The sequence below is a fragment of the Rhizobium sp. SG_E_25_P2 genome, from assembly GCF_029892285.1.
In the GTDB taxonomy this organism is placed as follows: Bacteria; Pseudomonadota; Alphaproteobacteria; order Rhizobiales; family Rhizobiaceae; genus Rhizobium_E.
Map to the genome: position 1 here is coordinate 114418 of NZ_JARXVM010000005.1, position 57671 is coordinate 172088.

Genomic DNA, 57671 nt, shown 5'->3' on the forward strand with positions numbered 1-57671 from the left:
AGACGGCGTTCTGCACCACGGGAGCGGAACTGTCTGCGGTCGTCCGGGCAAGACCGATCACCCGGGAGGCTTCGTCGACGCGCGCTGCCGAGCCCTTCACATTCTGGGTGATTTCCTGCACGGCGGCGGCGGTCTCCTCAAGTGACGCCGCCTGTTGTTCGGTTCGGCGCGACAGATCGTCGATGGCGCCGGACATCATCCGCGTGTTGGCGTGGATGGCGCGCGTGGCGCCTTGAATTCCGCCCAGCGTTTCGCCCATGCGCTCGACCGACAGGTTGAAGTCGCGCCGAAGCGTCTCCAGCCGCCCCTCTAGAGCGATGTCGATGCGACAGTCCAGATCGCCTTGAGCCAGTCGACCCAGCGCTCCGGCGAGCAATTCCACGGCTCGGTTGACTTTCTCGTCTTCGGATCGCTTTTGCTGGTCCGCCTGCTCCTGGATCTGCACCATCAGGTCGGCATTCGCCATCGCTTCGGCTTCTAGTTTCGTCTTTTCAGCGATGCCGGCGCGAAAGACGTCGATGGTGCGGGCGACGCGCCCGAATTCATCGATCTTGTCGAGATAGGGCACGGATGTGTTGAGGGCGCCCCGCGCGACCTGGTCGATGCAATTCGCCAGGCTGGACAATGGAGCGACGATGCGGCGGGCGGCGATATAAGCGGCGAGACCGAACACCGCAACGGCGCCGCAGCCGACGGCGATCGCGAGCCAGGCGAGATATTGCATCCGCGCTTCATAGACATCCATGGGAATGCCGATGAACAGCACGCCGATGGTTTGGCCGCCGCTGTTCTTGACGGGAACGTACCCGGTCATGAAGCTTTTTCCGAATAAGGTTGCCGGACCGAAATAAGCCGCGCCGTTTGCAAGGGCGCCTTGCGCCGGGTGATCTGCGGCGAGTTTCGTGCCGACCGCCCGTTTGCCGTCTTTCTTCACATTGGTGGAAACCCGTACATAGTCCGAACCTTGACGTTCGAATATGGTGGCCACACCGGAAATGGCTGCCGCCACACGGTCGACCAGGGCGAAGTCCGGCTTGACGGAAACTTTTTCCGCTTGCAGGCCCGTCAGTTCTCCCTGGCGCATTTCGACTTTCGCGCCGGGTTGGTCCAGTTCGTAAAACTGGCTGAAGATACGCGCCGCATCCCGTGAATCCGCAACCGCGTCGTCGAGGACAAACGAACGCAGACTGACATTCATCGCCAGCGAAATCACCGCTGCGGTTAAAACAACCGCGAAGACGCAAAGCGCGGCCAATCTGTTGGCGGCGGAGGAACGAAGGAAATGCAGCATGGTGCGGGCCCCAGATTGATAAATAACAAATTAGAATTTGAATCAAAATTTTAAAATACTATAAATTTTACGGGGATTCTGCTTGATAAATGAAAAAAGCGCGGCAAATGCCGCGCTTTCATGGGGGCGTTGACCTGCGTCAGGCCGCGCGTCTTGCGTGGTTGCCTTGGCTTGCCAGTCGGAACTGCTGGACGAGGCCCATGAGGTTGTCGGCTTCGTCGGCGAGTTGGCGGGTGGCGGCGTTGGTTTCCTCCACCATGGCGGCGTTGCGCTGGGTCATCTGGTCCATCGAATTGACCGAGGAATTGACCTCCGCCAGCGCGTTGGACTGGTCGCGGCTCGCCATGGCGATGGTTTCGACCCGTTCCGACACCGTGACGATCTTGTGCGAGATCTCGGCCAGCACCTTGCCGGTCTGCTGCACCAGCCGCGAACCGGAAGAAACTTCCGCACTCGACTTGCCGATCAGGTCCTTGATCTGCTGGGCGGCGCCCGCCGAACGCTGGGCCAGTTCGCGCACTTCCTGGGCGACGACGGCGAAACCCTTGCCGGCTTCGCCGGCGCGGGCCGCCTCGATGCCGGCGTTGAGCGCGAGCAGATTGGTCTGGAAGGCGATGTCGTCGATCACGTCGATGATCTGCACGATCTGGTTGGAGGCGTCCTCGATGCGGCCCATGGCGTCGATGGCCGAAGCGACGATCGTGGAGGAGGCGTCTGCGCTCTTCTTGGTCTCGCCGACGATATGGTTGGCTTCCTCGGCGCGCTCGGCCGAGGATTTGACCGTGACCGTGATCTCTTCGACGGCGGCGGCGGTCTGTTCGAGCGCTGCGGCCTGCTGTTCGGTGCGCTTGGCGAGATCGTCGGCTGCGGCGCTCATTTCGCCCGCGTTGCGCTGGATCATCTCGGTGTTTTCGCGGATCTGCGCCATCGTGTCCTGCAGCTTGGAGAGCGAGGAGTTGAAGTCGGCGCGCAGCGTCTCCAACTTGCCGAAGAACGGCGTCTCGATGGTCTGGGAGATGTCGCCCTGGGCGAGACGGCCGAGACCGGCGGCGAGCGCGTTGACGGCGAAGTCGATCTGGCGGTCGATGTCGAGCTTTTCAGCGTCGTTCCTGCGACGTTCGTCTTCGGCGGCGGCGCGTTCGGCGTCGGACCGCTGTTCGATCTCGATCTTGGACAGCGCATTCTGCTTGAAGACGCCGAGCGCGCGGGCCATTTCGCCGATTTCGTCGATGCGGGCTTCGCCATTGATCTTGGTGTCGAGCACGCCTTCGGCAAGCTTGCGCATGGCCGAGGTGATCTGGCCGATCGGGCCCTTGAAGGTCATGACCAGGCCGATGCCGGCGAATATGGCGATGAGGATGCCGGTGATGGTGGCGCCGACCGAGATGGAATTGGCGCTGTCGCGCTCCTTGCCGGCGCTCTGCTTCTGCAGTTCGGCAAACGCCGTCAGCTGCTTCCAGATTGCGTCGATGTCGGAGGCTGCGGCAGTGAACTGGCCCATGCGCTCGTCGGTTACCGTCACCAGCGACGTGCTGTCTTCGTCCATTTTGGCGATTGCCGGCAGCAGCGAAGTTTCGAGTTTCTTGAAGAAATCGAGGTCATGGGCAGAACCGGACAACGCCACCATGGCGGTCTTGACGATGTCGAATTCCTTCTTGAGCCGCGAGAGATTGTCCGCCGTCGGCGCCATCATGAAGCGGGCGAGTTCGATCTGGATGGAGTAGCCGGAGCTTACGACCTTGCGGCTGTCGCCGAGCACGCCCTCCGCCTTGACCAGCGGTTGGTCGAGTTCGGCGAATTTCAGCGTTGCTTCCTTCATCTTCTGCGATGCGGCGAGGCCGAGATAGACGGAAATCTGGCGGAAGCTCGACAGCTTGGTCGCCATCTTGGCGGCGAGGTCATCCGAAGCGGTTGTCGCCGAGGAGAGCGTGGCGAGGTCCGTAACGGCCGTTTCGAGCGATTGTGACACAGCCTTGTTCTTGGCCGGCAGGGCGGCGCGGAGGATCCGGGCGCGCTTCTTCAGCTCGCCGAGGCTGTTCTGCACAAACTTCAATTTTTCATCAGAGCTTTTAAGGCGCACATATTTGCTGGCGAGTTCGCTGAGGAACGCCGCAGACGTGGTGATGCGTTCGGCTTCACGCAGCTTGGATTTCGCGGCGCTTTCATCGGTGCGCACGGCTTTCTGCAATTCGGTTGCCGATTCGCTCAGTTTCATCTGCGAGCCGACGATGACGTTCTCGCCGTCATGGATCGCCTTGCGAAGCGTCTCTTCTCTTTCGTGCAGCGCCCACAGGCCATCGAAACGCTCAATCACGCCATTGATGGACTTGGTCGCTTCGGCCAGATCGCTCCAACCTTCCGCCGTTTCGTCGAGCTGGGAGAGCATTCCGTTGAGCAGGTCGCGCTGCTCCACCAGTTTGTTCTTCACTGTATCGCGCAGTTCCGGCGTCGTCTCGTCGAGGAACTTGTTCATCGTATCCGATACGTCGCGGAAGCCGCTTAGGCTTTGCAGAACGCTGTTGGAAATTTCCATCCGTCCCTGGAGCAGGCCCGATGCATATAGGCCGGTCAGGCCAACGGCGGTGATGCTCACCACGAACGGAAGGATGAAAATCAGAACTTTGGTTTGAATTTTGAACCGTGACAACATGCGGTCGATATTCATAAGTGCTCCTCGCCAAGGCCTATGACCGGGGCGTCGGTCTCGCCAGGCGACAAAGCTTCGCACAGGCCGGTTCCGGCGCCGTCACGTCGCAGTCATTGCGGAAGTGGTTCACGGTCAATCGACATCATCGTCGACCCCGCAAGTATGTTCTGCTCTTCTTAAAATTGACTTACTTATAGAAACTTATCGTCAAGCCTGTTTGACAGGCTGGCGCCGAGGACAGAGTCCATGGCTGCCGCCACAGGTGGTTAAGCCCTGCGGCGGCGATAGATGGTCGGTAGCTGGTTCAGCTCAGGAAAAGGCTAATTCCATAAAGCGTGGCGAAACTCGCCGACAGCGTGGCGATCCAGAACAGTCGGGCGCCGGTCTCCGCCTTCTCGGCTTTCGCGATGGCGATTGCGCGCCGGCGACGTGGAAATTCTGCCATTCTCAACCCCTACCAATGAGCTGCGTCGATTAGACTACGATCCGCAGTCTTTCTCAAGAAAGAATTAAAGTTCCGAGTCGGCTCAAGGTTCGGTTAAAACTTTGCCCAAAAAGTGGCTGCCCCCTCGCCAATTGCGCGGGAAAAGGTATGATCGTCTTATCCCAAACCTCAAACCGGTGGATCATGGCCGCAAGGAAAACGAATACAAAGACCGTCAAAGCTCAAACCGTTGTTCCTCCAAAGCCATCGCCTTCTCTCTCCCGCGCCCGTGGTGTCTCAACTTGGAAGGAAGCAGCGGAGTGGCTGCGGGCCAGGGGAATTGAGGACATCGAATGCATCACGCCAGATCTCGCCGGCGTTGCCCGCGGCAAGATGATGCCGACCTCGAAATTTACGTCCAATACCTCGCTTGCACTGCCGTCCGCGATTTTCCGTCATACGATTTCAGGCGAATATCCGGATGAAACCGAAGAGTTCCGCTATGATTCGCGCGACAGCGACATCAAGCTGGTGCCGGATCTTTCGACCCTTTCGGTTGTGCCGTGGGAGACAGATCCCACCGCGCAGGTGATTTGCGACATCGTCGACACCGACGGCAAGGCGGTGCGCTATACGCCGCGCAATGTGCTCAAGCATGTGCTTGGTCTTTACAAGGAGCGCGGCTGGAAGCCGGTCGTGGCGCCGGAAATCGAATTCTACCTCGTCGCCAAGAATGATGACCCCGATTATCCGCTCAGGCCGCCGCAGGGCAGGTCTGGCCGCTCCATCCAGGGCGGGCAGGGCTATTCGATCGCCGGCATCAACGAGTTCGACGAACTGATCGACGACATTTACCATTTCTCTGCGGCCCAGGGTCTAGAGATCGACACGCTGATCCACGAAGAAGGTCCGGCGCAGCTTGAGATCAACCTGCGCCATGGCGATCCGATCGAGTTGGCGGACCAGGTGTTCCTGTTCAAGCGCACCATTCGCGAGGCGGCGTTGGGGCATGGCATTTACGCCACCTTCATGGCCAAGCCCATGCAGGGTCAGGCGGGTTCGGCCATGCACATCCACCAGTCGGTAGTCGACGCCAAGAGCGGCAAGAACATCTTCTCCAATCCGGATGGCTCTGCCTCCAAGGAGTTTTTCCACTTCATCGGCGGCATGCAGCAATATGTGCCCAAGACGCTGGTGATGATGGCGCCCTATGTGAATTCCTATCGCCGGCTGACGCCGGGCATGGCCGCGCCTGTCAACAATGCCTGGGGCAATGACAACCGCACGACGGCTTTCCGCGTGCCGGTGTCCGATGCCGCCGCCCGTCGCGTCGAAAACCGCCTTCCGAGTTCGGACGCCAATCCCTATCTGGCGCTGGCGGCTTCCCTTGCCGCAGGTTATCTCGGCATGATGAAGGGGCTTGAGCCGACGCCGCCATCTGATGGCACCGCCAATGAGGGCTCGGTGGAGCTGCCGCGCGGCCTTTTGGAAGGCGTGGCGCTGCTGGAAAACGAACCCGACCTGCGCGAAGTCTTCGGCGATGAATTCGTCGGCATGTATGCCGGCGTTAAGCGCGGCGAGTTCGAAACCTTCATGCAGGTGATCAGCCCCTGGGAGCGGGAATATCTGCTGTTGAACGTTTGATCCGTATCGTCGGTGATTGCAATTTGAAGGCCCGGCGCATCCCGCCGGGCCTTTTTGCCTTCAACCCCGTCGCAGCAGCCGCATCAGGAGGGAGCGCCGTGACCACGGCGTCTCCTGCGGCTCCGGCCAATGGTTGCGCTCGCGCATGAGCTGGCAATGACGGGCATAGAAATAGGCGGCCAACATCTCGTGCATGACGTGTCTCCTCGGTGTTCGCTGGTCGATCTCGATTGACGAGGCGTGCAGAATGTCATTCAATTTGAGATCTATGTATCATCAAGATCGCGATAGGTTTTTCAAAAATGAAAGACATTGATTGGGACGCCTATCAGATTTTCCTCACCGTCGCCCGCCATGGCGGTTTGACCGGAGCAGCTCAGGTCACAGGGTTAAGCGCTGCGACGATTGGCCGGAGGATCCTGCAATTGGAGGAACGGATCGGCCTTTCGCTGTTTCACCGCAGCCAGACGGGTTATGCGCTGACGGCGGAAGGGCAGACCTTGTTCGATGAATTGCTGCCCATGGAAGGCGTCGCCCGCCGCGTCGAGCAATGGCGTAACGAAAGCCGCGGCGCGGTCACCATTCGCATTGCGCTCGGTAGTTGGGTCGGCCTGTTCGTCGCGGAGAATATTCGCGCGCTGGTCACCGAACGCGACCAAATCAGGCTCGATCTGTCGATCGGCGAACAGCGGTCCCAGTTGACGCATCGTGAAAACCATATCGGCCTGCGCGCGCATGAGCCGGACGAGCCCAATCTCGCCGCCCGCTTCATCAGCGAAGTGGCTTATGCTCCGTATCGGCGTCGCAACGGCGCGGATTTTGATCGCTGGATCGCGGTCGACGAAGCTGAGGCGCATTCCGCTTATCTGCAATGGCCGCATCGTCAGAAATCCTCGGCGATCGTTGCGACGGTCAACCGGCCCCGCTCCTTGCTCGATCTCGTCAGGGCGGGCGCCGGGATCGCCGTGCTGCCCTGTTTCATCGGCGATCACGATTCGCAACTCGAGCGCGCCGGAGAAGAAATTGTTGCGCTTCGTCATCGCCAATGGCTGGCCACGCACAATGACGATCGGTCCCGGCGGGAAATCCGGCTTGTCGCCGATCGACTCGGTCGGTTGCTCAAGGCGCATGCGGATCTATTCGGCGGGCGGCGGACCAAATAAACGTCGAATTGACTGCTGGCGTGGAGCCTATGGTTAGCTTTAGAAAAAGTGCGGATATTGCAAGAAATGTGTCATCATGTGACAGATGGATGGACGCGGGAGCCCTCAGGAAACGCCGAAGGCGCATCTCCATGAATATTCCATGACATTTGCGTTTGTCCAATTTTCGTTAACCTGGATTTCAGCGAGGTCGGGGCTATTTCCCCTGGAATTTTAGGGGATGTCCGAGGGAGGCGGACGTCCCGGTCTGGGAAAAGCGCCATGTTTTGGATCGACCGCCTTTTGTCTCGTTTCAGTATCCGCACCAAAGTCCTGGTGTTGGTGCTGCCCTTTATCATCAGCATTTCCGCCGTCGGGCTTGTGGGCGTTCTCTCGTCCAGCCTGCTGCAGGACCGGATGTCGGTTGCAAGCAGCGCCACCGCGTCGCTGCGCGGCTTCAAGGACGTCTATGCGGCGATGATCGCCTTCCTCACCGACACCAGCGAAACGAGCCGGGCCGCTTTGCAGGCCAGATTGTCCGAACAGTCGCAAGCTCTTGAAAGCGCGCGGGGGCGGTTGCCGGCACAGGCCGAGGGCAGGTCGGATCTCGATGACGCCTATGCGCAGCTGTCCGCCATTCGCGCCCGTATGGATAGTCTCTGGGAGGTCCATGCGCGCGAGGAGGCGTTGGAAACGCAGCTGGATACGGCGATGTCGGTGGTGATATCCAGCCAAGGGGCCCTCCAGCAGGAGGCTGCAGGTTATGAGAAAACCGCCCGCGCGGCCGAACAGGACGCGCGTGAACAGTTGCGGCAGGCCGACAAGATCCTTGCCGCCACCGCGTTGGCCGCCACCCTTCACAAAAGTTTTGCTGCACGCCCCGACGATGCAGCAGGCTTGAAGGCGCTCACTGCCGGCCTCGACGAACTCAAGCTTCGCCACAAGCTCATGGCGCCGGCTTTGCCGAAAGCCGCAAAGGCGGCGGGCCGCGATTTTTCCAAGCGGCTCAAGGCAATTCGGGCGCTTCTCGAGGCCAAGCCGCGCGCGCTGGACACGGCTGCGAAAGCCGAGGTCGAACTCACGGGGCTGGCCGCCCTTTCGCCGATGCTCGACGCTGCCGCGACCGCCCGAATGAAAGACGTGTCCGCCACTTTTGCCGAACTCGAAGGGCAACTCGCCAAGGCGGAATTGGTCACTCATGACGCGCGGCTTGTGGTCGACGCCGCGTTTCTTGCCCGGATCGCCTATTCGAGCTTCATGCTCGACCGGTCCGACGCCAAGCGCGCAGCGCTCTCGGAGCAGGTCGATTTGTCCCGCAAGGCGATGTTCTCGCTGGAAGGAACCGCAGGGGATCTTGCTTTCGCCAAGCAGCAATCAGCGCTCCTGCTGCCTGCGCTCGATATGATCGACCGCGATAGCAGCGCCTTGATCGGCACCACTGCCGAGCGGGCAAAGTTGTTCGATGAGGCGGCCCAGGGCATCGACTCGGTCGGAAAGCGCCTGGCCGGCTTCGCTGAAAACCAGAAAAATGCTGCCGAACAGGAAGGCAGCGCCGCCAGCACCCTGTCCGTTGGGACCAGCCTCGCGGGTGTGGTGATCGCCATGCTTTCGGGGGCGGCGCTGGTCTACACACTGCGCGGGCCAATTTCGCTGATCACCTCCAGCATGCGCAAGGTCGCCGGCGGTGCGCTCGACACCGAAATCGCCGGTATGAACAGGCCCGACGAGATCGGCGACATGGCCCGCGCGCTCGACATTTTCAAATCCAACGCTTTGACCAAGCGGGAGCTTGAGCGCAGAAGCGTCGATGAGCAAGCCAGAGCCGAAGAAGAACGCCTCCGTCACGAAGCGGAAAGAGATCGCCGCAACGCCGAAATCGCAGATGCGGTCGAGGCGCTGGCGCGCGGACTGGATGCGTTGGCGCAGGGAAAGCTCAATATTGCGCTGAACAAGCCCTTCGCCGGTCAACTCGATAAACTACGGCTTGACTTTAATGCGTCCGTCGGAGGACTCCACGACACGCTGGTTGAGATCCGCGGGGTCTCTACCCAGATTCAGGAAAACGGAGCGCAGATGACCGACGGCGCCAAGGCGCTTGCGCTGCGCACCGAGCAGCAGGCGGCGTCGCTGGAGGAAACGGCCGCGGCGGTCGATGGCATCAACAGGACGGTGGCCCGCGCCGCCGAACAGGCTCTCGACGCCGATCGCACGGTCGGTTCGGCGCAGCGCACGGCGGAAAATTCGACCGTCGTCGTCGACAGCGCCACGCGGGCCATGCAGCGTATCCAGACGACGTCGGGAAAAATATCCAAGATTATCGACGTGATCGACGAGATCGCCTTCCAGATCAATCTACTGGCGTTGAATGCCGGCATCGAGGCGGCGCGAGCGGGAGACGCGGGGCGCGGCTTCGCCGTTGTCGCCCAGGAGGTGCGCGAACTCGCGCATCGTTCTTCGGTGGCGGCGAAGGAGATCTCCGAACTGATAGGAAATTCGACCCGGGAAGTTGAGGCCGGAGCCGACCTCGTCACTCAGACCGGGGCGGCTTTGATGGAGATCTCCGGGGCGATCGCCAGTTTCTCCGGACAGATCGGGGCTATCGCCGCATCGAGCCGCGAACAATCGACGTCGATCGCCGAAGTCAATGAAGCCGTCGGTCGACTGGATCAACTGACCCAGCGCAACGCCGCGATGGCCGAGGAAACCGAAGCCGCGACATTTGCGTTGTCCAGCGAAGCCGACCGGCTGATGGCGTTGGTGGCGCGCTTTGAACTGGAGCGTGCGGACGGGGCCGTCCGCCGCGCGGCGTGAGACGCAGAGCCTTCATATGGAAGCGCCGGGATCCCCTTGCCCTTGGGATCCCGGCGCCGTCCGCCGCATCTTATCCGGTCACGCGCTTTGCGTGACGATCACCGGGATCATCAGGTCGCCCCAATTGCCTTCGTTGTGATGCCGTGCGGAGCGGATCAGTTCGACCGAGACACCAGCGTCGACGGCTTTCATGACGGTGTGGTTGAGCCTGTGCAGGTCGTTGGCGAGCATGCGGATCGCTGCCTGCTGCTCGGCGGTCATGGTGATGGCTTGTTCTTCGGCGCGTTCTTTGACGCGGGTCTGGACGGTCATGGCATTTCTCCTCTTGATTATTCAGGGGTTCATGATTGAGGGACTAAACCCCTCCCCAACCCCTCCCAACAAGGGGGAGGGGCTTGGATTGCTGCGCCTGCCTGCCCAATCGATCGTTCAGCGATCAGCCCGGTTGATAGTGAGCAAACAGTGCCGCGGGTTACCCCTCCCCCTTGTGGGGAGGGGCTGGGGAGGGGGCTTCTTGGTTATTCCGCCGCAGGGCGGAACTGGTCGTGCTCGGTGGATTCCTTCATCGCGGTGGTCGAAGACTTGCCGCCTGAAATCGCCATGGACACAGCGTCGAAATATCCGGTGCCGACTTCGCGCTGATGCTTGGTGGCGGTGTAGCCATTGATCTCGGCGGCGAATTCCGCCTCCTGCAGCTCCGAATAGGCGGCCATCTGCCGGTCCTTGTAGCCGCGGGCCAGCTCGAACATGCCGTAATTCAGCTGATGGAAGCCGGCGAGCGTGATGAACTGGAACTTGTAGCCCATCGCGCCGAGTTCGCGCTGGTATTTGGCGATGGTCGCGTCATCCAGGTTCTTCTTCCAGTTGAACGACGGCGAGCAGTTATAGGCGAGCTTCTTGCCCGGATGCACCTTGTGCACCGCTTCGGCGAATTTGCGGGCCTGCTCAAGATCGGGCTTGGAGGTTTCCATCCAGATCATGTCGCAATAGGGCGCATAGGAAATGGCGCGGGCGATGCAGGGATCGATGCCGTTGCGAACCTGATAGAAGCCTTCCGTGGTGCGGCCGGCGTCATAGTCGACGAAGGGCTGATCGCGCTCGTCGATGTCGGAGGTCAGGAGCTTGGCGGCTTCCGCATCGGTGCGGGCGATGATCAGCGTCGGCGTGCCCATGACGTCGGCGGCAAGCCGCGCTGCGGTCAGGTTGCGGATATGGGCGGCGGTCGGGATCAGAACCTTGCCGCCAAGATGGCCGCATTTCTTTTCCGACGCCAGCTGGTCTTCATAATGCACGCCTGCAGCGCCTGCCTCGATGAAAGCCTTCATAATCTCGAAGGAGTTCAGCGGTCCGCCGAAGCCGGCTTCGGCGTCCGCGACGATCGGCGCAAACCAGGTATCGACCGACAGGCCCTTGCCTTCCTGCGTTTCAATCTGGTCGGCCCGCTGAAGAGTCTTGTTGATGCGCTTGGCGAGCTCGGGGGCGGCATTGGCCGGATAAAGCGACTGGTCGGGATACATCGACGACGCTGTGTTGGCGTCTGCGGCGACCTGCCAGCCCGAGAGATAGATGGCCTTGAGGCCGGCGCGGACCATCTGCATGGCCTGGTTGCCCGAAAGCGCGCCCAGAGCGTTGACGAAATCCTCTTCATGGATCAGCTGCCACAGCCGGTTGGCGCCCATTTCGGCGAGCGAATATTTGATCTCGACCGAGCCGCGCAGGCGCTTGACGTCTTCTGCCGTGTAGCTGCGTTCGATGCCGTCATAGCGGCCCTTGGGAGCGTTGGGGATGAGCTTGTAAAAGTCTGTCATTGTATCCTCCATTCATGCTGGGCAGTCGGCCTTGGGAGTGCCGTTTGCTTTCGTTTCGATGAAGAGAATTTACATTGCGACGCAAAAACATCCAGAAAATAGATAGAAATATGGGTCTTAAAGGGGTTATGATGTGTCGAGATTTACAGGCCATCCTTGTAAATCTGTAAAAACTGTAAAAAATATCTCTGGTAAGCTTTTGTAAAAGGAGTGACAGATGTCGGAGATGAAGATCTTCGCCGGGCCGCGCATCCGGCGTATCCGCAATGGTCTCGGCGTCACCCAGACGGCCATGGCCCAGGCGCTCGGCATATCGCCCTCCTATCTCAATCTCATCGAGCGCAATCAGCGGCCGCTGACCGTGCAACTGATCCTCAAGCTCGCCTCCGTCTACAAGGTCGATGTCGAGGAGTTGCGCGGCGAGGCGAAAAGCGTGGTCGGCGAACTCAGGGAAGTGTTTTCCGATCCGTTGCTTCAGGGCGAGATCCCGGGCTCGGAAGAGCTGGTCGAGGTCGCCGACGCCGCGCCCAACGCCGCCCAGGGGCTGATCAAGCTCTACCGCGCCTATCGCGAACAGGCGGCCCGGCTCTCAGATCTCGCGGGAATGCTGGCCCAGGCCGGCCATGATGCGCCGCTTGCCGCCGCCCGCCTGCCGATGGACGAGGCGCGCGAGGTGTTTGCGTCGCGACCCTATGTCTTCGAGGCTCTCGACGCCGCTGCCGAAGTTTTTCACGCTCATCTCAATCCGGGCGAGGATTTGGCGCATGCGTTGCGCGAATGGCTGCGCGCCGAGCATGGCGTCGTGGTACGCACGCTGCCCATCCACGCCATGCCCAATCTCCGTCGACGCTACGACCGCCATTCGCAGCGCCTTTTCCTGTCCGAGCGTCTCTATCCGCATGATCAGCTGCGCGAGATGGCGCAGGAGGCCTGCCAGATCGTCCTGAGGGCCGAGATCGCGGCGGCGCTCGACGCTCTCCCTCTGTCCTCGGCCGAAGCGCGCCGCATCGGCCGCTTCGAACTCGGCCGTTATGCGGCGCATGCGCTGATGATGCCCTATGGGCCAATGCTGGCGGCGGCGCAGCGCAGCGCCTATGACATTGGTTTGCTCGCCGCGCGCTTCAAAGTGTCGTTCGAACAGGTGGCCAGCCGGCTTGTCACGCTGCAGCGATCAGGTTCTGCGGGCGTTCCGTTTTTCCTGATGGAAGTCGACGCAGCCGGAAACCGGGTGCGCACGCTCGGCGCCGAGGGCTATCCGCATATCCGCTTTGGCGGCGCCTGTCCGAAACTGTCGGTGCATGCGGTCTTCGCCGCTCCGGGCCAGGTTTTATCGGAAATTGTCGAAATGCCTGATAGCGGCCGCTTTCTCACTGTGGCGCGCACGCTGGAAGGCCCGGTGGCGGGCTATGGCGAGCGCGTCAGGCGCACAGCCCTGCTGCTCGGCTGTGATGCGGCGCATGCTGGCCAGATCGTCTATGGCCGCCAAGTGTCGGAGCCGCTGCCGATCGGGGCCGGCTGTCGCCTCTGCGAGCGCGCCGGCTGTCTCGCTCGGGCAGAGCCGCCGCTCACCCGCCCGCTGGGACTGGATGAAATGGTGGCGGGATTGAGCGTGTTCGATTTCCAGTAGACATTGCGCGGCCGGATGCTCCGCGCATCAACTTGTTCAAACCTTTCCATTTTTCAGTTGTCGCGCTGCAAAATCCTTTCTAATCTGTTTACAGCGGGGAAGCCGGGACAAGATAAATCGAAATAGATCCGGACAAAACAGGAGTAGTTTATCATGAAAAAACAGTTGGTTGGTCTCGCGGCGGGGGTTGCCTTCGCCATGTCTGCCGGCTGGTCCGTCCAGGCGGCGGATCGGGTGGTCAACGTCTACAACTGGTCCGATTACATTGACAGCTCCGTACTCGAGGAGTTCACCAAGGAGACCGGCATCAAGGTCGTCTACGACGTCTTCGATTCCAACGATCTGCTGGAAACCAAGCTTCTCGCCGGCGGCTCCGGCTATGACGTGGTGGTGCCGACCGGTCCGTTCCTTGCTCGTCAGATCAAGGCTGGCGTGTTCCAGAAGCTCGACAAGTCCAAGCTGCCGAACCTCAAGAATATGTGGCCCGTCGTCTCCGAGCGGCTCGCCAAATATGACCCCGGCAATGAATACGCCGTCAACTATATGTGGGGCACCACCGGCATCGGCTACAATGTCGACAAGGTGAAGGCGGCGCTCGGCGATGTGCCGGTGGACAGCTTCGATATCATTTTCAAGCCGGAAAACGCCGAGAAGCTGAAGTCCTGCGGCATCAACATTCTCGACGCGTCGGATGAAACCTTCGCCATCGCCATGAATTATCTCGGCCTTGGCGGCGACAGCAAGAAGACGGCCGATCTCGAAGCCGGCGGCGAGGTCTATAAGAAGATCCGTCCTTACGTGCGCACCTTCAACGCCTCCGCCTATATCGATGATCTCGCCAATGGCGATGTCTGCATCACCATTGGCTGGTCGGGCGACGTGTTGCAGGCGAAAAGCCGCGCCGAGGAAGCCAAGAACGGTGTGAAGATCGACTATGTGATCCCCAAGGAAGGGACATATATGTGGTTCGACAACCTCGCCATTCCGGCCGATGCGCCGCATGTCGAGGAAGCGCATGAATTCATCAACTTCATGATGCGGCCCGACGTGATCGCCAAATCGTCGAACTATGTCCAATACGCCAATGGCAATCTGGAATCGCAGAAACTGCTCGACGAGTCGGTGTTCAAGAATCCGTCGGTCTATCCGACTGAGGCGACCATGGCGAAGCTCTTCACCATTTCGCCGTATGCGCCCAAGGAACAGCGCGTGCTGAACCGCATCTGGACGCAAATCAAAACGGGCGAATAACCCTTCAAGGGGCTTGCGGCGGGGCCGTAGCCCCGCCGCTTTCAAGGCAAATGCGCTCATGAAAAGAGCGCGCGCCTATGGATCAACCGCAGGCGCGGGAAAGCGGACAGAGGGGAAAAATGGCGAAGACACTGGGGCCTGTTAAGCGTAAGTTCAGCCCGTGGATGGACAAGAGCGAAAAGCCGTTCATCCGTTTCGAGAATGTCACAAAGCGTTTCGGCGATTTCGTCGCCGTCAACAATCTCACCCTCGATATCTATGAGAAGGAATTCTTCTCGCTGCTCGGCCCTTCAGGCTGCGGCAAGACCACATTGATGCGCATGCTCGCCGGCTTCGAAGAGCCTACCGAAGGCCGCATCCTGCTGCAGGGCAAGGATATTTCCGGCACGCCGCCCTATAAGCGCCCCACCAATATGATGTTTCAGTCCTATGCCCTGTTCCCGCATATGTCCGTGGCCAAGAACATCGCCTTCGGCCTCGAACAGGACAATATGCCCAAGGGCGAGATCGACGCCCGCGTCGAGGAAATGCTGAGGCTGGTGAAGCTCACCGATTTCGCCAAGCGCAAGCCGAGCCAACTTTCCGGCGGCCAAAGGCAGCGCGTGGCGCTCGCCCGCTCGATCGCCAAACGGCCGAAAGTGCTTCTGCTCGACGAGCCGCTCGGAGCCCTCGACCGCAAGCTGCGCGAGGAAACCCAGTTTGAGTTGATGGACATCCAGCACAGTCTGGGCCTCACCTTCCTGATCGTCACACATGATCAGGAAGAGGCCATGACCGTGTCCGACCGTATCGCGGTGATGGACAAGGGCATCGTGGTGCAGGTGGCGACGCCGGCGGAAATCTATGAAGCGCCCAACAGCCGCTATGTCGCGGATTTCATCGGCGACATCAACATCATGGAAGGCGTGGTCTCGGCCAATACGGGTTCGGCCAGTCAGCATGGCGTTGTCAGCCTGAGTTCCGGCGAGTTGAAGATTGAGGTCGAGCAGGAATGCGCGGCGGTCTCCGGCGCCAATGTCGCTTTCGCCATTCGGCCGGAAAAGGTCCGCATCTCGCTCGATGCGCCCACTGAGGCTGGCCCGCCCAATTGCATCGCTGGCGAGGTCATCGATATCGGCTATCTCGGCGATTTCTCCGTCTTCATCGTGGGGACCCCGGATGGCCGCGTGCTGCGCGCCGCCCAGGCCAATGTCTCCCGCCATGTCGAACGGCCGATCACCTTCGAGGACAAGGTCTGGCTTTCCTGGTCGGCGGACGCCGGCCTCGTGCTGACGCGATAGGGGAGGGGATCATGGAGCCGAGCGCCGTTTCCCACAGCCGCCCCAGCCGCTGGCTGGTGGTCGCCATTCCCTATCTCTGGCTGACGTTGTTTTTTCTCGCGCCATTCTTCATCATTTTGAAGATTTCGCTATCCGACAGCGACATCGCCATGCCGCCGTATACGCCGGTGTTCGAGAGCTTCTCGCAACTCGGCGATTTCCTGTCGCAACTCGATTTCGAGAATTATTTCTACCTCACCGAAGATCCGCTCTATATCAAGGCCTATCTGTCCTCGCTGAGGATCGCGGCGATCTCCACGCTGCTCCTGCTGCTGATTGGTTACCCCATGGCGCTCGCCATGGCCAGGTCTTCGGCCAAGATCCGCCCGACGCTGTTGATGATGGTGATCCTGCCGTTCTGGACCTCCTTCCTCATCCGCGTCTATGCTTGGATCGGCATTCTGAAGCCCGAGGGGCTGCTGACCATGCTCTTGCAGGCCCTGCATATTCTGGGGCCGGATGATCAGATCCAGATTTTCCGCACGGAATATGCGGTGCTGATCGGCATCGTCTATTCCTATCTGCCCTTCATGGTTCTGCCGCTGTATTCGGCGCTGGAAAAGCTGGACGGCACGCTCTTGGAAGCGGCGAGCGATCTCGGCTGCCCGCCCTGGAAGGCCTTCTGGAAGATCACCTTCCCGCTGTCGCTTCCGGGCGTGGTCGCGGGCTCGATGATCTGCTTCATTCCGATCACCGGCGAATTCGTCATCCCCGACCTGCTCGGCGGCGCCGACACGCTGATGATCGGCAAGACGCTGTGGGTGGAGTTCTTCGGCAATCGCGACTGGCCGCTCGCCTCGGCGGTGGCGGTGGTGCTGCTTGCCATGCTGGTGGTCCCGATCGTGATCTACCAGAACCAGCAGCAGAAAGCCGCGTGAGGAGAATGCGATGAAACCCGGAAAATTCGACACGACCTTCCTCACCATCGGCTTTGCCTTTCTCTATGTGCCGATCCTGATTCTGGTGGTCTATTCCTTCAACGCCTCCAAACTGGTCACCGTCTGGGGCGGTTTTTCCACGCGCTGGTATGTGGCCATGTTCCACAATCAGGCCCTGATGGACGCGGCCTGGGTCACAGCCCGCGTCGGCGTGCTCTCGGCCACTATCGCCACGGTGCTCGGCACGCTCGCCGCGCTGTCGATGACGCGCTTTGCGCGTTTCCCCGGGCGCGTGCTGTTTTCCGGCATGATCTATGCGCCTATCGTCATGCCGGAAGTCATTACCGGCCTGTCGATGCTGCTGCTGTTCGTCGCCATCAACATCGATCGCGGCTTCTGGACGGTGACGATCGCTCACACCACCTTCACCATGTGCTATGTGGCGATCGTGGTGCAGTCGCGGCTATTGACCTTTGACAGGAGCCTGGAGGAGGCGGCGCTGGATCTCGGCTGCCCGCCGGTCAAGACCTTCTTCAAGATCACCTTGCCATTGATCTTGCCAGCCGTGGTGTCGGGCTGGATGCTGGCCTTCACCCTGTCGCTGGACGATCTGGTGATCGCGAGCTTCAATACTGGTCCGGGCGCGACCACCCTGCCGATCAAGATCTATAGCCAGGTGCGATTGGGCGTGACGCCGGAGATCAACGCCGCCTGCACCGTGCTGATCGGCCTGGTCACTTTGGGGGTGATCGCCGCGTCCTTGGCGACCAAACGCCAGGAAGCCCAGCGGGAGCGCGACGAACGCGCCGCCGCTGCTCAGGCCTGATCCAAAGACGGGCCTTTATTCATCATAGCCGCTGCGGGGCGGCAGGAAGAGATAGGTGAACAGCCAGATCGGCAGGATCACCGCCGCCCCCAGCCCGATATTCGGAAGCGCCCAACCGACAAATCTCTGCAGGAGCAACCAGAGATCCGCAGGCGTCATGCCGAAACCGGCAAGGATCGTCTCGGTGGATAGGCCGAGAAGATTCATGCCCGTTCCGAGAATCAGGCAGGCCAGTGTGAGCTTCAAAAAACCGATGATCATGTGGGGCATGGCGCGGCCCTCCGGCAGATGGTCGAGAATTAAACCGATTTGGTAAAAAACTGATTTAAATCAGGACTGGACTGGGTACCGTTCGTCGCCCGAGCGGGATTGCCAGCGCCTCGCTCTTATGCTGCATTGCGGCGCAAACGGGCGCCGGGTCAAGGGCGCGCTTGAGGAGAGAATGCCATGGGAGACACCACACCGCTCTGGACGCCGTCGGCCGAGCAGATCGAGAAGAGCCAGATGACGCTGTTCCGTCGCTGGTGCGCGGAAAAATTCGCTGTCGATCTGCCCGATCACGACGCCTTTCATCAGTGGTCGATCACTGAGCGCGGTTCCTTCTGGTCGGCTGTATGGGATTATTGCGGCGTCAAGGGCGACAAGGGTGCGCGCGATCTGATCGATGGCGACGACATGATGAAGGCTCGCTTCTTCCCCGACGCATCTCTGAACTTCGCCGAAAACCTACTGTCCACCACCGGCGCCGACGCGGCGCTCATCTTCCGCGGCGAGGATAAGGTCTCCTATCGCTGGAGCTGGGATGAACTTTCCGCCATGGTCTCGCGCCTGCAGCAGGCCTATCGCGCCATGGGCATCGAAAAAGGCGATCGCATTGCGGCCATGATGCCGAATATGCCCGAAACCATCGCGCTGATGCTGGCCGCCGCTTCGATGGGGGTGATCTGGTCGTCCTGTTCGCCCGATTTCGGCGAGCAAGGCGTGCTCGACCGTTTCGGCCAGATCGAGCCGAAACTGTTCATCGCCTGCGACGCCTATTGGTATAACGGCAAGCTGCAGGACGTGTCCGCCAAGCTCCGTGCGGTGGAGCCGAAGCTTGGCGCGCCGGTGCTGGTCATTCCCTATGCCGGCGATGCCGACAGCCTTGCAGCCTCTCTCACCAATGGCCGCACGCTCGCCGAGTTCATCGCGCCCTATCCTGCGAAAGCGGTCGAGTTCACGCCGCTGCCCTTCAGCCATCCGCTCTACATTCTGTTCTCTTCCGGCACCACGGGCGTGCCGAAATGCATCGTCCATTCGGCAGGCGGCGCGCTGTTGCAACATCTCAAGGAACAGCGTTTCCATCTCGACCTCCAGGCCGGTGAGCGGCTGTTCTATTTCACCACCTGCGGCTGGATGATGTGGAACTGGCTGGTCTCGGGGCTCGCGAGCGGCGTCACGCTCTGCCTGTTCGACGGCTCGCCTTTTGCGCCGGGCGGCGAGGTTCTCTGGGATTACGCGGCCGACGAACGCTTCGCCGTGTTCGGCACATCGGCCAAATATATCGACGCGGTGCGCAAGGGCGGCATCGAGCCGATCAAGACTCATGACCTCTCGAGCCTGCGCGCCGTAACCTCCACCGGTTCGCCGCTCTCGCCGGAAGGCTTCAGCTTCATCTATGAGGGCGTTAAGCCCGACGTGCAGCTCGCCTCGATCTCGGGCGGCACCGACATCGTGTCCTGCTTTGTGCTGGGCAACCCGATCAAGCCGGTCTGGCGCGGCGAGATCCAGGGCCCCGGCCTTGGCCTCGCCGTGGATGTCTGGGACGACAACGGCAAGCCTGTGCGCGGCGAAAAGGGCGAACTGGTCTGCGCCAAGGCCTTCCCCTGCATGCCCGTCGGCTTCTGGAACGACAAGGACAACGCCAAATACAAGGCCGCCTATTTCGAGCGCTTCGACAATGTCTGGTGCCATGGCGATTTCGCCGAATGGACCGAGCATGGCGGCCTGATCATCCATGGCCGTTCGGACGCCACGCTCAATCCGGGCGGCGTGCGCATCGGCACGGCGGAAATCTACAATCAGGTCGAGCAACTCGAGGAAGTGGCGGAGTCGATCTGCATCGGCCAGGATTGGGACGATGACGTCCGGGTCATCCTCTTTGTCCGCCTGCAGCCGGGCGTAAAGCTCGACGCCGAGCTCGACAAGAAGATCAAGACGAAGATCCGCACCGGCGCTTCGCCGCGCCATGTGCCGGCCAAGATCATCCAGGTCGCAGACATTCCGCGCACCAAATCCGGCAAGATCGTCGAACTTGCTGTGCGCGAAGTCGTTCATGGGCGGCCGGTCAAGAACAAGGAAGCGCTCGCCAATCCCGAGGCGCTGGATCTCTATGCCGGGCTTGAGGCGTTGAAGATCTGAATGGATTGAGGGCACAAAGGTGTCGTGCAGGCGCATCGATCGCCTGCACGTCCTGAAAGTCCAAGCCCCTGACGAATGGCATATTCCCGCCTTGCCCCATGGGGGGCAGGGGTGTACACTCAGCTTCTGACAAGTACTACGCTTGGTCCTGGCGTGTCAGGGCCTTTGAATTTGCAGTCAACGAATTGTCTTGCCGGTTTGTGCAGCGACGTTGAATTTTAGATGGACGGCGCCAAACGGGCGCGATTTTCGCTTATTTCGAAACATTGAAGCATCACGCGACGTCATCTCTGGCGTTGGCGCGGGTCTGCCCTGTTTTGCGAAAGCGATGGGCAGCCACAATTGCGGCATGCTCCGGAGAGCAGAGCATGAACACCCGCAGCAAGCAAACCACCGTGCGATTTCATTCCTCCTTCCAGTTGCCTGGCATCGAAGGCCTTCTTCCCGAAGGCGAATATCATGTCGTGCATGACGAGGAACTGATCGAAGAGGCGTCCCGGCCGGCCTGGCGCAGGATCGCAACCTTCATTCATCTGCCGGCAATCGGAATGCGCGGCCCCGTCCAGCGCATGGCCCCGATCAAGGTTCAGGATCTCGAAGACGCTCTCGAAAAAGACCGCCTACACGCCTAACAACCCACAGAAGGGAACAATATCATGGCCAAGGGACAAATGCGCAGCGGCAAGGAAGCGCGCAAACCGAAGAAGGACAAGGTTGCGCCGGCTCCTGAAAAGCCGTTTGGCAACCAAGTGAAGCTCGCGACAGGGGGCAACAACGCGCCACGCGGAAAGAACTGAGGTCTATCGACCGGCCGGCATATTCGATTGACCACGATTGCGAGGGTCAGGGCGGAGTAGCCGGCCGCGCCGTTCATTCTCCCATGAAGGATACTGCATGCTGATCCGATACGGCTATGAAATCACGCTCACTTGCGAAAATCCGACGGCGCTGGTCTGCCTGCTGTCGGTCCATGAAGATAGGGCCGCGGACCTTGTCGCGCCGGAAAACACCTTCACACAACCAATACTTCCCATTTCCACCTATCTGGACATGTTCGGCAACAAATGCCGGCGCATGCTGGCTCCCGCCGGAGACCTGACGATCTGGGGTGACGCGACCATTAGGGACAGCGGACTTCCCGAACAGGCCAGGCCCGAGGCGAGGGAGGTTGCGGTCGCCGACCTGCCGGATTCATGTCTGGTCTATCTGATGGGCAGCCGTTATTGCGAAACGGATCGGCTCAGCCAGGCGGCTTGGGATCTGTTCGGCGCGGTCACACCCGGCTGGACGCGCGTCCAGGCTATTTGCGACTTCGTGAACGCCCACATCACCTTCGATTACATGCAAGCGCGGTCCACACGCACCGCCTATGAAGCATATGGGGAGAAGGTCGGCGTTTGCCGCGACTACGCCCATCTCGCTCTCACGCTTTGCCGATGCCTCAATATTCCCGCCCGCTATGTCAATGGCCACCTCGGCGATATCGGCGTGCCCGTAGTCGACCCAATGGATTTCAGCGCCTGGATAGAAGTCTATCTCGATTGCGGTTGGGTGACGTTTGATCCGCGCAACAACATTCCGCGCATCGGCCGCATCGTCGTCGCGCGCGGCCGCGACGCCGCGGATATTCCTCTGGTCAACTCGTTCGGCCCGCATTTGCTCAAAGGCTTCCGGGTCTGGACCTATGAGGTGGATGCTCCACCAGTTTAGGTCTTCGTCGCAAAAATTACTAAAAATAGCAAATAAGCATAGATGCCATTTATAATTGTTGCTGCCACCGTCTGGTCATATTGATTGGGCAGGAAACAAGCGCTGTTTTGTTTTCATAAGGTGATGATATGGCTCAGAAATATAACACCATTAAAGGAACGAATGGGCAGGACATCCTGGATGGGACGTCCAGCGCTGACGAGATTTTCGGATATGGAGGGCAGGACTCTCTCGAAGGCCGCAGCGGCAACGACATTCTCCGTGGCGGCGGCGGCAACGACACTTTGGAAGGAAATGCCGGCAACGATATTTTGCGCGGCGATGCTGGCGAGGATGTGCTTTCGGGCGGCGCCGGCAACGATATTCTCTATGCGGGCGAGAATCGCGGTTCCGGCAACGACGAACTCAGTGGCGACGCGGGCGCCGACATCCTCTATGGCTCCACAACGCTGGGAACCAGCACGCTCGGTAATTGCGTTCTTGATGGCGGGGCTGGCGCCGATACGTTCTATGTGCTGACCAAGGGCACGTCGGTGAATGCAGGGTCCGGCAATGACCTGATCTATGCCGGCATGGGCAAGCCGATGAAGGAATCCTATATTTCGGGTCTCGACGGCGGCGATGGCAACGATACGATCAGCTTCGTCAAAGCGAAATCCGGCGTCATCACCGAACTCAATTATTTCACGTTCTATTACGAAGGTCGTCTCATCGAGCCCGGCGGGGCCGCTAAAGGCGAGCGCTACCACACCAATATCGAGAACGCCATCGGTTCGAAATACAAGGATGAACTCTGGGGCGGCGAAGCAAACAACAAGCTGTCCGGCGGCGCTGGAAATGATTTCCTTGACGGTCTCGAAGGCTCGGACCAGCTAACCGGCGGCGCAGGCGCAGACACTTTTCACTTCAACACCGTGTTCGTATCGGACACCAAGAACCGCGATGTCGTCACCGATTTCAGCCGCAAGCAAGGCGACACAATCGATCTGCATTCGATGGACGCCAATACCGAACTTGGTGGAGATCAGGCCTTCTCCTTCATCGACAACGCGGCATTTAGCGGTGAGGGCGGCGAGGTCCGGTTGGCGAAAGACATTCTCTATGGCGACGATGACGGTGACCGGGTCGCGGACTTCTCCATCCGTGTAGATGTCGAATCGCTGAAAGCGAGCGACTTCATCCTTTAGGACTGTCGGGGAGGGGTCATTTCCCCTCCCATGCCTCCGGGATCCGGCCGCGTTCGACGATGTAGAAGCCGTTCGACGAAATCTCACGCCATGACCCGGCCTCGCCATTGGGCCAGATGACGCGAACGCCGACTTTATCGAGCGCACCGACGCCGAAATGGATCCAGCCCAATGTTCCGCCGGCATGGCCGCCGCCGATGGTGATCTCGCGGCGAATGATGCGATCGCCGAGTTTCACTTCCACCCAAGCGCCGATGCCTTCGCGGTTTGGCCCGTCCTGCCGCAGTTGCAGTTCGATGAAGCGTCCGGCGTCCTTGGTCGTGTTGCGCCAGATCTCGGCATTCTCCCAGCGATTGACAACGACAAGATCCACGAGCCCGTCGAGGTTGAAGTCCGCCAAGGCCGCTCCGCGCGACGTCTTCATGCTGTCGACGCCCGCCTTGTCGCCCATCTCGGCGAATTTGCCGTCCGGCTGCTGGACGAGAAGATTGTTGGGATCCTTGATGGCGAAGTCCGGCATGGTCGAGACATTGCCCTTGGCGATGAACAGATCGACCCGGCCGTCATTGTTGACGTCCTGGAAATCGGTGTGCCAGGCGGTCGAGGGCTTCCATTCGCCGCCGGTATAGGGGCGATGCGCGGTCGCGCCCTTGGCGAAGGCGATGTCCGCATAACCGGGCTTCGGCTTGCCTTCCTTGGGGATAGTCGCCAGCGCCTGCAGCTTGTTGTCAGCCATGCTGGTCAGGAAATATTCCGGATAGCCGTCGGAATCGAGATCGTAGCCGGCGATGCCCATGCCCCAGATGCGCAGATATTTCCAACCTTCGTCCTGGGTGTAGAGCTTGGGCGGCTGTCCCGGCGGGATCTTCCACATCTGCTCCTGGCCGCCCTTGTAATATTCGCGGTCGTTGGAGACGCGCAACGAAGGCGTTCCCGACCGGTTCCAGTCGGTGAACAGGATGGAGAGCGGGCAGAAACTCGGCTTCAGCGGCAGGGGTTTTGCAAAGCGCTTGCCGTCGCCTTCCGGCCGGATCAGCCAGTTATCGGTGCAGGTGCCCCAGGGGTAAGTGTCCTCGTTGCGGTCGACATAGGCGCCAAGCGCCAGCGTCGGCCATTGCAGGCCTCGTTCCCAGGTGGCGGAGAAGGACGTCCACCAGGCGTCGCCGCCTGTGAAGCCCCAGGCCTCGTTGGCGCGTTCGAACTTGCAGCCGCCGAGACCCTTGAGCGCCAGGCTTTCGCCGACGCGGAGCACGACGAGATCCTTGATCCCGTCGCCATCGATATCGATCGGATAGGCGCCCGTCGTCGCGGCGAATTCCGCCCCGCTTTTGGTTACTTCGAATTTGAGCTCGCCGCCGCGCTTCGACCTGTTGACGAAGAGCTTGGAGGCGCCGTCGCCGCCGGCGAGCCAGAGATCCTCGAAGCCGTCGTCATTGCAATCGAAGCTCGCTGCCCCGCCGCCAACCATATATTGCCAGTCGCCGGCATAGACATGGGCGACGCCAGCACTTTTCGTTTCGTCCTCGAAACGCGGCGCGACGCTCTCCGCCCCGGCATGGGCCGAGAGCGGCGCAAACATGCCCGCGAGCGCCAAAGTGAAAGCCAGCCGTCTCATGCTCCTGTCCGCGTCTTGAGCTTCACCGCATAGGCGCCGATGCATTCGCCCTGTTGAAGCCCACGGTCGATGGCGGCGCGGAAATGGATGCCGCCATAGAGCCGGGAAATCGCCGCTTCCTCAGCCGCCGCCGTGAAGCTTGTGAAGTGACGCACCGGCAGATTGTCCGCCTCATGGGTATGATCGTCGAAAGCGTAGTTGTCGCCGAACACCGCCGTGAGCGCCACGGCCGCCGCCCCCGATTGCGTGCTGTGGCCGCTCGGATATTCCGGGAAGGGCGGTGTGATCAGGATCGGTTCCCATTTGGGATCGATGACGCGCTTGATATAGGTGACCGGACGCACGAGATCGTGCTTGAACTTGGCGTCCCAGCAGCCGATGAAGCCGTCGGCCACCGCAACGCCCAATCGCACCAAGGCGTCCGCCGTCTTTTCGATGCCAGCATCCTCCTTCTTGAGAATGCTGAGCGCGATAAACAGCCAGTGGCCCGGAGGCGTCGGCGACAGCATGGGATCGTCGGACCAGAAGCGGGCGATGATCCGCTGCTCCGGCGTCAGCGTGTTGACCGTGTCATAGACTTCCTTGGCTTCCTTGTAGAAATCACTGTCGGGCGTTTCGCCATAGGCGATCGCGGGCGGCAGCGGGCAGGTCGCGCCGGATGGCATGGCGAAGGGGCGATTGTTGCCCCAATCCGGCAAAAGCGGCATTTGTTGCTGGGCGATCTTGCTCGTTGGAACCCAATGGGAGGGGCCAGGCGTCAGCTTGTACTCGCGCGGAAAGCCCATATTTTCAACCAGTGCGCCGCCATCGTCCTGCGACCAGGCGAAAATATGCTGGGCGACCGCGACGCCATAGGCTTCACTGCGCTTGGAAACGTCATCCGGCACGCCCGTCGACACTTTGGCGTGCATCTTCTTGCCCATATTGGCGAGCGCGCGCTGGCCGGTGGGGCCCGTTCTGTCGAAGAAATTCTGTGCTGCAAAATTCATCGCCGCATTCAGCGCGATCGACTCGTCATAGACGGCGCCAGCTTCTCGCTTAGGCGTTGCGGTCAGGCCGTTCAATTGGCCGGCAAGCGAGACCATGTCGCTTTTGCCGCTGGCGGTGACTTCATAGATGGTCACGCCGATATAGGCGAAGGACCGGCTCGCCACGGGCGGCGAGTAGTTGGGCGTGTGGCGGACAAGCTCAAGGATCAGTTTGTACCAGTCCTGAACGACATCTTCCGGCGCTTTGACCGCAGCGTGGGCAATGGACAGATTGGCGACGAAAATTCCCGCCAGAAAAACAACGGTCCAAAGCCGAACCGCGCGCAATATCTCTTTCATGAACTCCCCCGAGCTTATCTCCGTCTCTCCCAAGACGGTTTCAAACGATTAAGCACAGAGGCAAGGTTGTCCGCAAGAGGCGCTTGGCCGAAGAGTAAATTGTACAATCAGGCTGCAGAGAGGAGAGGCGCGCGATGCTTGCCGCGCGCCCCGGCAATCGTGATCAGAGTTTGAAGGGAGCGTCGAACACGCCCTTGACCTTCACGCCGAGATCGAAGGTGAAACCGGCCTTGGGATCGGCGGCCTTTTCCTCCGCCGACATGCCTTCACGGGCGGAGGTCACCAGCAGGCGGTCGGCGTCCGCGCCGATAAAGGCGGGGCAGGTGGTCTGGGTCGCGGGAACCTTGTAGATTGCGACGACGTCACCCGCCGGGCTGTAGCGGCGCACTTCGCCGACGCCCCAGCGCGTATTCCAGACATAGCCTTCGGCGTCGCAGACCGATCCGTCGATGCCGCCATCTACGCCGGCCTCGTCGGAGAACACTTCGGCCTCGCCGACAGGCAGGCCGGTCAGCGCATCAAGCGCCACGCGCATATAGCGGTTCTCCATCGTGTCGACCCAGTAGCCGATGGTTCCGTCCGGCGAGAAGCAGATCCCGTTCGGGATCGACACGCCCTCGAACAGCGTCGTCACCGTGCTGCCCGCGACATGGTAGATCTTGCCCGCGCCCTTGCGGCCTTCGCCGGTCTTGGTCATGGTTCCGAACCACAGCGAACCCGACGGATGGGTGCGGCCGTCATTCGAGCGCATATGCGGCTGATCGTTCTCGATCGGCGTGACCAAAGACAGCGCGCCCGTCGCCTTCTCGCGAATATAGAGACCGTTTTCGGACACGATCAACTGCCGCTCGTCGTCAATGCGCGCCAGCACGCTCGCCATGAACGGCAGCTTGTGGATCGCGAGCTCGTTGGTGTCGAGCGACAATTCATGCAGCTCGCAATCGAGGATCGAGAACCAATAGGCGGTGTTGGTGTTCGGATCAAAGGTCGGGCCTTCACCGAGATGCGCCGAAGTCGCAGACAGAACGCTGCCCTGGAAGTCGTGGGTGTCAGTCATGGATCAGGCTCCGAATACGCGGCGATAGGCGTCGATCGTGGTGTTGGCGCGGCGGGCGATATCGGCGGCGTCCATGCCTTCCTTATAGATGCTGGAGCCCAGACCGAAGGCCTTGATGCCGATCTTGGCGTATTCGCCGAAATTCTCGTCGGACACGCCGCCGACAGCCGCGAGCAGCAGATCCTTCGGCAGCACCGCCTTGATGGCGTTGATGCCCGTCGCGCCGAGCACGCCGGCGGGGAAGAATTTGAGGCCGGTTGCGCCGACCTTGGCGGCCGCCAGCGCTTCCGTGGGGGTGAAGACGCCAGGAAGCGTCACCATGCCCTTGGAGACCGCGCGGCCGAGCACGGCTACATCGACATTCGGGCTGACGAACAGTCGGCCGCCAGCGTCTTCCAGGCGGTCGACGTCTTCTTCGGTCAGCACGGTTCCTGCGCCGATCAGCGCGTCGGCCGGCGCCATCTTGGCGGCGATCTCGATGGAGCGGAAGGGCTCCGGCGAATTCAGCGGAATTTCGATGGCGCGGAAGCCGGCGTTCAAGAGGGCTTCGATCGCCGCCGGCGTCTCAGCCGGGGTCAGGCCGCGCAGGATCGCGACCAGCGGATATTTCATGTCTGGAAAGGGAATACGGCTCATCACGCTTCTTTCTTAAAAGGACCATAGGCTGCGGGCCGCCTGGTTCAGGCCGGCGCGCACCGCCTCGTCGGCGTCCATGGTCGAAAATTGCAGGCCGACCCTGTGAAAGGCCGCCTCATAAAGGCCCCTGAGCTTGCCGGATACGACGAGCACCACGGGCGTGTCCTTCGGCGCCGATTTGAGTGCGCCCGCAAGTTCAAGGCCGAGCATCGTGCCCGACAGCGTGGCCTCTGCCTCGAAATTGGTCAGCGAGAACAGAAGACCGCGCGCCCTCACAGAGAACAGACGGTTGGCGGTCAGTTCCGGTTCCTTGAAGGCCGCATGCACGGCGTTCACGAAAGCGGGGTTTGCTCCGTCGAAACCGGGCGAATCCTTGATGGCGTGCTGCAGGATCGTGTGCTGCGAAATCGCCTGAAACAATTCGCCCGTCATGAAGGTGGCGAAGCCCAGCACCTCGCCCTTGACCACCCGCACCCATTTGGAATGGGTGCCTGGCATGGCGACCAGGCAATCGCTGTTCTTGATCTTTTGCGCGCAGCCCAGCAATTGCGTCTCTTCACCGCGCATCACATCGGCGGCGTGCGGGTCGCGCTGGGCGAGGCCCGGAAGAATGCGGATGTCGCGGGCCTGGCCTTCGACCCGGATCGCGCCGTCGGCTATGTCGGCAAGCCGCGCCGGCGCATCGAGATAACCGGCCTCGACCCAGCCCTGCTTGGCGCCGGCCATGCCGCAGACAATGACGGGAATATCCGCCGGCGCCTGCACATGGTCGAGATGCTTGGCGAGCACTTCGGCAAAACCCGTCTCCCGGGCTGTGGTCATGCCTTCACCCGAGCGGCTTTCGCCGATCACGACGTCGTTTTCGCCGATCAGCCACAGGCGGAAACTCGACGTGCCCCAGTCGACCGCTGCGAATTGCGGTTTCACCATCAGAAATAGCCTCCATCGACGATCAAGGATTGCGCGGTGATCGCCCGCGCGCTGTCTGACGCCAGAAACAGGCATGGTCCGACCATGTCTTCGGCGGTCAGGGAAAATTTCAGGCATTGCCGCTCGCGATGGGCGGCTTCGGCCTCGTCGGAAATCCACATTTCCTTTTGCCGTTCTGTCAGCACCATGCCGGGAAGGATGGCGTTGACGCGAACATTGTCCTTGCCGAACTGGCCGGCCAGCGCCTTGGTCATGCCAATCATACCGGATTTCGCCGTCAGATACACCGGAAGATCCGGAAGGTTCATCATGAAGGCGATCGAGGAGAAATTGACGATAGCCCCACGGTTGGACGCCTTCAAGGCAGGCAGGCAGCTTTGCGAGATAAAGAAGGCGGCGCGCAGATTGACCGCCATGTTGCGGTCCCAATAGGCTTCGGTCACCACCTCGGTGTCGTGTCGGTCGTCCCAGCCGACATTGTTGACGAGCACATCCAGGCCGCCCAATGCGGCGATCAGATCTGCGACAGCGGCGCGCGTCGCCTCGACATCCGCCACGTCGGCGCGGCGGAACAGGGGCTTGGTCGATGACGGCGAGCAAGCGATCACGTTCTCGGCGCCGTCAGCGTCGATATCGATAAATCCGACCTTGGCTCCCTGCCGCGCGAATCCGGCGACGAGCGCCGCGCCGATGCCGGATGCGCCGCCGGTGATCAGCACGCGGGCGGACCGCAAATCCTCAAACTGCGCGGATGGCGAGACCACGGGACTACCTTTCCTCGTTCTGGACATCGGGAGCCGGCGCCGATCAATGGCTCTGGCTCGCGCCGAGTGGTATATTCCGTAAGCACAGGAGGGAAAACCCCTCCCTGGAAAAATCATACTTAAGGAAAGTCGCAGATTTTGTGGTCTGGAGCCGCTGCTTTGCGCATTTTTGCGACAATATTCACAGGCGGCAAAAAGCCGACGCTTGATCTTTTTTGGGTTCGGCGGGTTCATTATCTGTTATGTAAACGATTGCGGAGCGAATCATGAGGTGGCAATGAGCCATTTTTCAGATGTCGCCTGGCGTAATATCATTTTAGGGCAGTCTTGCGTGAACGCATCTGCTCTGCGAACCAATTGATAATCCGGCTTTGCTTGGCGGCGTAAAACCTGACCATGGAACGATGTGATAGACTGAGACATGCTTGATCGACAGACTGTAAAGCCGGTGAACCATGAAGCTCTGATCTCGGAGTTGGCTGCCCTGTCGACCCAGTTCGACATTCTTCGATTCCTGAAAAAGACCACTGAAATGTTTGCTGCGCGCGCCTTCATGGTGCTCAGGATGCCCTCGTCGACGGCCGTGGCGTTACAGTCGGCGTCGGTGATCACCAGTTGGCCTTCCGAATTAATCGCCAAATATGACGCGGAAGGGCTGATGGCCGATAGCCCCGCTCTCCAACACATCAGGACGTCAACCGTGCCGTTCTCCTACGACATCCACGTCATCAACGATCAGCGGCGTGATGGAAAGATGGAGCGGGCCATCGAACTTTTCGAGCAGTATGGCCTGCTTCGCGGTGCCTATTTCCCGGTTTGTGACGCTGGCGGCGATCGCGGCGCGGTCGGCTATTCCGGCGAGCGCGAACCCTTCACGAATCAGGAAATGCTGCAACTGCATATGATATCCACCTGCGTGTTCGATCGCCTCTACCAGTTGGCGCGGAAAGATCGCAAAGGTGGCGAGGATCTTACCCAGCGTGAAATCGATTGCCTGACTTGGACTGCGGCCGGGAAGACGAGCATGGAAATCTCCAACATCCTCAATCTGTCGGAACATACGGTCAACCACTACCTCAACCGGGCGACCAAGAAGCTCGACACCGTCAATCGCACGCAGGCTGTCGCCAAGTCGCTCAGGATGGGCATCATTTCCTGATCCTGACGCCCTTGGAATTCTACCGGAATCAATAGCTTTTTCCGCATTTATACCCCATTTGGGGGATGACGTTACGCAAGCTGCAGTTTAATTTCGCTGCACGAATATGCGTCGCGATCGCGGTCGTGCGCCGAGACGCACGCACATTTGCGCCGACCTTATGGTTCCATGGCGAAACCCCTCCCAGACCTATCCTGGGACGCCATGTGGAGTAACCCGCCCGCGCCCTGCCGGGCGGGTTCTTTCTTGGGCGCCTAAAATTTCGTCTAATCTGGTGGTTTTTTGCTTCATATGGAGCGTGCAGTTTGCACATCGCGTTTCGTTGCTGCGCCAGAAGGCCGCATCAACGGGCTGTCGGAGGCGTTTCAGTGTCTGGCACAATTCCTGCATCGCTATTCCCAGGTCCAGAGGGGACTAAAAAAGCATCCGAAACAGGATGCGCGAAGGCAAGCCGCCTTCCATGCCGCCGCATCGCGCGACGCCGGCATGGAAGGCGGAACTTGTTTGATACCCATCAACAAACAAAAATAGTCTGCCGCGCTGGGTTGGCGCGCCCGAAGGCTTCCACTATCTACAGGCCACAGCGAGTGAGGGGCCAGTGATGAGTGAAGTGACGAGCAAAGATGTCCTGGAACGGCTCAAGACCGTGCGCGGACCTGACATGACGGGCAACATCGTCGATCTCGGCATGGTTTCGGAAGTGTTTATTTCGGACGGCAAGGCCTATTTCTCCATCACCGTGCGATCCGACAAGGCCAAGGATTTGGAGCCGCTTCGCCTTGCCGCCGAGCGCGTCGTCAAGGACATGCCCGGCATGAAGGGCGCGTTCGCCGCATTGACGGCGGATAAAAAGGCGGGAGCCGCGCCGCCGCGTCCACAGGCGGCGCCCGCGCAGGGCCATGCCCATCCTCATCCTCCCCGCGGCGCGGCCCCCAAGCAGACGATTCCCGGCGTCAAGCGCATGATCGCCGTCGCATCCGGCAAGGGCGGCGTCGGAAAGTCCACGACGTCGGTCAACATCGCGCTGGGTCTTCAGGCGCTCGAATATAAAGTCGGTCTGCTCGACGCCGATATTTACGGTCCGTCCGTGCCGCGGCTGTTGGGGATTTCGGGTCGCCCCCAGCAGATCGACGGCCGGCTGATCAAGCCGATGGAGAATTACGGCCTCAAGGCGATGTCGATGGGCTTCCTGGTCGACGAAGAGGTCGCGATGATCTGGCGTGGACCGATGATCCAGTCGGCGCTCTTGCAGATGTTGCGCGAAGTCGCCTGGGGTGATCTCGACGTGCTGGTGATCGACATGCCGCCCGGCACAGGCGATGTGCAGCTGACGCTGGCGCAACAGGCGCCGCTATCAGGGGCGATCATCGTCTCTACCCCCCAGGATCTGGCGCTGTTGGACGCACGCAAGGCCATCAACATGTTCAAGAAGGTGGAAGTGCCCTTGCTCGGCCTGATCGAGAATATGAGCCACTTCATCTGCCCCAATTGCGGAACCTCGCACGACATATTCGGCCATGGCGGCGCTCGCGCCGAGGCGGAAAAGATCGGCTCTCCCTTCCTGGGAGAGGTGCCGCTGGCCTTGACGATCCGCGAGACATCCGATGCCGGTGCGCCCGTCGTTGTCAGCGAGCCTGACGGCCCGCATGCCCGGGTCTATCGGGAAATCGCCGGCAGAATTGCCGAGAGGTTGTTTGGCGACGAGCCGCTTTCCCGCGCCGCGCCCGCCATCGTTTTCGAGTGACAGCGCGCCTGACCCAATAGCAGGCCGACGCCCCTGCCGGGGCGCCGGTCCGTTCTATCTTGATTACAGACGCGTTTTGCGCGATACCAGCCTCGTTGAACCTGCGCTGGCTTTGGCCGCGTGACGACTATTGACCATTTCGCAGGCGCGCGGGGCGAATGCGACCAATGCCATCGGGGCGCGGAATGACCTTGTCCGGAGCTTATTGCTCATGATCATTGCTTACCGTTCGAACGGTGAGTCGATGATGCTGCCGGTGGACCAGCAATTGCAGACTCTTCCAGCCGATGTCATTTGGCTAGACCTCGCCCATCCGACACGCGAGGAAGATCACTATGCGCAGCATTTGACCGGCATAGAGGTTCCGACCCGCGAGGATCTGCGCGACATCGAACCATCAAGCCGTCTTTATTCCGAGGGCAGGGCGCATTACATGACCGCGTCCTTGCTCTGTCACGCGGATACGGCGACGCCGAAACTGGCGGATATCGCCTTCGTGTTGACAGACCGTCATCTGGTGACCGTCCGCTACGACGAACCGAAATCCTTCAAGCTCTATGCTGCTGCGCTGGGGCGTTCGACAAACGTCCCCTCCGCGCCGCATGTCACGCTGGTCAAGTTGATGGAGACGATTTCCGACCGGACGGCGGAAATTCTCGAACAGGCGGAAATGAAGGGCGAAGCGCTGCTGCTCGCGATTTTCGGTGACGGAAACGAACCGGTGAAGCGTCGACCGCCGCGGTTCCTGGAGAATCTTCTCTCGTCGATCGGGCATCATCACCGACTGATCTCGAAGGCCCGCGACAGTATGGCGTCGCTGTCGCGTCTGATGAGCTTCCTGACCAGCGTCCAGACCGTGCAGTCGGACGCCGAGGCCAAGGCTGTCTGCCTTTCCGTGACCCGCGATCTGCAGACATTGTCCGAGCATGCGGCTTTCATTTCGTCAAACACCACATTCCTGCTTGACGCCTCGCTCGGCCTGATCAATGTCGAGCAGAACGCCATCATCAAGATTTTCTCGATCGCCTCGGTGGTGCTTTTGCCGCCGACATTGGTCGCCTCCATCTATGGCATGAATTTTCGGTTCATGCCCGAACTCGAATGGACATGGGGATACCCCGCCGCGATCGTGATGATGATCGTCTCGGCCGTCATTCCCTTCTTCTTCTTTCGTTGGAAAGGCTGGCTCTAAGCCGGAAACTGACAATGTCGGACACAAATTTGCATTCGGGCGGCCATTCAGGCCCTATGTCCCAAAAGAAGCTGCTGGCGCTGGCCCTTGGCTCGGTCGGCGTGGTCTATGGCGACATCGGCACCTCGCCGCTCTACGCTTTTCGCGAATCGCTGCGCCCCGTCTCTGGCGACGGCGTCGATCGCATTGAAATCATCGGCCTGATCTCGTTGTTCATCTGGGCGCTGACCATCATCGTCACGTTGAAATATGTCGTTTTTCTGTTGAAAGCGGACAATGACGGCGAGGGCGGAACGCTGTCGCTTCTTTCGCTGGTCACCAAGGCGGTGTCAGAGCGTCGGGCGGGCGTTCTCCTCCTGATCGGCATCGTTGGGGCTGCGCTGTTTTTGGGCGACGCGATGATCACGCCCGCGCTGTCGGTCCTGTCTGCCGTCGAGGGTCTGAAATTCGTCACCCCGGCGCTGAATCCCTATGTGGTGCCGATTTCGGTGGTGATCCTGATCCTGCTGTTTGCCGTTCAGTCGCGCGGCACGGGCGCGGTATCCGCCTTTTTTGGCCCGATCACCGCCTTCTGGTTTCTCACGCTTGGCGGCATCGGCGTTTACCACATTTTCGACGATCTCAGTATCCTCGCAGCCTTCAATCCCTATTATGGCGTCTGGTTTCTCACCAATAGCGGCATGGTGGGCTTTATCGTTCTCGGTTCCGTCTTTCTGGCGGTCACGGGCGCAGAAGCGCTTTACGCCGATCTCGGCCATTTCGGCCGCGCGCCGATCCGGCTCGCCTGGTTCGGATTGATCTTTCCGGCGCTCACGCTCAATTATCTTGGACAGGGCGCCTATGTGCTGCAGCATCCCGAAGGACTATCCGATCCGTTCTTTCTGATGTTTCCGGAATATCTGCGGCTGCCCGCTGTCATTCTCGCGACTGTCGCCACCATCATCGCCAGCCAGGCGGTGATCACCGGCGCTTTCTCACTGGCGCGGCAGGCGATCCATCTCGGCTTCCTGCCGCGCATGGAGATCTATCATACGTCGGACACCAATACGGGCCAGATCTATCTGCCGGCGGTCAACACCATCCTGATGTTCGGCGTCATGGCGCTGGTGTTGATGTTCAAGTCGTCGGAATCGCTGGCGGTCGCCTATGGCATCGCCGTGACCGGCGACATGGTGGTGTCCACAATCCTGCTCTACAACTTCGTCCGCGGTTTCTGGAAATGGTCGCGTCTTCGCGCCATCAGCATTATCGCGCCCTTGTTGTGCATCGAATCGGTGTTCCTGGGCTCCAACCTCACCAAACTGCATCACGGCGGCTATGTGCCGGTGCTGATCGCCGCCTGTTTCGTGGTGATCATGTGGACCTGGCGGCGCGGCACCAAGATCCTGTTCGAAAAGACCCGGCGTACGCATATACCACTCGGGACATTCGTGAAGTCGCTTGAAAAGAAGAGCGAGCATGGTCCGATCGAAGTTCCGGGCACCGCGATCTTCCTGACTTCGGACCCGACCTCGACGCCTGCGGCGCTTCTGCACAATCTCAAGCACAATCATGTGCTGCACAGCCAGAACATCATTCTGACGATCAAGACGCAGAACCGGCCGCGCGTGCCGATCGAGGAGCGCGGACGAATCGAGCGTATTTCGGAACATTTCCAATTGCTGGAACTGAGCTTCGGTTTCCAGGAGACGCAGAACGTCTCCCAGGCGCTCGCGCATCTGAGAAAGACCGGACTGAAATTCGACATCATGTCGACGTCCTTCTATCTCGGTCGGCGGAAACTGATCCCGGACGCCAATTCCGGCATGCCCTCCTGGCAGGATCGGCTGTTCATAGCGCTCGCCAGCGCCGCGACCGATCCGTCGGATTATTTCCGGTTGCCGGCCAACCGCGTCGTGGAACTGGGCGCGCATGTGACCGTATAGCCGAACAAGCGGCTGGCATGGCTCTTGATCAAGCGGGCGGCTTTGGGCCGCCCGTTTACGTATTAGCGCCCTCTAACGCCTCGCAAAGGCCACAAATCCCGGGATTAACCAAACATCAAGGTTAATAGCGCATTGTTTGGCCGATGAATTCCAGTTCCTGTGGAGTAGCGTTCACGTGTTGAAGCGTTTCTTGGCCGCGCGTCGCCCGCGCACCTCGTCCGATTGGGCTGCCCCCGGTGTTTTCGCGCTTGCCGGCTTGCTCATTTTCCCCAGTGTCGCCGCAGAGGCTGATGTGACCGGGCTGGTGTCCGCTCCAGCCGGCGCCGCTGCCTGGCGCAGCTATATGACGCCGATCGGCGCTGGCTCCATCCAAAACGCTGAAATCGTCTTCAAGGAATCGGGCGCCAAAGGTTACGATCCCGCAAATCGCGGGCTGGTGCTGGCCGGCGGCCAGAAGGTTGCGTTGTCGGCGGATAAGCGCGAGCAGCCGGAGACGCCGGACGAGGCGCGGGTGACCCGCAGCCTGAAGAAAGGCCGGGTGCTGGCGTCGGAACGCGTGCGGCCGCCGCAAGGATTCTCCGCCGGCAGCATTCTCGATCGACAGGCGCATCTGTTGGCCCCGGAATTGACCGAGGAGCGTGTGACGATGTTCCAGAAGCCAGCGCTCAAGGGCAAGGAAATCGAAATCGCCCTGGCCTTTCACGCCGTGCGTCCACGGCTGCACGATGACGCCGCGTCGTCTATGCTTGCGAGCCTGATCACCAATGAAAAGGGCGATAGTCTCGCCAGCGCCTACGCCAATCCCGAGCCTGACTACGCCGAACAATCGCCATTCGATTCCATTCTCGTAAAGCCCAATGCCGACCGTTTCGTGCCGGATGTCGGCAAGGAGGCGCATGGCTGGGCCGCCAATGTCCTGCCTGCCTCGGTTTTCAGCGAGAAGGAACAGAAGTGCCTGGCCGAAGCCATTTATTTCGAGGCGATCACCGAGCCGCTGAAGGGACAGGCGGCGGTGGCGCAGGTTGTGCTCAACCGGGTGCGCAATCCATCATTCCCAAATACGATCTGCGGCGTGGTCTACCAGAATGAAGATTGGCGCAATCGCTGCCAGTTTTCCTTTGCCTGCGATCGAATTCCTGACGTCATCTGGTCGCGCGCCCGCTTTGACGCCGCCAAGCAAGTTGCGCTCGCCGTGACCGCCGGCAAGATTTATCTCAAAAGCGTTGGCGATTCGACCCACTACCACGCCGTCTATGTTCGACCCAATTGGGCGCGGACCATGAAGCGAGTCAGCCGCATTGGACTGCACATTTTCTACCGAACCTATGGCGGTGGCTGGGTCTAATCGGCCCATCCGGAGGCGCAATGCCGCACGGTGTGGCGTTAAAAGCCCGTTTATACACCGTAATCCATTGAAATCGTTGATTAAAAATACATGAACGACCATCGACGCCTCGCCTTGACTCCGAAAAGGGTCGAAACTATGGTGCACGCGGCTTGAGGGCGGGGGTCTCCAACACGGGAATTTGCCTATTTTCTGCCTTGCACGGGCGGTTTGGCTGGGTTAAGGCCCGGACCGCGAGGAGGCGAAAATGGAAACCGACCGCCAGGATAGTCTGGAAGAACGCATGGAAAAGCTCCGCAAGGAGTTATGTCAAGCGGAAGGCAATCCCGAGGGGGGTGTGAGAGCGGCCAGTGAAAATGACCGGAAAGGTTATTCACAGGCGCTGAAGATTTCCTCGGAATTCATTGCGGCCGTTATCGTCGGCGCGATGCTCGGCTATCTTCTGGACATGGTTCTGCCCATCAAGCCATGGGGGTTGATCATTTTTCTGCTCCTTGGATTTTGCGCGGGCATCCTTAATGTCCTCAGAGTGGTGGGCGTGGTAACCGCGCCGCATCCGGTGGACAGGATCGGGGAAGCCCGCAATACGGACAAAAGGCCGAAGCCCTGAGGCGCGGCCGTGATGAAAACGAGAGAGAAGACACGTGGCGACCAGTGAAAAGGTAGACCCGATCCATCAGTTCCATATTGTCCCGCTGTGGGAGAATGTGGCTGGCACCGGCTTTCATTTTACCAATTCTGCTCTGTTCATGGTGCTGACCGTCGTCGTTGCGACGCTGTTCTTCGTCTGGGCGTCCGCGCCCCGCGCCATCGTTCCGGGCCGCCTGCAGTCGATCGCCGAACTCGCCTATGAGTTCGTGGCGAAGATGCTAAAGGACTCGACCGGCAAGGAAGGGATGAAGTTCTTCCCCTTCGTTTTCTCGCTGTTCCTGTTCGTGCTGGTGTCGAACCTGTTCGGCATGGTGCCCGGCTTCTTCACCGTCGGCAGCCAGATCATCGTCACCTTCGCGCTCGCGCTTCTGGTGATCCTGGTCGTGGTTCTCTATGGCGTTTACAAGCATGGTCTTCACTTTTTTGGCCTGTTCGTTCCGTCGGGCGTTCCGATGCTGATCGTTCCGCTGGTCACCACGATTGAGGTCGTGTCCTTCCTGTCGCGTCCTGTCAGCCTTTCGGTTCGTCTTTTCGCGAACCTGCTCGCCGGCCACATCACGCTCAAGGTTTTTGCCGGCTTCGTCGTCTCGCTCGGCGTGCTTGGCCCGATTGGCGTCGTTGGCGCGATCCTGCCGCTGCTGATGACCATCGGCCTCACCGGTCTCGAATTCCTGGTCGCCTTCCTGCAGGCCTATGTGTTTGCGGTTCTGACCTGCATGTATCTCAACGACGCGGTTCATCCGGGCCATTAAGGTCGTGAGTAGAGTTCGGCGTCGGTTGACTCTGACCGGCGCTCCTGATTAACAGCCACCAAACGAAAACACTGAAGGAGTTCTACAATGGAAGCTGAAGCAGCAAAGTACATCGGCGCCGGTATCGCTTGCCTCGGAATGGGCGGCGCGGCCCTCGGCCTCGGCAACATTTTCGGCAACTATCTTGCCGGCGCGCTTCGCAATCCGTCTGCAGCTGATGGCCAGTTCGGCCGTCTGATCTTCGGCTTCGCCGTGACGGAAGCTCTGGGCATCTTCTCGCTGCTCGTCGCTCTTCTCGCTCTCTTCGGCTGATCGGCGCTTCAAAAACCATCGGGCCATGGCGTTCGGCCGTGGCCCGTTTTTTGATACCGTATCCTTGCCCTGGAGGAAGGAATGTTTGTGACGACAGCCTATGTTCTGTCCGCCACGGCGGTAGAAGGGGCAGTGCAGTCGACGGAAGCCGAAGTGCACACCGAAACCGGTGTTCCGCACGACGCCGGCCACGCCGATGTATTCCCTCCCTTCGACGCCACCCAATATCCATCGCAGCTGCTGTGGCTGGCGATTACTTTCGGCGCCTTCTATTTCCTGGTGTCGAAGCTGATTTCTCCTCGCATTGGCTCGATCATCGAGACCCGTGAAGCCCGTATTGCCGGCGACCTTGCCGAAGCAAAGCGGATGAAGGACGAAGCCGACGCCGCCGTCGCCAGATATGAGCAGGAACTCGCTGCGGCCCGCGCCAAGGCGCAGGGCATTGCGGCGGAAGCCCGTGAGGTCGCCAAGGCAGAGTCGGACGCCGAGCGCCGTCAGCTCGAAGCCGACCTTGCCAAGAAGATTTCGGAAGCAGAAACCAGCATCACCGCCATCAAGACAGCGGCTCTGGGTGAAGTATCAAGCGTGGCGCAGGACGCCGCGTCCGAGATCGTTTCCCGGCTCACCGGCGTGTCTGTCAACCCTGGCGAAGCCGCTGACGCGGTCAACGCCGTGAAAGGCTGAGGAGGCTCGTGATGGATGCAACTATGTGGGCGCAGATCTGGGCGCAAGTCGCGCTCCTGATCTTCCTCGGGGTCATCATCTACCTCAAGGTTCCCGGCATGGTCACCCGCGCGCTCGATTCGCGCGCGGAAAAGATCGCTGCCGAGCTGAATTCCGCCAAGAAGCTGCGCGACGAAGCGCAGGCTTTGCTGGCCGAATATCAGAAGAAGCGCGCGGCCGCTGAAGCGGAGGCCGCCGAAATCGTCGCCGCCGCCAAGCGGGAAGCCGATGCGCTGGCCGCAGAAGCCAAGCAGAAGACCGACGACTATGTGGCGCGCCGGACGCAGATGTCTGAACAGAAGATCAAGCAGGCGGAAGCCGAAGCTGTGGCCGCTGTTCGTTCCGCCGCTGTCGACCTCGCGGTTGCCGCAGCCGAAAAGCTGATTGCGGGCAAGACGGATGCGTCGCTTTCCAACGCGTTGTTCAATGATGCGCTGGGCGAGGTGAAGACGCGGCTCAACTGAGCCCTCTTCATGATACCGATTGAAGAACCCGCCGCGAGGCGGGTTTTTTCATGCCGCTGTCTGGACATGGCGCATAGTTACGGCTTGACCGAAATCTCGCGATAGAGCCGGAGCACATGCGACTCCTCCGGCCAGCGTTCGGAGAAGATCAGCCGATCCAGCGGCATGCGGTCGCGCCACCCTTTGGATTCAAGCTCGGGCTTGCGGTAGAGTTCCGCGACACGGCCGACACAGAGATAGGCGACGATTTCCACGCCGTCTGGAATGCCGAGCAGATCTGCGAGGCGGCGATGATCGAATATGCTGACCCAGCCGACGCCGACGCCCTCCGCCCGCGCCGCGAGCCAGAAATTCTGTACTGCGCAGACGGTGGAATAGAGATCCATATCGGGGTGATGCGTGCGTCCGAGAACGAATTCTCCTCCGCGCTTGCGATCGCAGGTGATGCAGATATTCAGCGGAGCCTTGAGAATTCCTTCAAGCTTCAATGCGCGGTATCGGCGCTTGACGTCGCCTTCCAGCCGGTCGGCCGCTTCGTTGTTGGCCGCTTCGAAAAGCGCGTGCACGGCGCGTCGATTGGCCTCTTGCTCAATGAGGATGAAGTTCCACGGCTGCGACAATCCCACCGATGGGGCGGCATGCGCAGCCGCTAGCAAGCGAAGGATGAGGTCAGCGTCGAGCGCGTCCGGCAGGAATTCATTGCGCACGTCGCGGCGTGTATGAATAGCGCGGTAGACAGCGTCTCTTTCGGAGTCGGAAAATGGACCCGCGACCGTCATGTCGCGATGGGTGGCGCCGAGCATATAACCCCCTGCGTCTGGCGATCCCGATGCGCCGTCCTCGCGCACCGGGCTATGATGTTCGGCCGGTCTTCTGGCTCAGGTTCAACTGCCGCTTCGCCTTCCCGGTTTCCCAGTGGCGTATTGAAGCGGCATCCCCCTTACAGCGCTGGGCGCGCGCCGGCCTTGCACCGACTTCCCGATTCTCCCGCGCAAACGGGCTCCGAACAGCGACCATCTAGCCGACTGCCGGGGACGGATGCAATACGGCTTGCGACACGGTTTAGTCCTTCCGCAACGGGCGAAAGCTCATCCGGTGGAGAGGGCAGGGCCCGAGTGTTTCGATCGCGACCCGGTGCTGGGCCGTCGCATAGCCGGAATGTTTCTCAAACCCATATCCGGGATAGGCAACCGAGGCTTCCGTCATCATCAGGTCGCGGGTGACTTTGGCGACGATCGAGGCTGCAGCTATGGTGACGGACCGGCCGTCGCCCTTGACGAACGCCTTGGCCGGGCACGGAAGACCTGGCGGCACGTCGCGCCCATCGATGATGGCGAAGTCAGGCGCTCGCGCCAGCGACAATGCCGCGCGCCGCATCGCTTCTAGGCTCGCTTTGCGGATATCGCTCAGATCGATGCCGCGGGCGCTGACGGAGGCGATGGCGACATCGGCAGACGCCAGGATCTCCGCGTAGAGACGCTCGCGTTCGGATAGGGAAAGCTGTTTGGAGTCGTTTAGACCCATGGGAATGCGGCTGGGATCCAGAATGACGGCGCAGGCGACAACGGGTCCGGCCAGAGGGCCTCGTCCGACCTCATCGAGCCCGACAACCCGCCTATGGCCGTCGCGCATCAGCGCGGCCTCGATCGAGAAGGTCGGGCCAGGGGATTCAAAGAAGAAGGGTAGGGAATCGGCGGGACGCGTCATGCGGGGTATGTGACATATCCCGCCGATTCCCCGCAAGTCCCGGATCGAGGGCGGCGGTCCGGGTCGCTCGCGGACGTCCTCCGTCGTTGCGGTTCGACGGAGGGCGCTGTACGACGCAAGGCAAGGTTTCAGGGACATGCCATGCCTTGCGTGCGATGTTGTCAGAGCAGGCTCAATTGCACTCCGTGGCCGGAAGGCGGCACAAAAAGGTCGGTGTTCAATTGCATGCCGCGCCGCTTGAGGTCGTGCTTCTTTGCGGCAAGCTCGAACCGCCGGTGCAATTGCCAGGCATAGGGACCAGCGCCCTTCATCCGTTTGCCGAATTCTGCGTCGTAATCCTTGCCGCCGCGCATGGAGCGAACGAGATTCATCACATGCCGATACCGGTCAGGGTAGTTCCGCAGCAGCCAATCGCGAAACAGCGGACTCACTTCGAAAGGCAGGCGCAACAGGATGTAATTCGCTTCCTTGGCCCCAGCGGCCGCGGCGGCGTCAAGAATGCGCTCGAGTTCGTGATCATTGAGCGCGGGGATCATCGGCGCGGCCATCACGGCTGTCGGCACGCCAGCCTCTGCGAGCGTCCTGATCGCCTCCAGCCGCCGCGCCGGGGTCGATGCCCGCGGCTCCATCAACCGGGCCAGCTTGCGATCAAGCGTCGTCACCGACAGCGCCACTTTCGCAAGGCCCTTCTCGGCCATCTTGGCCAGCAGATCGACATCGCGCATCACCAGCGCGGATTTGGTCACGATAGAGACCGGGTGGTTGGCGGTGGCCAGCACTTCGAGGATCTGCCGCATGATGCGCCATTCTTTTTCGATCGGCTGATAGGGATCGGTGTTGGTGCCGATGGCGATCGTTTTGGGCTTGTATCCGGGCTTCGACAGTTCCCGCTCCAACTGCCGCGCCGCGTCTGGCTTGGCGAATAGCTTGGTTTCGAAATCGAGGCCCGCCGACAATCCCATGAAATCATGGCTTGGTCGCGCAAAACAATAGACACAGCCATGCTCGCAACCGCGATAGGGGTTGATCGATCGGTCGAACGGCACATCCGGGCTGTCATTGCGGGTGATGATGCTGCGCGCCTTCTCGACCTGGACTTCCGTGCGAAAAGGCTCCAGGCTTTCGAGCGTCTGCCAGCCATCGTCCAACGCCTCGCGTTCCGTCGGCTCGAACCGCCCTGCCGGGTTCAAGGCAACGCCGCGTCCGCGACGACGATCGACGTCGATCCTCAGACCGCTCTCCTGGAGCAGTCCGTCGGCAAGCTCCGCCGTATTGGCAGGCTGGAATGCAGCCTGCCGCGAAAGGGACAGATTGATCATTGGGCTTCTCCGAAGCGGCTCGAACCAACCGCCTGATGACAATTTTCCTATCCTGAAAAAGAGAACAATGCAAGAACAAAATGCGGCTGGCATTCCCCGGCGCCTTTCGGTAAAGGTATGTGATGCTGACGGTGATGTTGGAATGTGAAAACAGCGAGCCAGAACTCGCCTATACGCTCTCGGTGCTTGTGTCGGGCGCCGTGGATGGCGTCGTCAGCGAAGTCATCATTCTCGACAGGGGGTCTGAGGACGGCACCGCGCGCTTGGCGGATGCGGCAGGATGCAAATATTTGGTCGACTGGGCTCTGGCCGATATCGTGCATGCCGCGCGCGGCGAATGGCTTTTGTTTCTACAGCCCGGAGCCCGACCGCAAAGCGGCTGGGTCGAGGAAGTTCTGGAATATGCGGCTGTTGACGGCAAGCCTGCACGGTTTTCGCCGTCTCGACGGTTTCGCAAGCCGTGGTTCAAACGCATCATGCAGCGCAATGAACCGCTGGAGGATGGTTTCCTTGTTCGCAAGCGCGATATCTTGCCGGCGCTGAAGGCTGGCGCTGATATTGCGCGCTTCATGCGCGGCGTGGCGCGCCGCCGGCTGCGATCGGAACTCATTCCCGCCTGGGTCCTGCGCGGACGCCGCAGAGACGCAGTGTCATAGGTCTTGTATGAGATATTGTTTATAAGTAGCCAGTAAAATTAGGGGAAACTTAAGCGTGAAGCCGTAAAATTACGGACAAACGCCGGAAACTGTCATGTTTCCGAGCGTCTCTGGACGCCGAGGGGACCTGATGACCAACCTGAAGATTGCGCATAAGCTTTACCTGCTGGTTTTTGCATTGATGGCCGCCTTTGCGGTTGCCGTGACATTCGAAATCCGCGCCGCCTCCGACGCGGTCTACAACGAACGTTATGAGATGTTGCGAACCGAAACGGAAACCGCCGTCTCGATCCTCAAGCAATTCCATGAACGTCAGCTTGCGGGCGAACTGACCGAAGAACAGGCGCGGGCCCAGGCCTATCAGGTCGTCAACGGCATGAAATATTCGCCGGATGGCTATTTCTTCGCCTATGACTACGACCTGAACATGGCCTTCCATTACGATAAGGACAAGGTCGGCAAAAATCTCCGCGGCAAACCGGATCCCAAGGGGACGCTGTATCGCGAAGAACTGCTGAAGCTCGGCCAGGCAGGCGGCGGCCGCACGGATTTCTACGCCTCCAAACCCGGCGAGCCGAAAGACGCGTTCTTCCGCAAGAGCGCGTATGCGCTGGCGTTCGAGCCATGGAAGCTGGTCGTGGTCACCGGTCTCTATATCGACGATCTCGATGCCCAGGTGAACGGCATGATCAGCCAGGCCATTGGCGTCATCCTGGCCATTTTCGCCCTGGGCTCGGCGCTGGCCTATCTGATTATGCGCTCGATCACCAAGCCGCTTGAAGACGTCCGCCAGGCGCTTGGCGCGGTCGCGGATGAAAACACCACGATTGCCGTGCCGCATGCGTCGCTCAGCAACGAAATCGGCATGATGGCGCAAGCCACCGCTGCGCTGCAGGCCAAGATTCGCGAGCGGCATGAACTGTCCGAGCGCGAGGCGCGCCAGCAGCGTGAACTCGCCGCCGAGCGTGAAGCCAATGCTCAGCGTGAGCATGAGGACGCTGAAGCGTTGTCGCGCGTCGTGCAGGAAATCGGCGCCACCATGGAACAGCTCGCCATCGGCGACCTCACCGTGCGCTGCAGCGATCTCGGCGGCAAATATGAATCGCTCAGGATCAACCTCAACCAGTCGCTGTCCAAGCTGGAAGGCGCCATGTCGAAGGTCAATCGCAAGGGCGAGGATATCGGCGCGTCCAAGGACGAGATCCGGCGGGCATCCAGCGAGCTTGCGCTGCGCACCGAGCGTCAGGCCGCCAATCTTGAGGAAACCTCGGCGGCCATCGACGAATTGTCCGTGACTGTTCGCCAGACTGCGGAGGGCGCCCGCGAGGCCGCCAACCGCGTCGCCACTGTGTCCGGCGAGGCCAACAGCAGCGACAAGATCGTCGCCCGCGCCATCACCGCCATGAGCGGCATCGAAAGATCATCGACGGAGATCACCAAGATCATCGGCGTGATCGACGAGATCGCCTTCCAGACCAACCTGCTGGCGCTGAACGCTGGCGTCGAGGCGGCCCGCGCCGGCGAAAGCGGCAAGGGCTTCGCGGTTGTGGCGCAGGAAGTGCGCGAGCTCGCCCAGCGCTCCGCAGCCGCCGCCAAGGAAATCAAGGAGCAGATCTCGCGGTCGTCGATGCAGGTTTCTGAAGGGGTGGATCTTGTGGGGCAGACTGGCGAGGCGCTGAAACGCATCTCCGACCAGATCAGTTCGGCCAACTCCATCGTCGAGAAGATCGCCCATAGCGCGCAGGAGCAGGACGCGACGTTGAAGAGCATCGCAAGCTCCGTCAATCAGCTCGATCTCGCCACGCAGCAAAACGCCGCCATGGCGGAGGAAACCACGGCTTCCGCTCAGGTGCTGGCCGACGACACCGAGGAACTGGTCAAACTCATCAGCGCTTTCCGCGTTCATCCCAACGCCGGAGCGCATCACCGGCAGGCGGCTTGAAAGCTTTGACTCACAAAAAAACCGGCCGCGAAAGCGGCCGGTTTGCGTTTGAGCCTATGCTGTTCAGCCCGAAATCTTGCTGAAATCCGCCACCGTTCCGGTCGCGCTGCGGATTGCCGCCAGGAGCGCCAGACGATTGGCGCGGATATCGGCATTCTCATCATTGACGAGCACATCGGTGAAGAAGGCGTCCACGGGGCCGCGCAGCTTGGACAGCGCTTCCATGGCGGCAGCGAAATCCTCCCGCGCCACGGCTTCCGCCGCACTCTGGCTGGCGTTGACGATCGCCTGATGCAGTGCCGTCTCTGCCGGCAGTTTCAGCAGCGACAGATCGATGCGTTCGGCAGCCTTGGTTCCCTTCTTTTCCTCGGCGGCGAGCAATTGCGTGGCGCGCTTGGTTCCCGCCAGCAAGTTCTTGCCATCTTCTGTGCCGATAAAGGCCGACAGCGCTTCGGCGCGGCGCACGATGGTCAAGAGATCGTCGGCGTCTTCGGAAAGCACGGCGTCGACGATGTCGTGACGGCGACCGGCGTCCTTGAGATAGACCTTCAGGCGGTCGTGGAAGAAGGAGAGGAGGTCGCGGTCAGAAGCCACGCTCAACAGTTTGAGGCGGACATTGTTCTCCAGGATGATCCGGATCACGCCCAGCGCCGCGCGACGCAGCGCATAGGGGTCCTTCGAGCCCGTCGGCTTTTCGTCGATCGCCCAGAAGCCCACCAGCGTATCCAGCTTGTCGGCCAGCGCCACGGTCGCGGCCACCTTGTCGGTCGGCACGCGGTCGGAAGGGCCCTGCGGCTTGTAGTGATCCTCGATGGCGGTCGCGACCGCTGCGTCTTCACCCTGCAGCGCCGCATATTTGCGGCCCATGATGCCCTGCAGTTCCGGAAATTCACCCACCGCTTCGGTGCGGAGATCGGCCTTGGCCAGTACCGCGGCGCGATCCACCAGAATGGGATCGGCGCCTGTGGCCTTGGCGAGTTCCGCCGCCAGTGCGCGGATGCGCGTCACGCGCTCGCCTTGGCTGCCCAGCTTGGCGTGGAACGTCACATTGAGATGGTCGAGCTTGGCCATGCGCTGGTCGAGCGGCTTGGAAAGATCGAGGCCGAATTTCGCCGCTGAATCCTTCAGCGCGTCGAGATCGGGCAGGTCGCCCTGGTCGCGTTTGTAGAAATGCGCCGCGTCCGACAGGCGCGCGCGCACGACCTTGCCATTGCCGTGAATGATCTCGGCGCCGCCGTCCTTGGCTTCGATGTTCGAGATCAGGATGAAATGGTTCGACAGCGCCTCCTGGCCATGCAGGCGGGTGACGAAACATTTCTGGTTGGTCTTGATGGTCAGCCGGATGATTTCGGCCGGGATCTTCAGATAATCCTCTTCGAAGCTGCCCATCAGCACATGCGGATATTCCACCAGCCCCGACACTTCCTCGAGCAGGCCCTCGTCCTCGACGAGGTCGAGACCGGAGGCGAAGGTGATGTTCTTGGCGTCGGCCAGGATGATTTCCTTGCGGCGGTCGGCGTCGAGAATGACCTTGGCCTTTTCGAGCGCCGAGACATAGTCCGAGAACCGCTTGACGGTGATGGCGTCCGGCGCGTGGAAACGATGGCCATAGGTGACGTTTGAGGCGACTATGCCGTCGATTTCGAAGGGGATCACCACCGGTTCGTCATGCTCGGGCCCGAAGGTGCAGACGATCGATTGCAGCGGACGCACCCAGCGCAACGAACCCGGCTTTGCCGAGGCCGCGCCTGAACGCATGCTCTTCGGCCAGGGGAAATTGCGGATGATGCCGGGCATCACATCGGTGATGATCTCTTCGGCCGCGCGGCCATGTTTGTGGATCATCGCCACATAGAAATCGCCCTTCTTGGGGTCCGATTTCACCTGCGCCTGTTCGATGGAAGAAAGGCCGGCGGAGCGCAGGAAGCCGTCGATGGCCGCCTGCGGCGCTTTCGTGCTCGGTCCCTTGCGCTCTTCATGCTGATCGGCGGAGCGGGCGGTCAGGCCGCGAATGTCGAGCGTCAGCCGGCGCGGCGTCCAGTATTCGCGTGCACCCTCGTAAGTGAGGCCCGCCTCCACCAGCGCGTCCGTCAACAGCTTTTTCAAATCGCCCGCGGCCTTGCGCTGCATGCTGGCGGGAATTTCCTCGGAGCGGAGTTCAAGAAGAAGATCGGGCATGGTGTCTTTCGCTTTCGCGGGCGGATAGGGAAATGTCGCGCCGGACCTAGCAAGTTCCGCGCCGCTTGTCATGCCTGAATTGCGCGGCGGCTCGGATGGGGAAATTGATAAATATCAGCGGTCGCTAAAGTTGTAGCAAAGCCTTGCAGCCTTCTTTAGCGGGGCTCGCTTATCCTGATCCCCTAGGTCATTTCAGGGGGAATCCCCGCATGCCGCAGGCAGTCTGGAATGCAATGCCCATCTGGGGTCTGGTCACGACCCGCGCCATGCTCCGCTGGACGCTGAGCGACAAGAGCCGCGACGAAGTTCTCTCCGGCGTGCTCAACGAAATCATTTCGACGCGCGAATTCGACCTCGGCCCCTGCGCCGCCATCTTCAACGAAACGCCTTATGGCGGACGGCACAAGCTTCTCTATCACACCCAGGCCGATTGGTGCACGATTCCGCTGGAATATGACCCGCAATCGGGTCAGGCGCAGCCACTCTGTGCGGAAGACCGGGCGCGCTGCTACCTGCTGCCGTTGATCGACCGCAGTTCCGGCGCGGTCTTCGGCTCAGTTCTGTTCCTGGGCAAGAGCCGCCGCCGCATGGACGAGGAGCGCATGGCGGTGTTGCGGCTGCTGATCTGCGACCTCGCCGATATCGTCCTCTCTCGCCGCCGCGCCGACGCCGACCACCAGTTCGCCGATCTCGTCGAGATTTCGACAGACGAGATCTACCTCATCGATCCCGACATGCTAGAGATCTTCCGCGCCAATGGCACCGCGTCGATCAAGACCGGTTATCGCGAAGACCAGCTCATTCGCATGACGCCGGTGTCTCTGAAACCCGAACTTTCGCTCGACGAGTATCGCATCCTCATCAATCCCGTACTGAGTGGCCGCGAGAAATTCGTGACCTTCGAGACGTTTCACGCCCGACGTGACGGCAGCCAGTACCGCGTTACGGTGAAGGTCATCTCGCTCAGGGGAGAGAAGGGGGAATGCCTTGCCGAGGTGGTGTTCGATACGACCGAAGAACAGCGCAAGATGCTGGGCATCCTTCAGGCCGCTTTTGAGGCGTTTCCGGGCGGTATCGCCGTCTTCGATCATCGGCTCGACCTGTTGATCGCCAATCGCCATCTCTACGAGCTTCTTGATGTCACGCCTGACGCATTCCCGCCCGGCGCCAGTTTCGAAAGCCTGATCCGCATCAATGCCGAGCGCGGCGAATATGGCGATGGCGACATCGACGCGCTGGTGCTGGAGCGGGTCAATCACGCCCGGCTCTTCCTGCCGCATAGTTTCGAACGCGCCAACGGCAATGGCAAGGTGCTCGCCGTGCGCGCCGAACCACTCGCCGCCGGCGGCTATATTCTCAGCTACACCGACATCACCGTGCGCAAGCAGGCGGAGATCGAACTCATCCGCCATCGCGACCAGTTGGAGGATCAGGTCCGCGAACGCACGCTGGAAATCGAAGCCCAGGCGCATGCGCTCGAAGAGGCGCTGAACCATGAAAAGCAGATCAATGCGCTGCAGCGCCAGTTCGTCTCAATGACCAGCCACGAATTCCGCACCCCGCTCGCCATTATCGACGGCGCCGCCCAGCGACTGCTCCGCCGCAGAGGCGCGGTCGATCAGGACTTCCTCACCGAGAAGACTGGCCAGATCCGCGCATCGGTGGCCCGGATGGTCGAGCTGATGGAGAGCTTCCTCTCTGCCGGTCGCATGACCACGGGCAAGATCGAACTCAATCTCGCCGATTGCTCCATCAGGACGCTAATCGAACAGGCGGTGGAGCGTCAGCGCGAATTCTCCAAGCGCCATCGTTTCCATGTCGACCTGCAATTCCTGCCCGAAAAGATCCGCTGCGATCCGCTCGGAGTCGGTCAGGCGATCACCAATCTGCTGTCGAACGCGGTGAAATACTCGCCGCATGCGCCGGATATCGAGATCACCGGCTGGGACGAGGGCGACTATGCGGTGATTTCCTTCCGCGATCATGGCGTCGGCATTGATACCGACGACATACCGAAAATGTTCTCGCTCTATTTCCGCGCCCGCACCTCCACGGGCATCGCCGGAACGGGGATCGGGCTCAACCTCGTCAAGCAGATCGTCGATCTGCATGAAGGGGACATCAGGGTCGACAGCGAGCGGGGGCAGGGGTCGACATTCACCCTCATCCTGCCAGTGCATGGACCCGCAACCAAGCCGCAGGCGGAGCGCGCAAATGCGCCCATCCGTCCGGCCCAGCAAGAAGAAAGGATATCGGCATGATCACCATTCTCTGCGTCGAAGACGAAATGGACGTCCGCGAGCTGATCACCGAGGAGTTGGAAGACGCCGGCCTGCGCGTGCTTCAGGCCTCCAACGGCAAGGAAGGGCTGGAGAAAATTCTACAGCACCGGCCTGATATCGTCATCTCGGACATCACCATGCCCGAAATGGACGGAACCGAGCTTCTGGCGGAATTGCAGATCAACTATCCACAATTCGCCAACATGCCGTTCATCTTCCTGACCGCGCTCGCCGACCGGGAGAAGATGCTCGAAGGCATGCGCGCCGGCGCCGACAACTACATGACCAAGCCGATCGATTTCGACGTGCTGATGGCCAAGATCCAGGGGTTGGCGCTCCGGATCGAAAACCGGGTCGCGGCGGGGCTGGAGTTCTGAGGCTCAGCCTTCGACGATCTCGACCCCAAGCGAGCCCAGCGCCTTCCAGTAATCCGGATAGGTCTTGCCCACGCAGAGCGGATCGAGAATGGTGACGCCGTCGATCTTGAGGCCGGCAAGCGCAAAACTCATGGCGATGCGGTGATCGGCGAAGGTGTCGATTTCGGCCGGCAGGCGCTGGCCGATCAGGCTCGGGTCCGAGGCCACGATCAGGTCGTCGCCCTCTTCGGTCGCCAGCCCCGGCCGGATGGCGTTAAGGCCTGATGACAGCGCGCGGATGCGGTCGCATTCCTTGACGCGCAGATTGGCGATGCCGACGAAGCGCACCGGCGTTTCATTGAAGGCCGAGAGCACGGCGATCGTCGGAATCGCGTCCTGCATCTGCGAGCCGTCGATGACGGCCGGAATATGCGGGAAGGCGGAGATGACCTCATAGGCCTTGGCGTCCGGCTGGGTGAAGGCGCCGGCGTCCACGCCGATATCGATCTTGCCGCCTGTGAGCGCTTCCGCAGCCCAAAGATAGGTGGCGGCCGAGGCGTCGGGCTCGATATGGTAATCGGCGGCGACATAGCCGGAAGGCTGTACGCGCCAGGTGGAGGGCGAGGTTTGCTCGACCTCGGCGCCGAAAGCGCGCATCGAGGCGAGCGTCAGGTCGATATAGCCGCGCGCGCCGATTTCGGCGCCGGCGAGTTCGATGTCGAAGGGTTCGCTGGCGAGCGGCGCGGCCATCAAGAGCGCCGAGACATATTGGCTGGAAAGCCCGGCGTCGATCACCACGCGATTGGTGGTGAAGCGTCCTTCGGCGTCGACGGTCACCGGCGGGCAGCCGGTCGGCGCCTCGATCTGGACGCCGAGCGAGCGCAGCGCCTCGACCAGCGGCAGGATCGGCCGCTTGCGCATATGCTGGTCGCCATCCACCACGAAACGGCCCTTGGCGAGCGCCACCGCCGCCGTCAGGAAGCGCGTCGCCGTGCCGGCATTGCCGAGAAACAGCGGCGTGGCAGGTTCCTTCCAGACGCCGTCGCTGGTGACGACGAAGGTTGTCGCGTCCGGCTCGTCGACCGTCACGCCCATGGCGCGCAGCGCCTCGGCCATATAGCGGGTGTCGTCGCTCTTCAGCGCGCCGGTCAGCCGGCTCACGCCCTTGGCGAGACCTGCGACGAGCAGCGCGCGATTGGTGATCGACTTCGAGCCCGGCGGGCTCACGCGGCCTTCGAGCGGCTTGGAGGTCGGGACGATGGTGAGTTTCTCGAGCGTCATCAGGCGATCCGATACGGGCGGTGCGGTGGAGCCGGCCCCGTCGATCTCACGGCGAGGGCCGGATGCGATAGATAGGCGGCGGACGGCTTACGCCGTCCAGTTGACCCCGCCGGCGTCGGTCAGCAGGAAGGCTTCGCCGCAGGCCTTGGCGAGCGTGCGCACGCGCAGTATATAGCTCTGGCGCTCCGTCACCGAGATCACGCCGCGCGCGTCGAGCAGGTTGAACACATGGCTCGCCTTGATGCACTGGTCATAGGCCGGCAGCACGCATTTGTGCAGGCGCTGATTGTCCTGATCGCCGGGCGCGCCGGCGGCCAGCAGCGCTTGGCATTCCTTCTCGGCGTCGATGAAATGCCGGTGCAGCATCTCGGTATTGGCGTATTCGAAATTATGCCGCGAATATTCCTGCTCGGCCTGCAGAAAGACGTCGCCATAGGAGATCTTCTCGGCGCCGTCGCGGCCATTGAAGTTGAGGTCGTAGACATTGTCGACGCCCTGCACATACATAGCGAGCCGTTCGAGACCATAGGTCAGCTCGCCCGCCACCGGCGAGCATTCGATGCCGCAAACCTGCTGGAAATAGGTGAACTGGCTGACTTCCATGCCGTCGCACCAGCATTCCCAGCCGAGACCCCAGGCGCCCAGGGTCGGGCTTTCCCAGTCGTCTTCGACGAAACGGATGTCATGCAGCAGCGGATCCAGCCCTATGGCCGCCAGCGAGCCGAGATAGAGCTCCTGCAGGTTCGACGGATTGGGCTTCAGGATCACCTGATACTGATAGTAATGCTGCAGGCGGTTCGGGTTTTCGCCATAGCGTCCGTCCGAGGGACGACGCGAAGGCTGCACATAGGCGGCCTTCCACGGCTTCGGGCCCAACGCGCGCAGCGTGGTCGCCGGATGGAATGTGCCGGCGCCCACTTCCATGTCGTAAGGCTGCAGAACCGCGCAACCCTTGTCCGCCCAATAGTTATGCAGGGTCAGGATCAGCGCCTGGAACGAGCGCTTGGGATTCATATGATCTGGGATCGCGGACATGACTTCTACCCTCGGCAATTGCTGGCGGCTGAGTGCCATGGCGGGCGGAAACGGTCAAGGCCCTGCCGCGTGGCAAGCGCCGCGTCCCTGGCTGCTTACTCGGGCAGGTGACACACCGCCTCGATGTTATGGCCGTCTGGATCGAGTACGAAAGCCCCATAATAATTGTCGTGATAATGCGGCCGCAGCCCCGGCGCGCCATGGTCCCTGGCCCCTGCCGCCATCGCAGCTTCATGGAAGGCGCGCACCGCAGCGCGGTCCGTGGCCTGGAAGGCGATATGCAGCACGCCGGTCACCGGCCCGCCGCTGCTGATCCAGAAATCCGGCTTGTCGACGCCATAGCCGGCATGCGCCGCCCCGCCCGTCATCTCCGCCGTCACCTCCATCATCCGCCCCGCGCCGATGGCCGGCATGATCGCATCGTAGAAAGCGCGGGAACGTTGATAGTCCGAGACCGGAAATCCGATATGGTCGAGCATGATATCCTCCATGTATGTTCTCTAAATGTTCTCGCTATTCTCGGTCGACTGTCAAGCAGTTTGCGGAATTTCGCGTAACCTGAATTGATCTGCTTCAAAGCGGGCTGGACACTTAACCCGCAGCATCCCCGGACCACCGGGAAAGGACCGCAGAATGGACAGACAAGGCCTGTCAGAGCACGAAGCCGCTGCGCGCCGCCTCCAATTCGGTCCCAACGCCTTGCCGGAACGGAAATCCCCGTCCTTTTTTCGCGTTTTTCTCGGCCAGTTCCTCAGTCCGTTGATCTACATCCTGCTGGCCGCCGCAGCCCTCTCGGTCTTTCTCGGCGATGTCGAGGATGCCGGTTTCATCGGCGTGGTTCTCCTGGCGAATGGCCTGATCGGGGCTGTGCAGGAGTTTCAGGCAGGCAAGGCGGCGGCGGCGCTCCGGCAGATGGAAGAGGCGAGGGCGATCGTCATCCGCGACGGCGAGCGCCAGGAACTTCCCGCCCGCGATCTCGTTCCGGGCGATCTCGTCTGCCTTGAGGCGGGCGGACGCGTGCCTGCCGATCTCAGGCTCATCGAGGTCAATGACCTCCGCTGCGACGAGTCGCTTCTGACCGGCGAACCCGATGCGGTGCGCAAATGGCCGCGCGACGACGATCAGGGCGATCTCAGGGCCTCCACCGCCTTTTCCGGATCGATGGTTACCCGCGGTCGGGGTTTGGGCGAGGCGGTGGCGACGGGGCTGGCCACCGAGTTCGGCAAGATCGCCGCCGCGATCAGCGGATCCCAGAGCGAACGCCCGCCTTTGCTCGTCCGGCTTGAACGCTTTTCGAAAAATCTGGCGATTGCGGTGCTCGTTGCAGCCGTGCTGCTGATCGCCGCCGGCTGGCTGCGCGGCATGCCGCTTGCAGAACTGTTCATGGTCTCGGTCGGTCTCGCCGTCAGCGCCATTCCCGAGGGATTGCCGGTGGCAATCACGGTGGCGCTCGCCATCGCCATGCGGCGCATGGCCCGTCGCAATGTGATCATGCGCAACATGCCGGCGATCGAATCGCTGGGGTCATGCACCATGATCGCCACCGACAAGACCGGCACGCTGACCATGAACGAGTTGACCGTCACCGATATTCTCCTGCCGGACGGTTCCGAAATCACGCTTGAGGATCACCTTCGTCCCCAGTCGATCGAGGAAGAGCCGCTTCTGTCGCATGCCCATCCGCAGGCGCGCCCGCGCATGGCGCGGCTTCTGCGCGCCGCTTGCCTTCCCAATGAAGCCAGTCTGGTGTCTGAAGAAGAGGGCTGGCGCGGTCTGGGCGACAGCGTCGATGTCGCCCTCCTGCACGCCGCGCGCAAAGGCGGCCTGATCCATGCCGATGTGCTGGCCGACCATCCGCTGCTCAGCCGCATCCCTTACGAGCCGGATCTGAAATACGCCGCCTCCTTCCATGATCTGGGAGACGAAATCAGGATTTTCGTCAAGGGCGCGCCGGAAACGCTCGCCGCCATGGCCGACGCGATCGCGATCGGCGAAGACGACCAACCGATCGATCGCGCTCTGCTGGCCGCTCAGAAGGACGCGATGGCGGAGCGCGGATTGCGGGTGCTGGCGTTTGCGGAAGGACGGATTGCCTCAGGCGCCAGCGGCCAGCTTACCGGCGCGCATCTCGCGGGGCTGACGTTCCTGGGCCTTGCGGGCATGAAGGACCCGCTGCGACCGGAAGTTCCACAGGCGATGGCGGCCTGCGCCGCCGCCGGCATCGGCGTGGCCATGGTTACCGGCGATGATCCGGTCACCGCCGCCGCCATCGCCCGCGAAGCCGGTCTTCGGGCTGAGGACGACGAGATCGTGACGGGCCCGCAGCTGGCCGAGGCCGAGGCGAAAGGTCCGGCTGCGGTCGACGCTCTGACGGCCAAGGCGCGCATTTATGCGCGGGTCGAGCCGCTGCAAAAGCTCGCCATCGTCCGGTCGCTGGCCCGATGCGGACATATCGTCGCCGTGACCGGCGACGGCGTCAACGATGCGCCGGCGCTGAAAAACGCCCATGTCGGCGTCGCCATGGGGCGCAAGGGCACGGATATCGCCCGCGAAAGCGCCGATATCATCGTCACGGACGATAATTTCGCCTCCATCGTGGCGGGCGTGCGCGAAGGCCGCGTCGCCTTCGCCAATATCCGCAAAGTCATCTTCATGCTGGTGGCGACGGGCGCGGCGGAGGTGCTGCTGTTTCTGTTCACCGTGCCGCTCGGCTTGCCGATGCCGCTGCTGGCCGTCCAGCTTCTCTGGCTCAATCTCGTCACCAATGGCGTTCAGGATGTGGCGCTCGCCGCCGAACAGGCCGAAGGCGACGAACTCGCCCAGCCGCCGCGCCGGCCCGATGAGCCGATCTTCGATCGCGTGATGATCCGGCGCATCGTCTTCACCGCGCTGTTGATGGGCGGAGGCGGCTTTGCTCTCTATTATTGGCGGCTTCAGGCCGGCGCGCCGATCGATTTGATCCGCAACGAACTGCTTCTGTTGTTCGTGATGTTCGAAAATGTGTTGACGCTGAGCGCTCGCAGCGAGCGGGCCAGCCTGTTTGGCCGCCGCTTCTTCTCAAATCCTTTGCTGCTGGCGGGCGTCGCGATTACCCAGCTTTTGCATGTCGGGGCCATGTATGTCCCGGGCCTGTCCGACACGCTCGGGGTCAGTCCCGTGACCTTGGAGGAATGGGCGATGCTGATTGCGCCCGCCGCTGCCCTGTTGCTGGCGCTGGAAGTCGAAAAGGCGCTACGGCGGCGCTTTACGCCTCGTCGGGGCGCTTGACGCGATATTCGCCGGTGACCGGATCCTTGACCAGCGTTCCAAGCGCGCCGGTCTCGGCCTCGCGCCGCTTGGCGGCGTTGGCCTTGGCCAGCTTCACGGCGTCGGCGACGAATTTCTTGTAGACGATCCAGCCAACAAGCCCGATCACGACGACGAAGATGATCTTCGATAAACCCACTTTACAATCCTAAAGTCCGTACCGGCTCCACCAGAGCCGCTCCTCCGCCGTCGCGATCGCGGTTTCCGCCGCGCCCGCGCCGATCTCTCCACCCAGCCGCGGCGCGACAGCGCGTCCCGAAATCATCCGGGCCACAAAACCGCGCGAAGCCTCGACCGTCTCGATCTCGACCTTGTCACCATAGCGCAAGCGAAGCTCGGTTTCCATGTCGCCGATCGCGTCGACGAGACCGAGCGCCAAACCTTTCTCGCCCGACCAGAACAGGCCGGTAAACAGCGTGTCGTCATCGGCAAGCTTGCCGGCGCGGCGTTCCCTCACCATGTCGATGAACACCTTGTGCACGTCGAGTTGCAGCGATTTCAGATGCGCGACATCGCTTTCCCGTTCGGGCATGAACGGATCGAGCACCGACTTGTTTTCGCCCGCGGTGTAGATGCGGCGTTCGACGCCGACTTTCTTGATCAGTTCGGTGAAGCCGAAGCCGCCGGAGATGACGCCGATCGATCCGACGATCGAGGTCGGATCCGCAATGATTTCGTCGCCGGCAAGCGCGATCAGATAGCCGCCCGACGCCGCGACGTCCTCGACGAACACCAGCACCTTCTTCTCATGCTGCTTGGCGAGCGCGCGGATCTTGAAAAAGATCTGCCGCGACTGCACCGGAGATCCGCCGGGCGAATTGATGGCGATGGCCACTGCCGGCGCTTTTTTTGTCTCGAAGGCTTCTTCCAGAAGCTCTTCCACATTGGCCAGATTGAGGGCCGGCCGGAACTGGCTGCCGCCCGCCTGGATCACGCCCGACAGCCGCACCACGGGTATCTTGACCTTTTTCTTGCGGAAGCGGGCGGGGATGAGACGGCTGAGAAAACCCATGGATAGTTCCTGATCCTGCGTGCGGTCGTTCAGACCGATATAGGAGAGAGCGAGTAGCTTTGAAAGGCCTAACGGCGTGGCCCGAGCCGACGATAGGCTGCGCGGCCATTGTTGAGGTCGTCGACCTCAGCCAGAAATTTGTGCGAACCCTCCGGATGCATGAAGATTGGCGCGCGAAACACCGGCCGCGCCCGTGATCCCTTGACGCCGCTGACCAGCAGCCGGATGGCGTTTTCACCCTGCCGGGGATGAATCATGGTGAATTCCAGCCCGCCGAAGCGCTTGCCGCAGGCTGTGATGATATCAGCGATCGATTCTGGCCTTGCGATCAGCGACATCTGCCCGCCGGGTTTCAGGATGGCGCCGGCCGTGCGGATCCAGGCGTCGAACAATCCGTCCAGCAGCACATGCGCCTCCGCCTTCAGTCCATCCGGGGCGCGCCGGTCGCCGGCATGGTTGAAGGGCGGGTTCATGATCACATGGTCGTATATGTCGTCCGGCAGGCCTGCGGCCACGCGTTCGCGGCCTTTCAGCGTCACATCGGCTTCGATCAGCCGGGCGCGGGCGGCGACAGGAGCATTCTCCGGCAAAGCCAGCGTTTTCTCCGCATAGGCGACCATGTCGGGCGATTTCTCGATCAGCGTCACCCGCGCTTCTGGCAGGCGCACGGCAACGCCCAATCCCGCCGCACCCGCGCCCGCGCCGAGATCGGCGACCTCGATCGGCCCGTCCGCATCCACCATGGCGGCCAGCAGCATGGCGTCCATGCCAGAACGATGACCCCGACCCTTGGGCTGGACCAGATAAAAACGGCCGAAATGAAAGGCGTCGATCGTGTCGACGACGTCGCCGTCCACGGCTTCGAACTGACTTTCGCTCATCTCAACTCGCCGCCCAGACCCGCGTCATGGAGCATGCGGCGGGCTTCCTCAATGCGCTCGTCCTCCACCAGAAGACGTCTCTGCAATATGCCGATGGAGCCTTCGAGCACGCTCATGCCCTGATCCGCGATAAAACAGACAATGTCCCGGTCCT

At 61.1% G+C, this 57671-nt stretch carries 52 protein-coding genes and 1 riboswitch (2 of these 53 only partly in view); of the genes, 28 read left to right on the forward strand and 24 right to left on the reverse strand.

Annotated features, from left to right (window positions below):
- The 3 genes from M2360_RS09390 to M2360_RS09400 all read right to left on the reverse strand — a co-directional run.
- Positions 1-1291, reverse strand: partial view of a methyl-accepting chemotaxis protein gene (locus M2360_RS09390; RefSeq protein ID WP_280774706.1) — the 5' portion only. It extends 554 nt beyond the left edge of the window; only the first 1291 of its 1845 coding nucleotides appear in the window; it begins with the start codon at positions 1289-1291; its stop codon lies beyond the left edge, outside the window.
- A 139-nt stretch (positions 1292-1430) separates the two neighbouring features.
- Positions 1431-3956 carry a methyl-accepting chemotaxis protein gene (locus tag M2360_RS09395; protein WP_280774707.1) on the reverse strand — a complete coding sequence of 842 codons (2526 nt, stop codon included), beginning with the start codon at positions 3954-3956 and terminating at the stop codon, positions 1431-1433.
- Between the two features lie 286 nt (positions 3957-4242).
- Positions 4243-4383, reverse strand: coding sequence for a hypothetical protein (locus tag M2360_RS09400; RefSeq protein WP_280774708.1), 141 nt, complete (start codon positions 4381-4383; stop codon positions 4243-4245).
- 183 nt (positions 4384-4566) lie between these two features.
- Between M2360_RS09400 and M2360_RS09405 the strand changes: the two genes are divergently transcribed.
- A complete protein-coding gene (locus M2360_RS09405; RefSeq protein WP_280774926.1) occupies positions 4567-6006 on the forward strand; it encodes a glutamine synthetase family protein in 1440 nt (479 codons plus the stop codon).
- Positions 6007-6066: 60 nt separating this feature from the next.
- Here M2360_RS09405 and M2360_RS09410 read toward each other — a convergent pair whose 3' ends face one another.
- Entirely contained in the window at positions 6067-6201 is a 135-nt protein-coding gene (locus tag M2360_RS09410; protein ID WP_280774709.1) for a hypothetical protein, read from the reverse strand.
- Between the two features lie 107 nt (positions 6202-6308).
- Here M2360_RS09410 and M2360_RS09415 point away from each other — a divergent pair, with 107 nt between their 5' ends.
- Both M2360_RS09415 and M2360_RS09420 read left to right on the forward strand, forming a co-directional pair.
- Positions 6309-7169 (forward strand): LysR family transcriptional regulator, encoded by an 861-nt coding sequence (locus M2360_RS09415; protein ID WP_280774710.1) that lies wholly within the window; start codon positions 6309-6311, stop codon positions 7167-7169.
- Positions 7170-7430: 261 nt separating this feature from the next.
- Positions 7431-9959 carry a methyl-accepting chemotaxis protein gene (locus tag M2360_RS09420; protein ID WP_280774711.1) on the forward strand — a complete coding sequence of 843 codons (2529 nt, stop codon included), beginning with the start codon at positions 7431-7433 and terminating at the stop codon, positions 9957-9959.
- Between the two features lie 78 nt (positions 9960-10037).
- On the opposite strand, the gene M2360_RS09425 is transcribed toward M2360_RS09420, so the two are convergent.
- Positions 10038-10271, reverse strand: coding sequence for a hypothetical protein (locus M2360_RS09425; RefSeq protein ID WP_280774712.1), 234 nt, complete (start codon positions 10269-10271; stop codon positions 10038-10040).
- Positions 10272-10477: 206 nt separating this feature from the next.
- Entirely contained in the window at positions 10478-11767 is a 1290-nt protein-coding gene (gene aceA, locus M2360_RS09430; RefSeq protein ID WP_280774713.1) for an isocitrate lyase, read from the reverse strand.
- A 217-nt stretch (positions 11768-11984) separates the two neighbouring features.
- On the opposite strand from aceA, the gene M2360_RS09435 reads away from it, so the two are divergent.
- The 5 genes from M2360_RS09435 (at position 11985) to M2360_RS09455 (ending at position 17668) form a co-directional block, all read left to right on the forward strand.
- A complete protein-coding gene (locus M2360_RS09435) occupies positions 11985-13394 on the forward strand; it encodes a helix-turn-helix transcriptional regulator (protein ID WP_280774714.1) in 1410 nt (469 codons plus the stop codon).
- A 198-nt stretch (positions 13395-13592) separates the two neighbouring features.
- Entirely contained in the window at positions 13593-14645 is a 1053-nt protein-coding gene (locus M2360_RS09440) for a polyamine ABC transporter substrate-binding protein (RefSeq protein ID WP_280774928.1), read from the forward strand.
- Positions 14646-14764: 119 nt separating this feature from the next.
- On the forward strand, positions 14765-15925 hold the full coding sequence (locus M2360_RS09445; protein ID WP_280774715.1) for an ABC transporter ATP-binding protein: 1161 nt from the start codon (positions 14765-14767) through the stop codon (positions 15923-15925).
- A gap of 11 nt (positions 15926-15936) precedes the next feature.
- Positions 15937-16842: an ABC transporter permease subunit gene (locus M2360_RS09450; RefSeq protein ID WP_280774716.1), complete on the forward strand. Its 906-nt coding sequence runs from the start codon at positions 15937-15939 to the stop codon at positions 16840-16842.
- Between the two features lie 10 nt (positions 16843-16852).
- Entirely contained in the window at positions 16853-17668 is an 816-nt protein-coding gene (locus tag M2360_RS09455) for an ABC transporter permease subunit (protein WP_280774717.1), read from the forward strand.
- Between the two features lie 15 nt (positions 17669-17683).
- Here M2360_RS09455 and M2360_RS09460 read toward each other — a convergent pair whose 3' ends face one another.
- Positions 17684-17938 carry a hypothetical protein gene (locus M2360_RS09460; protein WP_280774718.1) on the reverse strand — a complete coding sequence of 85 codons (255 nt, stop codon included), beginning with the start codon at positions 17936-17938 and terminating at the stop codon, positions 17684-17686.
- Between the two features lie 177 nt (positions 17939-18115).
- Between M2360_RS09460 and M2360_RS09465 the strand changes: the two genes are divergently transcribed.
- The 5 genes from M2360_RS09465 (at position 18116) to M2360_RS09485 (ending at position 22965) form a co-directional block, all read left to right on the forward strand.
- Positions 18116-20068, forward strand: a complete 1953-nt coding sequence (locus M2360_RS09465; protein ID WP_280774719.1) for an acetoacetate--CoA ligase — start codon at positions 18116-18118, stop codon at positions 20066-20068.
- Between the two features lie 368 nt (positions 20069-20436).
- Positions 20437-20700, forward strand: coding sequence for a hypothetical protein (locus tag M2360_RS09470; RefSeq protein ID WP_280774720.1), 264 nt, complete (start codon positions 20437-20439; stop codon positions 20698-20700).
- 24 nt (positions 20701-20724) lie between these two features.
- Positions 20725-20865, forward strand: a complete 141-nt coding sequence (locus tag M2360_RS09475; protein WP_280774721.1) for a hypothetical protein — start codon at positions 20725-20727, stop codon at positions 20863-20865.
- Between the two features lie 97 nt (positions 20866-20962).
- A complete protein-coding gene (locus M2360_RS09480) occupies positions 20963-21778 on the forward strand; it encodes a transglutaminase family protein (protein WP_280774722.1) in 816 nt (271 codons plus the stop codon).
- Positions 21779-21906: 128 nt separating this feature from the next.
- Positions 21907-22965: a M10 family metallopeptidase C-terminal domain-containing protein gene (locus M2360_RS09485; protein WP_280774723.1), complete on the forward strand. Its 1059-nt coding sequence runs from the start codon at positions 21907-21909 to the stop codon at positions 22963-22965.
- A gap of 16 nt (positions 22966-22981) precedes the next feature.
- Here M2360_RS09485 and M2360_RS09490 read toward each other — a convergent pair whose 3' ends face one another.
- The 6 genes from M2360_RS09490 to M2360_RS09515 form a co-directional block, all read right to left on the reverse strand.
- Positions 22982-24580: a CRTAC1 family protein gene (locus M2360_RS09490; protein WP_280774724.1), complete on the reverse strand. Its 1599-nt coding sequence runs from the start codon at positions 24578-24580 to the stop codon at positions 22982-22984.
- Positions 24577-25908, reverse strand: coding sequence for a vanadium-dependent haloperoxidase (locus tag M2360_RS09495; protein WP_280774725.1), 1332 nt, complete (start codon positions 25906-25908; stop codon positions 24577-24579). The genes M2360_RS09490 and M2360_RS09495 overlap by 4 nt, the downstream gene beginning before the upstream one ends.
- A 163-nt stretch (positions 25909-26071) precedes the next feature.
- The gene (locus M2360_RS09500) at positions 26072-26965 is read right to left on the reverse strand and encodes an SMP-30/gluconolactonase/LRE family protein (protein ID WP_280774726.1); all 894 of its coding nucleotides are present in this window, start codon (positions 26963-26965) and stop codon (positions 26072-26074) included.
- A 3-nt stretch (positions 26966-26968) separates the two neighbouring features.
- Entirely contained in the window at positions 26969-27601 is a 633-nt protein-coding gene (locus tag M2360_RS09505; RefSeq protein WP_280774727.1) for a 2-dehydro-3-deoxy-6-phosphogalactonate aldolase, read from the reverse strand.
- Between the two features lie 12 nt (positions 27602-27613).
- Complete coding sequence (locus tag M2360_RS09510; protein ID WP_280774728.1) at positions 27614-28531, reverse strand: 2-dehydro-3-deoxygalactonokinase; 918 nt, start codon at positions 28529-28531, stop codon at positions 27614-27616.
- A complete protein-coding gene (locus M2360_RS09515; RefSeq protein ID WP_280774729.1) occupies positions 28531-29295 on the reverse strand; it encodes an SDR family oxidoreductase in 765 nt (254 codons plus the stop codon). The genes M2360_RS09510 and M2360_RS09515 overlap by 1 nt, the downstream gene beginning before the upstream one ends.
- A gap of 421 nt (positions 29296-29716) precedes the next feature.
- Here M2360_RS09515 and M2360_RS09520 point away from each other — a divergent pair, with 421 nt between their 5' ends.
- The 10 genes from M2360_RS09520 (at position 29717) to M2360_RS09565 (ending at position 39562) form a co-directional block, all read left to right on the forward strand.
- A complete protein-coding gene (locus M2360_RS09520) occupies positions 29717-30454 on the forward strand; it encodes an autoinducer binding domain-containing protein (RefSeq protein ID WP_280774730.1) in 738 nt (245 codons plus the stop codon).
- A 601-nt stretch (positions 30455-31055) separates the two neighbouring features.
- Positions 31056-32198, forward strand: coding sequence for an iron-sulfur cluster carrier protein ApbC (gene apbC, locus M2360_RS09525; protein WP_280774731.1), 1143 nt, complete (start codon positions 31056-31058; stop codon positions 32196-32198).
- A gap of 211 nt (positions 32199-32409) precedes the next feature.
- Entirely contained in the window at positions 32410-33390 is a 981-nt protein-coding gene (locus M2360_RS09530; RefSeq protein ID WP_280774732.1) for a magnesium transporter CorA family protein, read from the forward strand.
- 56 nt (positions 33391-33446) lie between these two features.
- Positions 33447-35315, forward strand: coding sequence for a potassium transporter Kup (locus M2360_RS09535; RefSeq protein ID WP_280774930.1), 1869 nt, complete (start codon positions 33447-33449; stop codon positions 35313-35315).
- A 190-nt stretch (positions 35316-35505) separates the two neighbouring features.
- Positions 35506-36660 (forward strand): cell wall hydrolase, encoded by a 1155-nt coding sequence (locus tag M2360_RS09540; protein ID WP_280774733.1) that lies wholly within the window; start codon positions 35506-35508, stop codon positions 36658-36660.
- A gap of 247 nt (positions 36661-36907) precedes the next feature.
- On the forward strand, positions 36908-37270 hold the full coding sequence (locus tag M2360_RS09545) for an AtpZ/AtpI family protein (RefSeq protein ID WP_280774734.1): 363 nt from the start codon (positions 36908-36910) through the stop codon (positions 37268-37270).
- A gap of 34 nt (positions 37271-37304) precedes the next feature.
- Positions 37305-38063 (forward strand): F0F1 ATP synthase subunit A, encoded by a 759-nt coding sequence (locus tag M2360_RS09550; protein WP_280774735.1) that lies wholly within the window; start codon positions 37305-37307, stop codon positions 38061-38063.
- An 87-nt stretch (positions 38064-38150) separates the two neighbouring features.
- The gene (locus tag M2360_RS09555; RefSeq protein ID WP_137156613.1) at positions 38151-38375 is read left to right on the forward strand and encodes a F0F1 ATP synthase subunit C; all 225 of its coding nucleotides are present in this window, start codon (positions 38151-38153) and stop codon (positions 38373-38375) included.
- A gap of 81 nt (positions 38376-38456) precedes the next feature.
- Positions 38457-39059 (forward strand): F0F1 ATP synthase subunit B, encoded by a 603-nt coding sequence (locus tag M2360_RS09560; protein WP_280774736.1) that lies wholly within the window; start codon positions 38457-38459, stop codon positions 39057-39059.
- Positions 39060-39070: 11 nt separating this feature from the next.
- Entirely contained in the window at positions 39071-39562 is a 492-nt protein-coding gene (locus M2360_RS09565) for a F0F1 ATP synthase subunit B (protein ID WP_280774737.1), read from the forward strand.
- Positions 39563-39639: 77 nt separating this feature from the next.
- On the opposite strand, the gene bluB is transcribed toward M2360_RS09565, so the two are convergent.
- From bluB to M2360_RS09580, 3 genes are all read right to left on the reverse strand, one after another.
- Entirely contained in the window at positions 39640-40365 is a 726-nt protein-coding gene (gene bluB, locus M2360_RS09570; RefSeq protein WP_280774739.1) for a 5,6-dimethylbenzimidazole synthase, read from the reverse strand.
- Positions 40366-40407: 42 nt separating this feature from the next.
- Positions 40408-40584: riboswitch (cobalamin riboswitch) on the reverse strand.
- Between the two features lie 40 nt (positions 40585-40624).
- A complete protein-coding gene (locus tag M2360_RS09575; protein WP_280774741.1) occupies positions 40625-41269 on the reverse strand; it encodes a ribonuclease HII in 645 nt (214 codons plus the stop codon).
- A 161-nt stretch (positions 41270-41430) separates the two neighbouring features.
- Positions 41431-42588, reverse strand: coding sequence for a PA0069 family radical SAM protein (locus tag M2360_RS09580; RefSeq protein WP_280774742.1), 1158 nt, complete (start codon positions 42586-42588; stop codon positions 41431-41433).
- Positions 42589-42710: 122 nt separating this feature from the next.
- On the opposite strand from M2360_RS09580, the gene M2360_RS09585 reads away from it, so the two are divergent.
- On the forward strand, positions 42711-43244 hold the full coding sequence (locus M2360_RS09585; protein WP_280774744.1) for a glycosyl transferase: 534 nt from the start codon (positions 42711-42713) through the stop codon (positions 43242-43244).
- Between the two features lie 130 nt (positions 43245-43374).
- Complete coding sequence (locus M2360_RS09590) at positions 43375-45186, forward strand: methyl-accepting chemotaxis protein (protein WP_280774746.1); 1812 nt, start codon at positions 43375-43377, stop codon at positions 45184-45186.
- Positions 45187-45249: 63 nt separating this feature from the next.
- Here the strand turns inward: M2360_RS09590 and glyS are convergent, their stop codons facing one another.
- Complete coding sequence (glyS, locus tag M2360_RS09595; protein ID WP_280774748.1) at positions 45250-47364, reverse strand: glycine--tRNA ligase subunit beta; 2115 nt, start codon at positions 47362-47364, stop codon at positions 45250-45252.
- Between the two features lie 209 nt (positions 47365-47573).
- Here glyS and M2360_RS09600 point away from each other — a divergent pair, with 209 nt between their 5' ends.
- Both M2360_RS09600 and M2360_RS09605 read left to right on the forward strand, forming a co-directional pair.
- Positions 47574-49625 carry a PAS-domain containing protein gene (locus M2360_RS09600; RefSeq protein WP_280774750.1) on the forward strand — a complete coding sequence of 684 codons (2052 nt, stop codon included), beginning with the start codon at positions 47574-47576 and terminating at the stop codon, positions 49623-49625.
- Positions 49622-50023, forward strand: coding sequence for a response regulator (locus tag M2360_RS09605; protein WP_137156603.1), 402 nt, complete (start codon positions 49622-49624; stop codon positions 50021-50023). Before M2360_RS09600 ends, M2360_RS09605 begins: the two co-directional genes overlap by 4 nt.
- Positions 50024-50026: 3 nt before the next feature.
- Here the strand turns inward: M2360_RS09605 and aroA are convergent, their stop codons facing one another.
- From aroA to M2360_RS09620, 3 genes are all read right to left on the reverse strand, one after another.
- Positions 50027-51283, reverse strand: a complete 1257-nt coding sequence (aroA, locus tag M2360_RS09610; protein ID WP_280774752.1) for a 3-phosphoshikimate 1-carboxyvinyltransferase — start codon at positions 51281-51283, stop codon at positions 50027-50029.
- Between the two features lie 87 nt (positions 51284-51370).
- Positions 51371-52318 (reverse strand): glycine--tRNA ligase subunit alpha, encoded by a 948-nt coding sequence (locus M2360_RS09615; RefSeq protein WP_280774754.1) that lies wholly within the window; start codon positions 52316-52318, stop codon positions 51371-51373.
- Between the two features lie 95 nt (positions 52319-52413).
- Complete coding sequence (locus M2360_RS09620) at positions 52414-52797, reverse strand: VOC family protein (protein ID WP_280774755.1); 384 nt, start codon at positions 52795-52797, stop codon at positions 52414-52416.
- A gap of 154 nt (positions 52798-52951) precedes the next feature.
- Here M2360_RS09620 and M2360_RS09625 point away from each other — a divergent pair, with 154 nt between their 5' ends.
- Positions 52952-55585: an HAD-IC family P-type ATPase gene (locus M2360_RS09625; protein ID WP_280774757.1), complete on the forward strand. Its 2634-nt coding sequence runs from the start codon at positions 52952-52954 to the stop codon at positions 55583-55585.
- Here the strand turns inward: M2360_RS09625 and M2360_RS09630 are convergent.
- From M2360_RS09630 to M2360_RS09645, 4 genes are all read right to left on the reverse strand, one after another.
- Complete coding sequence (locus M2360_RS09630) at positions 55563-55763, reverse strand: hypothetical protein (protein WP_280774758.1); 201 nt, start codon at positions 55761-55763, stop codon at positions 55563-55565. The genes M2360_RS09625 and M2360_RS09630 overlap by 23 nt on opposite strands.
- Positions 55764-55772: 9 nt before the next feature.
- Entirely contained in the window at positions 55773-56636 is an 864-nt protein-coding gene (locus M2360_RS09635) for a S49 family peptidase (protein WP_280774760.1), read from the reverse strand.
- A gap of 68 nt (positions 56637-56704) precedes the next feature.
- Positions 56705-57493 carry a methyltransferase gene (locus tag M2360_RS09640; RefSeq protein WP_280774932.1) on the reverse strand — a complete coding sequence of 263 codons (789 nt, stop codon included), beginning with the start codon at positions 57491-57493 and terminating at the stop codon, positions 56705-56707.
- A 20-nt stretch (positions 57494-57513) separates the two neighbouring features.
- Positions 57514-57671, reverse strand: the 3' portion of a protein-coding gene (locus tag M2360_RS09645) for a DUF2007 domain-containing protein (RefSeq protein WP_280774762.1). It continues 61 nt past the right edge of the window; 158 of the gene's 219 nt are visible here — the last part of the coding sequence; the start codon falls outside the window, past its right edge; its stop codon occupies positions 57514-57516.

Coding starts and splice junctions, on each gene's coding strand:
- M2360_RS09395 (WP_280774707.1), bottom strand. CDS start 3,956: ATGAATATCGACCGCATGTTGTCACGGTTCAAAATTCAAACCAAAGTT.
- M2360_RS09400 (WP_280774708.1), bottom strand. CDS start 4,383: ATGGCAGAATTTCCACGTCGCCGGCGCGCAATCGCCATCGCGAAAGCC.
- M2360_RS09405 (WP_280774926.1), top strand. CDS start 4,567: ATGGCCGCAAGGAAAACGAATACAAAGACCGTCAAAGCTCAAACCGTT.
- M2360_RS09410 (WP_280774709.1), bottom strand. CDS start 6,201: ATGCACGAGATGTTGGCCGCCTATTTCTATGCCCGTCATTGCCAGCTC.
- M2360_RS09415 (WP_280774710.1), top strand. CDS start 6,309: ATGAAAGACATTGATTGGGACGCCTATCAGATTTTCCTCACCGTCGCC.
- M2360_RS09420 (WP_280774711.1), top strand. CDS start 7,431: ATGTTTTGGATCGACCGCCTTTTGTCTCGTTTCAGTATCCGCACCAAA.
- M2360_RS09425 (WP_280774712.1), bottom strand. CDS start 10,271: ATGACCGTCCAGACCCGCGTCAAAGAACGCGCCGAAGAACAAGCCATC.
- aceA (WP_280774713.1), bottom strand. CDS start 11,767: ATGACAGACTTTTACAAGCTCATCCCCAACGCTCCCAAGGGCCGCTAT.
- M2360_RS09435 (WP_280774714.1), top strand. CDS start 11,985: ATGTCGGAGATGAAGATCTTCGCCGGGCCGCGCATCCGGCGTATCCGC.
- M2360_RS09440 (WP_280774928.1), top strand. CDS start 13,593: ATGTCTGCCGGCTGGTCCGTCCAGGCGGCGGATCGGGTGGTCAACGTC.
- M2360_RS09445 (WP_280774715.1), top strand. CDS start 14,765: ATGGCGAAGACACTGGGGCCTGTTAAGCGTAAGTTCAGCCCGTGGATG.
- M2360_RS09450 (WP_280774716.1), top strand. CDS start 15,937: ATGGAGCCGAGCGCCGTTTCCCACAGCCGCCCCAGCCGCTGGCTGGTG.
- M2360_RS09455 (WP_280774717.1), top strand. CDS start 16,853: ATGAAACCCGGAAAATTCGACACGACCTTCCTCACCATCGGCTTTGCC.
- M2360_RS09460 (WP_280774718.1), bottom strand. CDS start 17,938: ATGCCCCACATGATCATCGGTTTTTTGAAGCTCACACTGGCCTGCCTG.
- M2360_RS09465 (WP_280774719.1), top strand. CDS start 18,116: ATGGGAGACACCACACCGCTCTGGACGCCGTCGGCCGAGCAGATCGAG.
- M2360_RS09470 (WP_280774720.1), top strand. CDS start 20,437: ATGAACACCCGCAGCAAGCAAACCACCGTGCGATTTCATTCCTCCTTC.
- M2360_RS09475 (WP_280774721.1), top strand. CDS start 20,725: ATGGCCAAGGGACAAATGCGCAGCGGCAAGGAAGCGCGCAAACCGAAG.
- M2360_RS09480 (WP_280774722.1), top strand. CDS start 20,963: ATGCTGATCCGATACGGCTATGAAATCACGCTCACTTGCGAAAATCCG.
- M2360_RS09485 (WP_280774723.1), top strand. CDS start 21,907: ATGGCTCAGAAATATAACACCATTAAAGGAACGAATGGGCAGGACATC.
- M2360_RS09490 (WP_280774724.1), bottom strand. CDS start 24,580: ATGAGACGGCTGGCTTTCACTTTGGCGCTCGCGGGCATGTTTGCGCCG.
- M2360_RS09495 (WP_280774725.1), bottom strand. CDS start 25,908: ATGAAAGAGATATTGCGCGCGGTTCGGCTTTGGACCGTTGTTTTTCTG.
- M2360_RS09500 (WP_280774726.1), bottom strand. CDS start 26,965: ATGACTGACACCCACGACTTCCAGGGCAGCGTTCTGTCTGCGACTTCG.
- M2360_RS09505 (WP_280774727.1), bottom strand. CDS start 27,601: ATGAGCCGTATTCCCTTTCCAGACATGAAATATCCGCTGGTCGCGATC.
- M2360_RS09510 (WP_280774728.1), bottom strand. CDS start 28,531: ATGGTGAAACCGCAATTCGCAGCGGTCGACTGGGGCACGTCGAGTTTC.
- M2360_RS09520 (WP_280774730.1), top strand. CDS start 29,717: ATGCTTGATCGACAGACTGTAAAGCCGGTGAACCATGAAGCTCTGATC.
- apbC (WP_280774731.1), top strand. CDS start 31,056: ATGAGTGAAGTGACGAGCAAAGATGTCCTGGAACGGCTCAAGACCGTG.
- M2360_RS09530 (WP_280774732.1), top strand. CDS start 32,410: ATGATCATTGCTTACCGTTCGAACGGTGAGTCGATGATGCTGCCGGTG.
- M2360_RS09535 (WP_280774930.1), top strand. CDS start 33,447: ATGTCCCAAAAGAAGCTGCTGGCGCTGGCCCTTGGCTCGGTCGGCGTG.
- M2360_RS09545 (WP_280774734.1), top strand. CDS start 36,908: ATGGAAACCGACCGCCAGGATAGTCTGGAAGAACGCATGGAAAAGCTC.
- M2360_RS09555 (WP_137156613.1), top strand. CDS start 38,151: ATGGAAGCTGAAGCAGCAAAGTACATCGGCGCCGGTATCGCTTGCCTC.
- M2360_RS09560 (WP_280774736.1), top strand. CDS start 38,457: ATGTTTGTGACGACAGCCTATGTTCTGTCCGCCACGGCGGTAGAAGGG.
- M2360_RS09565 (WP_280774737.1), top strand. CDS start 39,071: ATGGATGCAACTATGTGGGCGCAGATCTGGGCGCAAGTCGCGCTCCTG.
- bluB (WP_280774739.1), bottom strand. CDS start 40,365: ATGCTCGGCGCCACCCATCGCGACATGACGGTCGCGGGTCCATTTTCC.
- M2360_RS09575 (WP_280774741.1), bottom strand. CDS start 41,269: ATGACGCGTCCCGCCGATTCCCTACCCTTCTTCTTTGAATCCCCTGGC.
- M2360_RS09580 (WP_280774742.1), bottom strand. CDS start 42,588: ATGATCAATCTGTCCCTTTCGCGGCAGGCTGCATTCCAGCCTGCCAAT.
- M2360_RS09585 (WP_280774744.1), top strand. CDS start 42,711: ATGCTGACGGTGATGTTGGAATGTGAAAACAGCGAGCCAGAACTCGCC.
- M2360_RS09590 (WP_280774746.1), top strand. CDS start 43,375: ATGACCAACCTGAAGATTGCGCATAAGCTTTACCTGCTGGTTTTTGCA.
- glyS (WP_280774748.1), bottom strand. CDS start 47,364: ATGCCCGATCTTCTTCTTGAACTCCGCTCCGAGGAAATTCCCGCCAGC.
- M2360_RS09600 (WP_280774750.1), top strand. CDS start 47,574: ATGCCGCAGGCAGTCTGGAATGCAATGCCCATCTGGGGTCTGGTCACG.
- M2360_RS09605 (WP_137156603.1), top strand. CDS start 49,622: ATGATCACCATTCTCTGCGTCGAAGACGAAATGGACGTCCGCGAGCTG.
- aroA (WP_280774752.1), bottom strand. CDS start 51,283: ATGACGCTCGAGAAACTCACCATCGTCCCGACCTCCAAGCCGCTCGAA.
- M2360_RS09615 (WP_280774754.1), bottom strand. CDS start 52,318: ATGTCCGCGATCCCAGATCATATGAATCCCAAGCGCTCGTTCCAGGCG.
- M2360_RS09620 (WP_280774755.1), bottom strand. CDS start 52,797: ATGCTCGACCATATCGGATTTCCGGTCTCGGACTATCAACGTTCCCGC.
- M2360_RS09625 (WP_280774757.1), top strand. CDS start 52,952: ATGGACAGACAAGGCCTGTCAGAGCACGAAGCCGCTGCGCGCCGCCTC.
- M2360_RS09635 (WP_280774760.1), bottom strand. CDS start 56,636: ATGGGTTTTCTCAGCCGTCTCATCCCCGCCCGCTTCCGCAAGAAAAAG.